The sequence below is a fragment of the Pseudomaricurvus hydrocarbonicus genome (assembly GCF_011602365.1).
Lineage (GTDB): Bacteria > Pseudomonadota > Gammaproteobacteria > Pseudomonadales > Cellvibrionaceae > Pseudomaricurvus > Pseudomaricurvus hydrocarbonicus.
This window is the reverse complement of sequence record NZ_JAAONZ010000019.1, coordinates 1-56715: the sequence shown is the minus strand read 5'-3', so window position 1 is coordinate 56715 and position 56715 is coordinate 1. Positions and strand designations below refer to the sequence as shown.

Genomic DNA, 56715 nt, shown 5'->3' with positions numbered 1-56715 from the left:
CGGCGACGCCGTGTTCCTGGGCGGCCTTTAAATCCACCTGATTGGTGCCAATGCAGAAACAGCCGACCGCAATCAGTTTGGGGGCATTTTCAAACACGCGGCGCGTCAACTGGGTGCGTGAGCGGATGCCGACGAAGTGAGCGTCTTTGATCTTCTCAATCAGCTCGTCTTCAGGCACGGCGGTCTTCAGGTACTCTACATTCGTGTAACCGGACTGCTCCAGTGTGGTGACTGCAGATTGGTGAACACCTTCCAGTAATAAAAAGCGGATCTTGCTTTTATCCAGTGACGTTTTGGCCATAGGGATTTTACACCTCGTGTAACGTGATAGCGCTCGCAGGGGTTGCTTGCCTCGGCTGACTTGTTTTAATGAAGAAACAGGGCTGGTGGGCAAGGCCCGGCCGGAGCCGGAAAAATAAGCGCGCTATGATAGCATAGGGGACTTTAGACGTGATGGCTAAATCGTCCTTTTTATAGGCTGATCCGTAACATTCATAGGTGAAAAAAGCCGAAAACCCCCCATTTGGTCTTTTGCGTGCTTATGGAACCTGTGGTTTGATCGCTGCCGGATAGTTGTCAGGTTGAGGCAGACGCGTCGTGTGCCGTGAACGGAAGGGAGTTTTTTGTGGGATATCAACATCGATTTTTGACCCCTGAGGGGGCGCTCATCAGTGTGGCTGAGGCTTTGGGCGAGCCACTGCCGGTGGGCAAAGTGGTCTGTGTGGGGCGCAATTATGCCGAGCACGCCCGCGAGCTGAATAACGCCGTACCGGCTGAGCCCATGTTATTTATGAAGCCAGCGACCGCCCTGGTGCCGCTGGAAGAGCCATTTGCCATTCCCCGGCAGCAGGGGGCCTGCCACATTGAAACGGAAATGGCGCTGCTGATTGGCCGCCCCCTGACCCAGGCCGATGAGAGTCAGGTGTTGGCCGCGATCGCCGGTGTGGGCATCGGTTTTGATCTCACCTTGAGGGACGTGCAGGACCGCTTGAAGGCGCAAGGGCACCCGTGGGAAAAGGCCAAGGCCTTTGATGGCAGCTGTCCGCTGTCGGCGTTTGTCTCTCCCCAGGGGTGGGATTGGGCAGATGTGCCGCTGCAGTTAGTGCGCAATGGCCGCTTGCAGCAAGATGGCAATTCCCGGGATATGATCACGCCGGTGGCGACGCTGCTGGCGTTCATCAGCCAGACGTTTACGCTGCAGCCGGGGGATGTGGTGTTGACCGGAACTCCGGCGGGGGTTGGGCCGTTGCAAGTGGGTGATCGTCTGGACGCGCGGTTGGCCGATCGGCTGGAAGTACAGACCTTGGTGATCTAGCCGGCTGTCGTTAGAGGCTGCGGCGGTGTAAAAATGCCCGGCGTGCCGGTAATGCGAATCGCGTTGCCGGGGGCGGTGTTGCCCCCGGCGACCTTGTTCCAGGATGCGTTGCTCCTGGAAACCCTGTTGCTAAAACCCCTGTTCCTGGAAACCCAGCTCGTGGAAGCCCGGTTCCTGGAAAATTTAGGCGCGAACGGTTTCGACCCCGTCTTCACGACCAATCAACAGCACGTCGGCGGGGCGACAGGCAAACAGACCGTTGGTGACCACGCCCACGATTTGATTGATGGCGGTTTCCATCTCCACCGGGTTGGTGATGGCCATGTTGTGGACGTCGAGGATGACGTTGCCATTGTCGGTGATGCAGTTTTCACGATACACCGGGTCGCCACCGAGTTTAACCAGTTCGCGGGCAACGTGAGAGCGTGCCATGGGGATGACTTCCACCGGCAGGGGGAAATTGCCCAGGGTCTCGACCCACTTGCTGCCGTCAGCGATGCAGATAAATTCTTCCGCAACGGCAGCGACAATTTTCTCGCGGGTCAGTGCGGCGCCACCCCCTTTAATGAGCTCCAGAGCCGGGTTGGTTTCGTCGGCACCATCCACGTAGACCACCAGGGCGTCGGTGCTGTTGAGGTCATACACCGGAATGCCGTGAGCTTTGAGGCGCTCAGCGGAGGCTTCGGAGCTGGCCACAGCGCCATCAAAACTGCCTTTAATTTCAGCCAGATAATCGATAAAGAAGTTGGCGGTTGAGCCGGTGCCGACACCGACAATGCTGTCGTTATCCAGTTTGGGTTGGATGTAGTCAACGGCGGCCTTGGCAACGGCTTTTTTCAGTTCGTCCTGGGTCATGATATCGGTCTTCAGTGATGGGCTGGAAAATGAGGCAGCTATTATACGGTCACGAAGGCTGTGTCGATAGCCGTTTATGGGCCAATGATTTACTATGTGCCCTTTTTTACGACTCGAATGGAAAGAGTACCCCCCATGCCCCAGTCTTATATCAAGCGAATCCTCGACGCGCGCATCTACGATGTGGCGGTTGAGACCCCTCTGGATTATGCCGGATATATGTCGACCCGCCTCAACAATACCGTTTTGTTTAAGCGTGAAGACCTGCAGCCGGTGTTCTCCTTTAAAATTCGCGGGGCCTATAACAAGCTGCGCCAGCTTTCACAGGCCGAGCTGGATGCCGGGGTCATTTGTGCCTCGGCGGGTAATCACGCTCAGGGATTGGCTATGTCAGCGGCCAAAATGGGGGTGAAAGCCACCATTGTGATGCCATGCACGACCCCGGCCATTAAGGTGAACGCGGTTAAAGCCAGGGGGGCCAAGCTGGTGTTGCACGGCGATACCTACGACGAGGCGTCGGCCCACGCGCAGGCTCTGGTAAAAGAAAAGGGTATGACTTATATCCATCCCTACGACGACCCGGACGTGATTGCCGGCCAGGGAACCGTTGCCTTAGAGATCTTGCGCCAACACCCGGGGCACATTGACGCTGTCTTCGTCCCGGTGGGCGGGGGTGGCTTGTGCGCGGGTGTGGCGGCTTACATCAAATATGTGCGTCCGGACGTGAAGGTCATAGCGGTGGAGCCGGAAGATGCGGCGTGCCTGAAAGCGGCGATGGAGAAAAAGCGTCGGGTGAAGCTGCCGCACGTGGGTATTTTTGCCGACGGTGTCGCGGTCGCCCAGATCGGGAAAGAAACCTTCCGGGTCCTCAAGGACACCATTGACGGTGTGATTACCGCGAACACCGATGAGATCTGTGCGGCGATTAAAGATATTTTTGAAGATACCCGCTCCATCACTGAGCCGGCCGGAGCGCTGGCGCTGGCAGGCCTGAAAAAATACGTGGAAGAGCAGGGGGTTGAAGGTCAGACCCTGGTCGCGATCACCAGTGGTGCCAACACCAACTTTGATCGCCTGCGTTATATTTCCGAGCGCACCGAGATCGGCGAGAAGCGCGAGGCGATTCTGGCGGTCACCATTCCTGAAAAAGCCGGTTCTTACAAGACCTTCTGCCGCGACCTGGGCAAGTCCCGCAATATTTCGGAGTTCAATTACCGTTATGCGGATGACAAGGAGGCTCGTATTTTTGTCGGGGTACAGGTTTCACCGGAGCATCAGGATCGGGCGGCTCTGGTCGAGGGACTGGTTGCCAAGGGTTACGATGTGGTCGACATGACCGACAACGAAGTGGCCAAGATGCACATTCGCCACATGGTTGGGGGGCACGCGCCCCAAGTCGAAAATGAGCGGGTGTACCGGTTTGAATTTCCCGAACGTCCCGGTGCCCTGTTTAATTTTCTGTCGCAGCTGGCGGGACGCTGGAATATCTCCATGTTTCATTACCGCAACCATGGCTCAGCTTATGGGCGGGTGCTGGTGGGGTTGCAAGTGCCAGCGGAAGAACATAAAGAGGTGAAGAAGTTTCTCAATGATCTGGGCTACGCCTTTTGGGATGAGACCCAAAACGAGGCGTATCAGTTCTTTTTGGGCTAATTTGGGGCCGCAGGCGTGCCTTGTTGGGTGCTGTGAATATCGATGGGCGGCAGCGTCTTCACTGCCGCACAGCGTCCGTGGTTCGGCAATTGTTCGGTTGACGTGCGCGGCGCGCTCTTTTTATTTGACCCAGCCTCCCCCGGGCCCCCTTTTCCATTCAGTTGTATCTTTTGATCCTCTGCGGTTAGTGTATACTCACGCCCCCTGTGAGCTGCGTCTCATCAAGGGCTCGAGGCTGTTGATGATTTAGACGAAAGGCCTACAATGGCGGCTCAATAATTTTATTGTTATTAAGAGCTTGGCGTTTAATTCCTTTTTAGGTATAAATCTTGCTCTCTTCGCTCAAGTCAAAATCAAAAAAACAAAAAATGAAGGGCCTTAGGGGGTTTTAGTAATGAAGTTCGATGTTCTCACCATCGCGGTAGCCGTGTTTGTTCTCGGTGTGCTGGGCAGTTACCTGGATTTGGGTGAAGCCTTTGCCGATGAGCCGCAACCGCCGTCAGCACTGCAGCAAGGCATTACGCAGCGCTGATGTATTGTCTGGCTCGGGAAGGACCCTGGGCCTGATACCTTTTCTGTTTTTCATCCCATCCATCCATCCATCCATCCCATCCCATTCCATTCCATCTGATTGATTAAACTGCAAGCTGGCTCCGCTCGATGTGCTGATGTGGCCTCGCTCGGCCGTATGTTGCCCCGTGCCAGTTCATGAACACACCTGGTGACGGCTGGCTTATTAAGGGTCCGACGGGTGAGTGTCGCTGAATGGGTTGTTTGGCCCAAATAAAAGAGTACTTTCTTTCTGTATTAAGAACCCGCAAACTGGGGCGGTTCTGGTTACTGAGCGATTGGGCGGATTGCTTCTGCTGCGCGCCTCATTACCCTGAAGTGCTGCTCATAAACAGTCATTCAGTCACTGCGATGCGATAGTGGCTCTGCCATTCATGCTCTGTGACCAGGGTGAGCTCGGTTATCATTATAAAACGGTTGCTTATACAACAGGGTTGTTTGAAAGCAGCCGGGTGGCGACATAATTTGGGGTCAGCTGCTCAACACATTAGGCTTCATCAGGCATCCATCCAGATGCAAAGGGACTTGAAACATGGAAGTGATCAAAATCTTGTTGGCAATTTTTCTGCCGCCTTTGGGCGCGTATCTTCAGGTCGGAGTGACCAAAAATTTCTGGTTTAATGTCGTTTTAACGGTGCTGGGAGTGATACCGGGTGTCGTTCATGCGCTTTGGCTGGTATTTACCGACAAGGTCTGCGAGGCCTGATGGCCAGTGGCGCGCGGGACGGGGCACGGTTGAAGGCATGGTCGCCTGGAAGGGGCTGCCGGGTCGGCAAGCCAGTGGCGAATCTGTAACGGGTCGAGCCGGGCAGAGGACTGCCCGGCGCGTTGCCTCGTCAAAGCGATTTACCCCTAAAAAGCCCTGCTGACGAAGAGGGTGCTGCTCGCTGTAGCTCGCCAGTAGCGGTAGCCGCTGGCGCAGTTATTCGCAGCTTGCGTTGCTGGCTACAGCTGGCTACTGACTGTCTGGCCTGATGCCCTGGGCCGGCAAGTGTTCCGAGGCTGCGCTTCGGATTGACACTCTGGCCGGTACGCGATTTTCCTCTGACCTTGATTGCAGGTCGGCTCGGATCCGCGTTGTGGGGCTGAGACCGGTGAGCAGTCAGATGCGAAATTCGATGCGTTCGCCACCGTTGAGTGCGCGAGAAAAAATCCCTACACAATCAATCTTTTCAGGTTTATTGCTGCTGTTACCGGGAATGATGTCGAGGTCTTCAATGCTGATGCCGCCGGCATTGAGTTCCTGCATCTTTCGGGAGGCGAGTTTGCGCAGTACCGCGCCGCCGCCTTGAAACACATCGGCCTGAAACTCCGCGCAATAACGAACCCAGAATTGTTCGCCAGCGGACGACCAGTGTGCCAGTGAAAAGTAACCTCGATACAACATATACACTCCTGCTTTGGGCTTGTGGCCCTTTGACAAAACACCGCAGGGGTTGCCTGCATGGCGTTTACGATTCTCTTTTGTTTTGCATCCTTCGCGGTTTAAAGCAGCGTCCGGATGCAAAAGCTTATGCGGTTTGTATTTCCTGAAGGCTATACAGCAGCCGCACCGTTTGTGGTTGCGTTAATGTACAGTCGCGGTGTGCGCAAAGGCATACGCGTGACCAGTTCATAGCTGATGGTGCCAACACAACTGGCAACTTCATTTAAAGGAATGTTGTGGCCCCATAATTCCACATTGTCGCCGACATTAACAGTGCCAATTTCGGTGACATCGACCGTGATCATGTCCATCGACACGCGGCCGGCTAAGGGGGCGCGCTGGCCGTTAATAAACACCGGCGTGCCATTGGGCATTTGTCTTGGGTAACCATCGCCGTAGCCGATGGCAACGGTAGCAATGGTTGAGCGTCGCTGTGCGATCCAGCTGCGGCCGTAACCCACGGTTTCGCCGGCTTCAATGGTGCGCACGGCAATGACTTCTGATGCGAGGGTCATAACCGGTTTCAGTTGATCCGCATTGGCTTGCGCTTGTGCAAAAGGCGATGAGCCATAGAGCATAATACCCGGGCGAGTGTAGTTGCCGTGAGCTTGTGGCCAGGCAAGAATGCCCGCGGAATTAGCCAGGCTGACAGGTGTCTTCAGGCCCTCGGTCATGGACGCAAAGCGATTAATTTGCTGCAGGGTAAAATCACTGTCGAGTTCATCCGCCGCGGCAAAGTGGGTGGCAATCACAATGTCATTGTTCACATGGGCGAGGGCTGACAGGCGGGCGTATGCCTGCTGTACTTGCCCGTCGGTTAAACCCAGACGGTGCATGCCGGAGTCGGCTTTCAGCCAGACGGTCACGGGTTCGGCAATGGCGGCATTGGCAATCAGCTCGACCTGCTCGATACCGCTGGCCATAATCCAAAAGTTTTGTTCGCTGGCGGTGACGATTTCATCCGCTTCAAACACGCCTTCCAGCAACAGAACCGGTTTGACAATACCGGCTTGTCTCAGCTCAATGGCTTCTTCAATACAGGCAACGGCCAGTACTGGCGCTAATGGTTCCAGAGTTTTGGCAACAGCGACACTGCCATGCCCATAGGCATTGGCTTTGACAACGCCCAGAGCCTGGGCGTTGGGGGCAAGTTGTTGAGCCAGTTGGTAGTTGTGGCGGATAGCCGCCAGATCAACCGTGGCTTTTGCGGGACGACTCATGCTATTTCTCAGTGCTTCTCAAAATTGCGTTCTAGTAATTGTGTTTACCAGCACTGTAGAGAGTTTGTGCGGCTTGCCACACATCGCCCACTTCACCATTGCCCACTTTTTTACCGTCAATTTCGACAACCGGTGCAATTTCTTTGGAAGAGGAGGTTACCCAAACTTCATCGGCGGCGAAGACTTCGTCCATGGTGATGATGCGTTCTTCCACTTTGATCGAGCCATTCTTTCTGAGAATATCGAGCAGGATAAAGCGGGTGATGCCTGGCAGTATCTGGTTGTCCAGAGGCGGTGTTGCAACCACACCATCTTTCACAATATAGGCATTACAGGCGGAAGCTTCCGTCAGTTCGTTGTTGGCATTAAACAGCAGAGTTTCATTGGCGCCGCGCTCAAAGCCGTGCTGGAAATGCATGACGTTACCCAGTAACGCGGTGGATTTAATGTGACAGCGCTCCCAGCGCAGATCGCGGGTTGTGCTGACTTTGTAACCCTTGGCGAGGGTTTTGTCTGCCACCGGTGCGGCGGGAATGTCAAAGGCAAAGGCGAACACGGTGGGGGCGACACCTTCCGGGTAAGCGTGGAAGCGCTTGGAGTCTGTACCGCGGCTGACGTGGAGGTAGATGCCGAGGTTGCCGCGGCCATTTTTTTCGATCAGGTTTTCACACACTTCGCGCCATTTTTCAACGGGCCAGGCGAAGTCGATACCAATCTCACGCAGGCCGTTATTCATACGCTCAATGTGTGGTGCGAATCCCACAAGCATACCTTCGTAAGAGGGAATGACCTCGTAGATACCGTCGCCGAACAGAAAGCCGCGGTCCATGGGAGAGATCTTGGCCTCTTCCATAGGTACAAACGAATCATTCAAAAATACAATACTCATGGGTGTTCCTTTCTCTACTGCCTTGTCATTGACAAGGGTGGGTCTACATCTAAGTTTGGTACCTGCCCGCAGGCAGAGTCTTTCTGTCTGCCCTTGGGCAGGCTTTTCTAACGCGTCTTATTTGGGTAACGCGTCTTACATAAAGCATAGCAGCACGGCCATTTCACCCCTCACACGGGGCGGGATGGGTTGCTCTGCCGGCTGACTAAATTGTGCTATCAGTGATGAAATTTTATCATAGAGGTGTGGCCGAAAGCCTATTAATCTTTATAAAAAATAGCCGATTCCACTAGTAAAATAGAACATTCTTAGGAATCGGCTGGCTTTGCGGTGTGGGAGATAATTCGGCGACAAGTGGCGGGTGGCCGGGTCATTCCTCGGTGCTGATGATGTCTCGGCTGCTGTCGGCCAACAGACGTGGCAGGATACGGTCGTCATCGGTGCGCCAGTTGCAGCAGAAGTTCAGTTCGGGCGGAACCTGAGCCGTATCGAGCTCCATCAGTTGCTCTTTTTTCAGGTATTCCGTCACCAGGGGGCGGGGCAGCAGAGTGATGCCGAGTCCCTGGCGTGCCAGGGTCAGCAGGCTCTCTACCGAACTGCAAGTGTGCAACATGGGGCGGCGATCATTGAGCGGGGTAAACAGTTCCCGAAGATAGTGCCAGGGGTGGGTGTCCCGGGGGAAGCTGAGAATTGGAAAGCGAGCCAGCTGATCCAGCTCCAGGGCGCCGCTTAAACTGGGGTGGCGATCGAGTAATTCCGGTGAGGCGACCCAGCATTGGGGGTAGCTGCACAGGGGTTGGCTGGCCGTGGTGTGGGTGTGTTCACGGGCGACCATGATGGCCAGGTCCAGTTCGTGATTTTCCAGTTGCTTTTGCAGGCGGCTGGAAATGTCGACGGCAATTTCAAATTCAATCAGTGGAAATTGCTCGCGCCAATGGCTGAGCAGCGGCCCTACCCACAAGTGAGCAATGGTGTCGGCAATCCCCACTTTGATGTTGCCGGTTTCAGGCACGTCTTCACTGATTTGGTTTTTCATTTCTCGGCTGATGGCGACCAGCTTTTCCGCGTAGGGCAGAAGCTGTTGGCCTCGCGCTGTCAGGCGTGTACCGCCGGTGTCACGAATAAACAGTTTAACGCCGAGTTCAGCTTCCAGGGCTGCAATGCGCGCTGAAATGGCTGGCTGTGTCGCGTGCAGTTGACGGGCGGCGGCGTGGAAACTTTCCAGTTGCGCCACTTTGACAAAGGTCGATAAGTTACGGAGCCGCATGGTGATTGCCTGTGTGGGTTAGGTTGAAACGCTGTCTGGGTTGATGAAATTAAAACGTTTTTAAGCCGGGTTGCGACACCCCTGCCGGTGACCGGTTACGCCTCGGCAAACCCGGTCAATACTCGCAATTGCTCAATCACACTGATGCCTTCAGTTAGCGGCATGCCATCTTCGGTGAGTGTGTTTAAACGGGTTACGCCGTCCACACTGCCGTGGTCCGACAGGTATTGCAGGATGGCGGTAGGGTCGATGTCCGCCAGTAAATCCTGTTGATGCCACCATCCCAGCAGAGCAATGAGGCCGTGTGCGGCCCAGTTGGAAACGTCAGCGATGACCAGTTCGGTGCAGGTGGTTGCTGCCGGAACAATGTCCAGATTTTTCAGGGCGTCCTGAATGTTGCCCATACCGATTTCGTTGCCGCCGTCGCCGATGGCGATGGTGGGGCAGTCGGCCTGTTGCATGAACGTGTCAAAGCAGGCGGCGCGGGGGCTGATGTCTTCGCCGCGCATGTTGTAGTAATTGCCGTCGGCGGCCTGGCCCGGGCGCTCAATGGAAATGATCAGCTCCGGTTGCAGTTGTTGCAGGGCTTGCTGAGCTTCCTGTTCGCGTTGGTCGTGTGGACCGACCTTAATTTCATGCACCCGAAAGGTATCCGCCATGGCCGTGGACAGTGGCGCGCCACAGACGATGACCGGCTGTGCGCCGAGTGTTTCCAGAGCGTTATAGAGGGCTATGGCACCCACGGGGCCGTCCGTTTCAAAAGTATCGACGACGGGAAAACCGGTGCCGATTAACACTGTGCCTTTAATGTTGCGCATCAGGCGCGCGGCACGGCGGTAATAGCCAGGCATCAACGCGCTCTGCACCAATTTCATGCCGCGAGGGTTACGAGCGACCAGCAGATCTTCGATTTGCTGGCTCAGGGTTTGTTCATCTAGCGCGTTCTGGTTCATGCTGTCTCAATGTGTTGTCAGGTTAAAGCTGCCCGCAATATTGAATTGCAGTTTTTCACTGTCGCTTGGAGTTGTAGCTCTAATGACAGTGTTCAGTGGCAAGCTTTTGTTACAAAGTTTAACGACAAATTAGTAGCTACAAATGGTAACTACAAATAATAACTACACAGTGCAACTACAGGCAGTTGTTATGGTGTTTGTCGTGTTTGGTGCGATTGTCGCATCAGGGTGTCTTTCGCTTTAGCGTGTCTTGCCTTTTAGGAGACATCCCTAGTTTTCCAGTTCCAGCAGTTGCGCGCGCTGAAAACGGCTGTGTGCCAAATGCAGGGCATTGTGGGCACAGTGAATAGTGATCGGATGAAAGCTGACGTTGTCGCCGGGCATCAGTTGTGCCAGCTTGGCCAGATCGACCGACAGGACCGAACCAATTTTGGGGTAACCGCCAATGGTTTGCCGGTCGTTCATTAAAATAATGGGCTGGCCGTCGGCGGGCACCTGAATAGCCCCGAGGCAAATACCCTCGGACAGAATGCCTTCAATGTTGGACTTCACGTGTGGGCCGGTGAGGCGATAGCCCATGCGGTCACAGCGATCACTGACGGTAAAGCTGTTGTGAAAAAACAGGCGTTGCTGTACCGGGTCAAAGGTGTGTTCCTGATAGCCGGGAATCACTCGCAAGGTAACCTCTTTGCGGTATTGGGGGCGCTCTTCTTCGGGCACACTCCAGCAGTTACTGCGGGTATCTTCGGCGCATTTGACCGTGTCACCGGCGGTCAGGGCTTGTCCATTGAGGCCGCCGATGCCTTCGCGTACCACGGTGGCGCTGCTGCCAAACGAGGGCTCAACCTGAAAGCCGCCGCTGATCGCAAGGTAGGCGCGGCAGCCGTTTTGGCTGTAGCCCAGCTCCAGCGTGTCACCGGGCTGCAGGTGATGCGTACGCCAGCGTTCGGCTTCGCTGCCGTTGATGGACACGGGCATTTCGGCCCCGGTGACCGCAATGCGGGTGGCGCATTGCGCCTGTACTTTTAAGCCGCCCACGCTGATTTCGATGGCGGTGGCACCGGCGTTGTTTTCGCACAGGCGATTGGCCCAGTGAAACGCCAGCGGATCCATGGGGCCGCCGTTGGTGAGGCCGATCTGATGCTGACCGAAACGGCCGGCATCCTGCAGCGATGACAAGATGCCGGGGTTGAGAATAGTGATGCTCATGCGCCCGCTCCTTTTTTCAGTTCAGCGCCTTCTGTTGTCGGTGCCGGTTCGGGCAGTTCGCCGCCGAGGGATAAAAAGTCATCCCGGCTGATGCTTTTGAAGCGCACTCGGTCACCCACAGACACCGGCATGGTGGGTTCGGCGCCGGGGTCAAACATGGGGGTTGGACAGAGACCAATTAAATTCCAGCCGCCGGGGGAGACGGCAGGATAGACGGCGGTTTGCCGGTCGGCAATGGCGACCGCGCCTTTGGGCACCTTTTGCCGCGGTGTTGCCAGTCGCGGAGCCGCAATGCGCTCATCCACCTGGCCGAGGTAGGCAAAGCCCGGTGCAAAACCGATGGCATACACCCGGTATTCGGTGCTTTGGTGGAGGTCGATCACGTCCTCTATGCTCAGTTCGGCGCGGTCTGCCAGGGCGGCCAGATCGGGGCCGGACTCTTGTGAGTAATAGACCGGCAGTTCCACCAAATGGCCTTCGGACGCCGAGACTTCAGCGACCTGCTGAGTAGCCTGGTGAATGGCCTGGCGCACAGACATTTCATCGGTGAGCAGAGGGTTAAACAGCACCAGTAGCGAGGCGTACGAGGGGACCAGGTCCACCAGCGTTTCTCCCATGAGTTCGGGCAGGCGTTGAGCGGCCTGTTGCACCCGGGCAGAAATTTCCGGGCTGGTGACTTCGCCGAAATAGACGATCAGCGAGCTTTCGCCGGCGACGTGAATTTTCATGCCTGTATCTGGGTTCATGACTGTATCAGTTTCCGAATGGCTTCAATGGCTTGCACGCCTTCCATATTGTCTCCGTGCACACACAGGGTGTCGGCCACCAGTGGCAGCGTGTGGCCACTGACGGTGGTGATGGTGCCCTGCTCGTTCAGTTGCTTGACCTGAGCCAGCATTTTTTCCTTGCTGTGCACGGCGCCGGGTTGGGTGCGGGACAGGAGCTTGCCGTCGTCGTCGTAACAGCGATCGGCAAAGGCTTCGAAATACAGTTCTATGCCACGCTCTTGCGCTTCCTGGCGGTGCAGTTCGGCCTGCGGTGTGGCTTGCAGCATTAAGCGAATGGGCAAATGAAAGCTGGCAATGGCTTCCATGATGGCGTGACGGACGCTCTCTCGGGCCATCATGTCGTTGTACAGTGCGCCGTGGGGTTTGACGTACTCCAGGCTCAGCCCTGTCGATTGGGCCATGCCGCCCAGTGCCGAGGTCTGGTACATGATCATGGCTTTGATTTCATCGGCAGAACAGTTCATGGAGCGGCGGCCAAAGCCGACCAGGTCCGGGTAGGCGGGGTGGGCGCCGATGCGTACACCGTGCTCTTTGGCCAGTTCGAGGGTGCGGGTCATGATCAGCGGGTCACCGGCGTGAAAGCTGCAGGCAATGTTGGCCTGATCGATGTGGGGCATGACCGCGGCGTCCATCCCCATGGTCCAGGAACCAAAGCTTTCACCGAGGTCACAGTTTAATAAAAGTGGCATCATTAATCTCCTTGTGCAAAGCGACGGTTAGAGGATCGCCAGACGGCTGTTGGGCAGGTCGGTGACCACCATGCAGCCGGGGCTGTGGGTAATGCAGAACGGCGGTTTGGCGGCCATGATGGCGGCCTGCGGGGTTACGCCACAGGCGGTAAAGACCGGGTATTCGCCGTCGTTGATGGTGACGCTGTCGCCGTAATCGACCTGATTGATGTCGGCAATGCCAATCGCGGCAGGATCGCCAAAGTGCACGGGAGCCCCGTGAACCGACGGAAAACGTGAACAGATCTGGATCATGCGGATGGCGTCCACCGGTTTGAACGGACGCATGCTCACCACCATGTTGCCATGGAAACGACCGGCGGGGCGACAGGCCAGGTTGGTGTTGTACATGGGCACGTTGCGGCCCTCGCTGAGGTTGCGAATTTCCAGGCCGTCGGCGAGCAGGGCCTCTTCGAAAGAGAAGGAGCAACCGATCAGGAAGGTCACCAGGTCTTCGGTCCAGATGTCGCTGATGTCATTGACTTCGCCAGTCAGCTCGCCGTTTTTCCACAGGCGGTAGCTGGGGACATCGGTGCGGATGTCAAAGTCCGGGCCAATGCCTTCAATATTGGTGTCACCGGGTTGAGCCGCCATGCCAACGATGGGGCAGGGTTTGGGGTTCAATTGGCAGAATTGCAGGAACTCAGCAGCCCAGTCTTTGGGTAAAATGGCGACATTGGCCTGCACGAAGCCTTCGCAGTAGCCGGAGGTGTTGCCCGTGTGTTCGCCGGAGCGAACTCTGGCACGCAGTTGACTGGGAGTGAGTGGGGCAGACATAAGCCTTCCTTAAAAATCGGTAATTCGGAATGATATAAACTATCTCTGTCTGCCATTCTCTGACTGTCGAATCGAGCTGTCCAATTCAGTTTTTCTCTATTCTTGATAAATTTATGTTATCAGTATTGGTCGGTTGAGGGGAAATATCCAGAAATAATCCTTTCTGGAGACTTTCGGCAGGTGATTTTTCGGATTTTATTTATCAGTGATGGTGGTGGCCGTGCGGTGGCGGGCGTGTGATATTGCGCCAGATAATAAGCTCGGCCCGGCTTGCTGCCCATCGCAATGATCCGCTGGTGCCATAGCTTCTACACTTTAGGTTAGAGCATGGCTCAGGGGTAGAGCTTGGGTTCCGCCGCTGGCGTTTGTCACGGTGCCCTGACGTGCAAAGTGTTAAACCGGGATACTTATTGTTCAACCGTGTGTGCAACACCGTGCCCGAGTGACGTGGAGGTAGATCATGGAAACTCTCGATATAGAAGGCTGGTATCAAGAGGCCGGCAAGAGCCGTCCGATTCATATTGATCATATGCAGTTCAGGCTCAGCGGCAGAGATCATCTGAACATGGAGCAGGCGGAAGAAGCGCTGCTTGCCTCTGAGGAAAAGGAGCGTTTTGTGGATGCCGATCTAACGACTCTGGATCTGCAAATGACCCCGGACTGTGGCCCGCTGTCGGATTGCCAGTTTCGGGTGTACATCAATTCCAGCGATCAACGGGGGCATTTTCACCTGGTCGGTCATCGTGCCAGTGACCACGGCCTGGTCTACTCCAATGCGATGATGGTCGATCAGCTGCAGTAGTTGAGCCTGGGGTAAGCCTGTAAGGAAACCAGCATCTGAGAGGGCCTTCCATACATGGGAAGGCCTTCAGTGCTGAATAAGAACAGCATAGCCTCAAGCTTGTTGAAGAATCTCTTCAACAAAATCCAGTCGATCCTGACCAAAGAACATCTCGTCCCCCAGAAAAAGCGTCGGTGCGCCAAATGCGCCGCGCTTGACGGCGTGCTCGGTATTGTCGATCAGTTGCTGCTTGATGGCTGCGGTCTGCGACAGTTCCAGCAGAGGCAAAGGGTTCAGTCCAGCCTGTTGCAGGTGCTCCGCCAGCACTTTGGGGTCCCCCAGGTTTTTCTCCTGCTGCCACAAGCTATTGTAGATCGTGTCCATAAAGCGTTCCTGCTCGCCCAGCTGCTGGGCGGCGACAGCACCACGCATCAGTTGCAGCGTGTTGATGGGAAAGAACGGGTTAAAGCGCATCTCGACCTGGTAGCGCTTGGCAAAGCGGGGAAGATCCTGCTCCATCATGTACTTGCCCTTGGCCGGGATGGTGACGGGCGAGGTGTTGCCCGTGGCCTTGAAAACACCACCCAGTAACATGGGAATGGCGTTAACCTGCAAATCGTATTGCTGTTGTAACTGTTGCAGGCGCTTGTAAGCGAGAAAGGCGGTGGGGCTGCCAAAATCAAAATAAAAATCCAGCGTGGTCGTCATAAGGTGTCCTCTTTCAGGTTGCAGTGCGGGTTTGCTGTTACCAGGTTTCTTGCCAGGGGCGCACGTCCAGCTCGAAGGTCCAGGCATTGCGCGGCTGCCGGTACAGGTGAACGTAGTTGTCCGCCAGGTCGTCTGGCCGGACGATGCCGTCCTGTTTTTTCAGCGCTTGCGCCTGGGGCACGTTGTCCATAATCCAGGCGGTGTCGACGGCGGCGTCGATGACGACGTGGGCGACGTGAATGTTTTGCGGCCCGAGTTCTCGCGCCATGCTCTGAGCCAGCGCGCGCAAACCGTGTTTGGCGCTGGCGAACGCGGCAAAGCCGGCGGCACCGCGAACACTGGCGGTAGCGCCGGTAAAAAGGATCGTGCCCCGCTGCCTGGGTACCATGTAGCGAGCCGCTTCGCGACCACTGAGAAAGCCGGCAAAGCAGGCCATTTCCCAGATTTTGAAAAATTTCTGACTGTCGGTTTCCAGAATCCCCATCGGCACATTGGCGCCAATGTTAAACACCACCACGTCAATTTCCCCGATGGCCGTTTCAATCTGTTGAAACAGGTCCCGCACCTGGTCTTCCTTGCGGGCGTCACAGGAAAAGGCGTGTGCCTGGCAGTGGTTGCCTTTGAGTTCGTCGATCAGGGGTTGCAACTTGTCGCCATGACGTCGGGCGGCGCAGACGATGAGGCCTTGTTCGGCAAACTTGCGCGCAATGGCGCTGCCGATGGCATCGCCGGCACCGATCACCAGGGCGATCTTGGGTTTTGCTATGGGGGTGTTGGAAGCATTGGGCATGGTGAGGCCTCTGTAGTGGTTTGCGGTGATGATTGGCGTTTACTGATTTATAAGTTCCATTTTGAAACCGACAATAAGTTTCAAAATGGAACCTGTCAATTTATAATGATCCGATGTCGGGAATGCCTTACATTTTGGCGGAAATTTACAGGAGAGTAGCCAGTGCGTTGGGAAGATATTGATCAGCAGGTGTGCTCCGTGGCCAGGACCCTAGCCGTGGTGGGGGATCGCTGGACGTTATTGATTTTGCGGGATGCGTTTTTGGGCACCCACCGGTTTGAAGATTTCAGGCGTCAACTGGGGGTGAGCCGGCATCGCTTGACTGAGCGGCTGAACAAACTGGTCGATACCGGAGTATTGGAGAGGGTGCTGTATCAGCAGCGTCCGCCGCGGTATGAGTACCGTCTGACCGCCAAAGGCCTGGATCTGCACGGGGTGGTGTTGATGCTCGGGGATTGGGGCAATCGCTGGTGCTCGGATGAATCGGGTGCGCCGGTTGAATATCGGCATCGCACTTGCGGTCAGCTGGTGCGACCGATGTTAAGCTGCAGTGAATGCGGTGAGCCCATGGCGCCGACCACCGTGAGCCCTGAAGTCGGACCCGGGTTGCAGCAGGCACTGGCGTGCGGTGTGGGCATGTTTGCGGAGCTGGGCGAGGGCGTTGAACTGCATGAAAAGCTGCCGCCGCTGTTGTACAAGTCTCTGACGCGTAAGCCCGAGGCTAGTTGAAGTCTGCCTGCGGGGTGGCGCAGACTGTGGAATCGCATCGCCATTTGTTGGGCTTGTCAGGGCGTTTGCCGCGACGCCAAACAGATGCGATAGCGGAGCACACCTGCACCCTCTTCACGGATCCATTCAATCCTGTGACCGGTCAGCTCACACAGCGCCTGCAAGTCCCGGCGGCCACTGGGGTCGTCGGCCAGGAACTCGACCCGGGTACCGCCAGGCAAATCCTGTGTGCGTTTTTTAAAACGCAAAATAGGCAGTGGGCACAGCAAACCGACGGCATCGATTTGCAGTAACTCTGTGGTGTGTACCCGGCTTTGCGATAGCACTGTTTGCGATACCACTGTTTCCGATACCACAGTTTTCGCCATGGTTTTCGCCATGGTTTTCGAAACCGCGGTTTGAGATGCCGGGGGTGGTTGTAGGTCTTTTTGTGGTGGCGCGGATGAATCAGTCAAGACGCACACTCGTACTGCTGGTTTGCTCCGCCGAGGACCAGCCGAACTGGTCCAACACCAGCGGGGCGACAACGGCAATCACCAGGGCTGCCACAAATGCGCAAATCATCACCTTCACGTTGAGCCTCCTTTGCCGGGTTTGGCTTCGACCTCAGCCACCCAGAGATCGTGGTGTTGGCGTGCCCACTCGAGATCAACCCGACCGCTGCCCATGGCATCGTAGGCGCCTTCCATGCCGACCGTGCCGATATAAATGTGGGCGATGATGGCCACCATCAACACGAAGGCCACAATCGAGTGCCAGAGGTTGGCGTACTGCATCTCTTCGTGGGGTGTCAGCACGGTGGGCAGGTCGGTGCCCAACAGACTGTTGATGAGGGCAAAGGTCTTGGCAAACATGTGCAGTTCAAAGGGGAACAGCAGCGACAGGCCCGACAGCGAGACGGAAAAACCCAGCAACATCACTGTCCAAAACACAATTTTCTGACCGGCGTTGAACTTCTTCGCAGAAGGGTGGGACCTGGAAAAGATACCGCCGCCCGCCTTGAGCCACTGCCAATCCAGCTTGCCGGGGATGTTGTGCACCACCCACAGGCAGAACGTCAGCACCAGCCCCAGCATGAAGGCCCACGCAATGTTGTTGTGGATCCATTTGGAACCGGCCGCCAGCGCCGCAAAGACCTCGGGCCCCAGCAGCGGCAGCAGCAGTTTGCGCCCCATCAAGGTAATCAGCCCGGTGATGCCCAGCGCTATAAACGAGCCCGCCAATAGCCAGTGGCCAAAGCGTTCGATGGCCTTGAAGCGCTCAATCGTAGTGCCTGCCGGGCCGCCCTCAATCCTGATTTTGCCGCGCACCAGATAAAACACCAGCAACAGGGCCAGCATAGCCAGCAGGGCACCGCCGCCATAATTGATCATCGGTCCCTGGCGTAGCTTATACCAGGGCATGCCCCCGTCCTGAATCAGCACGTCGGCGGCGGGTCCGCGGGCCTGGGTGGTGAGGGCAATCTTGTCATAGCGAATGGCGCGATAGATGTCGGCATTGGACAGCCCACCGAGGGTGCCCAAAGGCGCAGTGATCGGCGTCGCATTGGCGGCATTGCCCAGGTTTTCCGAGCGAAAGCGCTCGTCCATTTTCAGCTGTTCCTGACGAGCCAGGATATCTTCCAGCGTCTGGGCGCCCCCGGTAGAGGATCGGTCAACCGCAGGGGCCTCGTCCGCCCAACCCGGGTTAATCGTCAGTGTCGTCAGTGCAACAGCGATGGCAGCAAACAGTTTCAAGTTCATGAGAACACTCCGGCCAGCTCAGCGACCTTTCTTCTCGTAGGCCGTGCCCCATCCCCAGGCCCCTGAACCGAAACCCCGGCTCACCACGCGCTGGCGATAGATGTCGGCAACGTCGTTGCCGTCCCCGGCCAGCAGCGCTTTGGTTGAGCACATTTCGGCACACAGCGGCAATTTGCCTTCAGCAATACGGTTGCGGCCGTACTTGGCGAATTCGGCTTCTGAGTTGTCTTCTTCAGGTCCCCCGGCACAGAACGTACACTTGTCCATCTTGCCGCGGCTGCCAAAGTTGCCCCCTTGGGGGAACTGTGGCGCGCCAAAGGGGCAGGCGTAAAAACAATAGCCGCAACCAATACACAGATCTTTGGAGTGCAAGACGATGCCGTCTTCTGTCTGGTAGATGCAATCCACCGGACAAACGGCCATACAAGGGGCGTCTGAACAGTGCATGCAAGCGACCGAAATCGAGCGCTCACCAGGTTTGCCGTCTTCGATGGTCACCACGCGCCGGCGGTTGATGCCCCAGGGAACCTCATGCTCATTCTTACAGGCCGTTACGCACGCATTGCATTCGATGCAGCGCTCGGCATCGCAAAGGAATTTAGCCCGTGCCTGTCCTTCTAGTGCCATGGTCTACACCTCTCTTTATGCTGGCGCAATCGAACACAGGGTGGCCTTGGTCTCTTGCATCTGCGTGACCGAGTCATACCCGTATGTTTGAATGGTGTTAGTGGATTCGCCCAACACAATGGGGTCGGCGCCTTTGGGGTACTTGCTCCTTAAATCCTTGCCCTGTAAGTAGCCGCCGAAGTGGAACGGCATAAAGGCCACGCCCTCACCGACGCGCTCGGTGATCATTGCTTTCACCTTGATGCGCCCGCCTTCAGGGCCGGACACCCACACGTCTTTGCCGTCGCGAATGTCCAGGTTATTGGCGTCGCGCGGATTCACCTCGATAAACATGTCCTGCTGCAGTTCCGCCAGCCAGGGGTTGGAGCGGGTCTCGTCACCGCCCCCCTCATACTCCACCAGGCGCCCAGAGGTCAGAATAATGGGGAACTTTTGGCTGAAGTCGTTCTTTTGAATGGACTCGTACAGCGTCGGTACACGCCAGAATGTCTTGTCGGCATAGGTCGGGTAATCTTTGACCAGATCGCGACGCGAGGTGTACAGCGGCTCGCGGTGAATCGGCACGGGATCCGGGAAGTTCCAGACCACGGCACGCGCTTTGGCATTACCAAAGGGAGCGCACTCGTGCTTGATCGCTACACGCTGTATACCGCCTGACAGATCGGTCTTCCAGTTGGTCTCGGGACCCGCAATGGCATCAATGGTGGCGCGTTCTTCGGCACTCAGGTCTCCATCCCAGCCCAGTTCCATCAGCATCTGCTGGGTGAACTCCGGGTAGCCATCTTTGATCCCGGAATTTTTCGAGTAAACGCCGTCAGCCAGCAGGCTGACACCGTCGCGTTCGACACCAAAGCGGGCGCGGAAAGTGAGACCGCCCTCGGACACCGGTAGCGACATGTCGTAGAGGTTCGGGGTGCCCGGGTGGTTCATCTCGGGCGTGCCCCAGCAGGGCCAGGGCATACCGTAGATATCACCATCGCAAGGGCCACCCACTGCGCGCAGGGTGGTCTTGTCAAATTGGTGCTGGTTCGCCATGTGCTTTTTGAGGCGCTCGGGCGATTGCCCGGTGTAGCCGATGGTCCACATACCACGGTTGAATTCGCGGGTGATGTCCTCAACCACCGGTTCGTCGCCTTCCAGCGCAATGTTGCGGAACATGCGCTCAGTGAAACCGAACTTGTCCGCAAACAGCTTCATGATTTCGTGGTCAACCTTGGAGTCAAACAGGGGTTCGATGACTTTTTCACGCCACTGCAGCGACCGGTTGGACGCGGTGACGGAACCGATGGTCTCGAACTGGGTGGTCGAAGGCAGTAGATAGGCGCCGTCTTTACGGTCGTGCAACACCGCCGACACAGTGGGGAAGGGATCCACGACCACCAACAGGTCGAGTTTTTCCATGGCTTCCTTCATCTCCAGCATCCGGGTTTGCGAGTTGGGGGCGTGCCCCCAGAGCACCATCGCCCGGGTGTTGTCGGGTTGCTCCAGGTTTTCCTTGGCTTCCAGCACGCCATCGATCCAGCGCGACACGGGAATGCCCTTCTCGTTGATCATGGGTTTGACGGTGCCGTCTTTTTCCCACATGGCAAATCGACCTTTCAGCCACTCCAGGTCTTCTTCCCAAACGCGGGCCCAGTGGGCCCAGGAGCCATCGGCCAGGCCATAGTAGCCGGGCAAGGTATCGGCCAGGACGCCCAGATCGGTCGCACCCTGCACGTTGTCGTGACCGCGGAAAATGTTGGTGCCGCCGCCGGCAACCCCCATATTCCCCAGCGCCAATTGCAGTATGCAATAGGCGCGGGTGTTGTTGTTACCGTTGGTGTGCTGGGTCCCCCCCATGCACCAGATCACGGTACCTGGGCGATGGTTAACCAGGGTGCGCGCGACACGCTCGAGTTGCGCCCCGGGGGCCCCGGTCACACGCTCCACTTCCGCCGGGTGCCAGCGTTTCACCTCTTTGCGAATGTCATCCATACCGTAGACGCGGGTGCGGATGAACTCTTTGTCTTCCCAGCCGTTTTCAAAGATGTGCCAGAGGATGCCCCAGGTCAGCGCGACGTCGCTGCCGGGCCGTAACCGCACATATTCATCCGCGTGCGCTGCGGTGCGCGTGAAGCGCGGATCACAGACGATAAACGGCGCGTTGTTTTCCTCCTTGGCTTTTAATATGTGCAGCAGCGACACCGGATGCGCTTCCGCGGGGTTGCCGCCGATCAGGAAAATCGCTTTGCTCTTGTGGATGTCGTTGTAGGAGTTGGTCATCGCACCGTAGCCCCAGGTGTTGGCGACGCCGGCTACCGTGGTTGAGTGGCAGATACGGGCTTGGTGATCGACGTTGTTGGTGCCCCAGTAGGCGGCAAACTTACGGAACAGGTAGGCCTGTTCGTTGCTGAACTTGGCACTGCCGAGCCAATAGACGGAGTCGGGTCCGCTCTCTTCGCGGATTTGCAGCATTTTGTCGCCGATTTCGTTGATCGCCTGATCCCAGGAGATCTTCTGCCACTGGCCGTCGACCATTTTCATCGGGTGTTTCAAGCGCCGTTCCCCGTGCGCGTGTTCACGTACCGAGGCGCCTTTTGCGCAGTGTGCGCCCAGGTTGAAGGGGCTGTCCCAGCCGGGTTCCTGGCCGGTCCAGACACCATTCTGAACTTCAGCCATAACGGTACAGCCGACCGAGCAGTGGGTACACACGGACTTTTTAACAACGATTTCACCGCCCGCTGTCGACGGGGTTTCAGCCTCAACGCGGGTCGACCTCAGTGACAAAGCCGCCAGGCCACCGACGGCAACGCCAGAGGCCGCTAAAAATCCACGGCGGTCGATCGTCGTCGCAGCGAGAGATGAAAGTAGAGAGCCTGCACGGGCGCTTTTCGCGACGCCGTTGGTTTTCTTTCTTAACATATCGGGCACCTCTGTTATTATTCTTCTCGTTTTCTACTGGCCATGCCACCCTCCGGGGCATCACGCCACCGGGGATGTCTCACACGTCTTCAAAAACGAGCCGATTCCAGGTATTTACGGGTGTGCTCTGTGTCACGCAGACCGCGGCTTCGCGGGACTTTGGTCACCATCTTGGCTGCGGCGTTTGGTGCCACTGCCGCCGCAACGATCGCCGGTGCCGCCGTTACGGCCATGCGCAAGAAACGGCGCCGGCTGTTTTCACCCTTTTGGGTGCCCTTTATTTCATTCTTTAGGCCGTCCATGGTTTCATTTTGGGTGACCATCGGACACCTCCAGTTGAGTTAGGGAATCGATCCGTTGCCGGTTATTCAAGGGCAAACGCCTCACTTTCAACGGCCATAAAAGCCCGACCCAGCGCGCCCACAGGCGCATAAAAAAGTGCGGTTTGCGCCTGTTCCAAATCGCTAAAAAACAGCGCCGCCCACTTTGCCAGGTGCCGGTCAAAAAAAGCTTTCTGTGACGTCACATCGCTGTCGCAAGCGAACTCGCCGGTGATGATGCCCGCCATGATTTCACACAGCGTGCCCAGATGATCTTCAGGTTCTTTAACGTCCTCACGAGCTTTGATGCCCCTGGTTCTCAGATCGCGGCGCAAATCCGCAAGGGGCTTCTCGTTCAGAAAACCGGTCAGGTAATAGCTGGCGTACGGCAGCAGTTCACCGCGACCGAGCCCGATGAACAGCTTGTTGAACTCCCGCTCGGCCTCATCCGGCGCGGTGCGTTTTGCCTGCACCGCCAGATCCTGTGAGGCGGACCCCACAGGGGTGTCATTACCCCGCAAGGAGGCCAGTCCCAGCAGAAGCTCACTGGACGGCGGACCGCCCAGCAAGACACCCAGTAACTGATACATTTGGGCTCGCGCAAGATCTTCCTCGTTGATCGAGCGAGGGCAGTGAACATGAGCCGTGCTGGTCAAGTTTTCATCCTGTGACGTGCGGTTCAAAGGAGTGCTGTCTAAATTTTAATCAACAGTATGGGTATAGACCTGATCGGACTTTGGTGCAACTCTGCCAGCAAAAGTTGGCAATTAATGGTCAGTCACAGTGGGTAATCGTCGTCAGTAACCACCGTCAGTCGAAACGCATCCGCGGACGATAGCGCGGTGCAGGTTGCCTTTCAGTCTGATGGGGTACCAGCTCGAAAGGACGCCTGTTGGCGGGGGAATCAATCTCTGTTTCGGACTTCGATCGGTGGGTGACGTCGTTGTCATCCTCCGGGGGGGCACTGGCTGCGACTGGGGGGGAGACGGACGTTGCGACTGGAGGGGAAACGGACGTTGCGACCGCGGGCGCGACAGACCCGGTCTGCCCTGCGAGGTGAACTTCGGTGTGTTCATCCGCCGCGGCGGTTTTATCCGTGTAGCCCTGGCCCACCTTGTACAGGGTCTGTAAGCCGCGGCTTGCGCTGGCGGCGCCGGAGAAGTCTTCATCGTAGTCATTCAGGCCGTCCAGCACCGCCAGCACGGGGTTGGATTTCCACAGCGCGTGGAGGGCCTTGCGGCGCAAATATTCCGGAATCTCTTGACGCATGAAGCCCTTAATGTCGGTACCGAGTTCAATGGTATCCGGGGCGGGCAAGTTGTACTTCGCCAACGTCTCGTGCTCAGGCAGGGCCTCATTGATGGCGAGCTCCTGTTCTTCGGGGGTAGGCCTGGGCTCAATGGCTGCAGGCGGACCCGACTCGGTCTGCTGGCGAGCTTCGTTTTTGGCGCGCGACCAGCGCTGTAAGCGTGACTCGGCCATCAGTGCGCTCTGGGTTTTTGCAGGCTGGAGGGCGCGCGGTAGACGTCGCTGTCCTGGCGAATGCGGGCATCGCCCTTGCCGTCCTCGAGACCATCAACGCTCAGCGTGTCGCGACGGCGCTTTTTAAAAGGCTCTTCGACATAGTGCATATCGATAAATTCTTTGACCCAGGCCGCCAAGGTGTCGGGAATCGGCACGGCTTCAACGATGCTCTCGCCACTGTCCAGCGCATCCTGCGCCTCATAGGCACTGGCGGTGATCGTGCTCACCCGCCAGCCTGAGGGGGAGCGCTTGCTTTCATCGCGATCCATGACGACCCACAGGGAAGGGACCGTCATGTTTAAGGAAATGAGATAGGCTTCCACGTCGGCGCGAAACAGTTCCATGGTCACCGTGCCTGCGTGGTAATCGACCGTCTCACCTTCGCGCACCAACTCTTTCCAGAACGCATCCGGCGCGCCGGGTATAACCGCCACCGGTTTCCAGGTCTCCCGCGCCCAGCGGGTCACCCCAGGCGAGCGGCGAACGACGGCACCGACGGGTAATTGGCGTTTCCAGTTCTCTATGTGACGGCTCATGGCAACTCTCTGATGTCTATTATTAAGCTAGCAGAGCGTTAATTATTCGGCTAGCGGAGGGTTCAATATTCGGCTAGCGAAGGCCAGGCAAATCGCCAGCGGTTCAGTCCGCGGCGGCGGCCGGTTCGACAAGCGTCCATAACTGCTCTTTACTCATAGAGACAACTATAAAGAGTCAGAAGTCCAAACGAGCAAAAGTCCAATGGTGGCACCCAAAACCCTGTTGTTATGCAGCTGCAATAAAACTCAGTCTTTTAACCCCAAGGCCCTGCAAGCGGCCGCGGACGCTGAGCAAGTGGTCGTGGTGGATCAACTGTGCGGCCAGGATATGACTACCACGGCCAGGCATCTGAGTGGCGGTGACGAATTGCTCATTGCCTGTGGTCAGCAGGCGGCTTTATTCGAGCGCCTGAGTGAGGAAATCCACGCTGAAATTGAACATTCCGCACCGTTGAGTACCATCGACATTCGCGACCGTGCGGGCTGGAGCGCACCGGACGCCAACCCCGGACGCGTACACGCCAAGCAGGCGGCCTTAATTGCTGCGGCCCGGCTGCCGGCGCCGCAGGCACCCGTCAAAACCATTCACTCAAGCGGTGTCTGTTGCATCGTCGGCCCCACCGAGGCGGCCATCAGGATGGCCGAGCTGGTACAGGACGAGCTGGGCGTCACCTGTGTGGTCAATGATGCGGGGCCGATCCTGTTGCCCTCCGCCGGTTACGACGTGGCCCGGGGGCGCTTGTCGGCCGCCCGTGGCGCGCTCGGCAATTTCACATTGGAATTTGCCCAGTTGCAAACCCTGAATCCCGCCGGCCGTGGTGCCTTGGGTTATGGCGAGGTGAAAGCCACCGCCCGCAGTGAGTGTGACGTGTTTATCGACCTGCGCGGCGGCGAGCCCGCGTTTCCCGGTTATCAAAAGCGCAACGGCTATTTTTGGGCCGATCCGACCCAAACCGGGGAGTTGGAGCGTATCGCTTTGACGGCCAGGGAGCGGGTCGGTGAGTTTGAGAAAACCGTGTATTTCAAGCTGGAAGCCTCGTTGTGCGCGCACTCGCGGGCGAACAAAAGCGGTTGCACCCGTTGTCTGGCCGTGTGCCCCACCGAGGCCATTGTCTCCGCAGGGGACCACGTGCACATCGATTCAGACATTTGCGCCGGCTGCGGCGCCTGTGCGGCGGTCTGTCCGACGTCTGCCGTGACCATGAACGAAACGCCGTTTGAGGCACTGACTCAGGCCCTGGACGTCATGGCCAGCGTCTATCGCGAGCAGACCGACGAGGCCCCGCGACTGGTGTTTCATACCCTGGGTGCCGGTGCCGACAGCATCGCCCGGCTCGCCCGCTATGGCGATGGGCTGGCGGACGATCTGATTCCGCTGGGGCTGGCGCATGTGGATCGTATCGGCCATGCCGAGCTGCTGGCTGCGTTAGGCGCGGGCTACGCCGAAGTCTTGATACTGGTGGACAACGACACCGACCGCCAGGCCGTGGCCGCCGAGGTTGAGCTGGCCCGGGCCATGCTGGAGGGGGCTCAACAGGCTCCCGGCCGGGTGCGGGTGATCGCCGCCGAGGCTCTTGGTGCCGCCGGGGATCACCCCGGGCGCGTGTGCGAACCGGTGTTGCTGGTGGGTGGCCGCCGTGACGTTACCCGGGTCACGGTTGGCGCCATGGCGGACCCGCTCGACGCGCCGATCCCCCTGCCGGTGGGCGCACCGTACGGCGCAATTGAGATCAATGCCGACCAATGCACGCTCTGTCTCGCGTGCGTGTCACTGTGTCCCACCGGAGCCCTCGGCGACCATCCGGACCGGCCAGAGGTGCAGTTCACCGAAAATGCCTGTGTGCAATGCGGCGTTTGCCAAAGCACCTGCCCCGAGTCGGCCATCACGCTGCAGCCCCGCCTGGATGTGTCGAAGGACGCGCTCAGTGCGCGAGCCTTGCACGGCGAAGACCCGTTCGAATGCGTCCAGTGTGGCAGGCCCTTTGGGGTCGCCAGCACGATCAACCGCATCGTTGAAAAACTGCAAAACCAGCACTGGATGTACACCAGCGCGGATCAGGTACAGCTCATCAAAATGTGTGACGATTGTCGCGTCAAGGCCCAGTTCCATGGGGAAAACGCGCCCATGGCGGGGGGGGAACGCCCACGGGTTCGCACCCGTGATGACTATCTGGACCGCTGAACACTCAGCAGGCATAAACAGTCAGCAAGGCATGCTTCGCAGAGCACATGAAGCAGGACCTTTTTAACACGACACATTTAGCCGGACATTTTTAACAGGACATCGCATGGTTCAATACGTTGACGCTGCCAAGGGACCCCTGATCGGGACCGACGCGCCCCGGCCACAGGACAAAAACCCGCCGGGGGTTGAGCGCATCATCGCCATCGCCTCGGGCAAGGGCGGGGTGGGCAAGTCGACCGTGGCGTCCAATCTGGCGGTGGCACTGGCTTCGAAAGGTCTTAAAGTGGGCCTGCTGGACGCTGACGTCTACGGTCCCAGCCAGCCTCGCATGCTGGGTGTGTCGGGTCGCCCGTCCAGCCCCGATGGCCATACCATTTTACCCCTGCGCAATCACGGCGTGACGCTGATGTCCCTGGGCCTGATGACCTCGGAGGACGAAGCGCTCGTCTGGCGCGGGCCGATGCTGATGGGCGCCCTGCAGCAGATGATGAACCAGGTGGACTGGGGCCGGCTGGACGTGCTGCTGGTGGATCTGCCCCCGGGCACCGGTGACGTGCAGATGACCCTGAGCCAGAAATTCTTTGTCGCCGGCGCCATTGTGGTCTCGACCCCGCAGGACATTGCTCTCATGGATGCGCGCAAAGGCATCGACATGTTCCAGCGGATGGACGTGCCGCTGTTGGGCCTGATCGAAAACATGGCGTCTTTTGTCTGCGACGGCTGCGGCAAAGAGCACCACCCCTTTGGATCCGGCGGCGCCCGGGCCGAGGCGGCAAAGCTCGGCGCGCCCTTCCTGGGGGAAATTCCCCTCGATCTGGATATCCGTGTCGGCTCGGACGGCGGCGTTCCGATTGTGGTGTCCAAGCCGGCCAGCCCCCAGGCTCGGGTCTTCCTGCGCATCGCCGCGGACATTATGGCCTCTGATGCTTACGCCCGGGCCGTGCTGTGATTGAGGCACCGCAGTTTCCACCGCTGTTCTCGGGCGAGGTGGTCCCCGCGCCCGTGGACCCTTTCGACAAGGCCGTCAGCCAGGCCATCGCCGGCATCGATGCCGGCACGATTTTTTACTCTGAGGGCCTCGATAGCTTGCGCGCGGCCCTGGTGTTGGCGCCGGAAACACCGCTGGAAGACGCGATTCAGGCCGTCTATGTCGTCCAGCTCGGCCTGGCCGAAAGTCTGGGGGCGCTGGCCCCGGCCGAAGTGCCGGTACAGTTTCAATGGCCAGATCGCATCAAGGTCAACGGTGCGGTCTGCGCATGCGTTCGCTTTGCTGCGGATGTGTCAGCCCCCCGGGCGCAGCCTAACTGGCTGGTCATCGGCATTGAGGTGGCGTTTATGCCGTCGAGTGACGAGCCCGGTGAACACCCGGATCAAACCTGTCTGTACGAGGAAGGGTGTGGTGATATCGCCCCCATGGCGCTGCTGGAAAGCTGGTCCAAACATACCCTGTGGTGGCTGACCTGCTTTATGGACAGCGGGTTTGAGCGCGTCCATCGCGAGTGGCGGGCACGCTGTGACAGCCTGGGTGACAGGGTCGATCAGCCAAAGACCGGACTGTTGGTGGGGCTGGATGACAAAGGTCGGATGCTCTTGCGCCACGGGGGCATCACCGAGACCTTGAGCTTGATCGACTTCGCCGAGCCAGCGGCCAGGACGCTGGGCGCTATGACGCCGAGCACTGGGAAACCGAGCGCCGAGAAACACCATGCCAAGAGCCCGAGGGCGGAGAAAATGAGCACCGATGACACCAGGGGTTCCCTATGAAACTGGCCCGTACCCTGCGACTGGATGAATCCGATGAAAAGGTGTTTGACCTGCCGGCCGCCAGCGGTGAATGGGCCATCTCGGGCGGGTTTGAGTTCTCCAACTGGAGCGAGGCCGATCTGACCGGTAAGGCGCGTCAGGCGTTCAGCCACGGCTGGTACAGCATCGAGTCAGGTGGGCGCGCCAGTGTAATTGGCGTTTGCAACATCACAGAAGCCGAATTGGAGCAGCTGCGCCAAACACTGGCGCAGACCTTTATCGAGTGTTACGGCGCGCCGGGTATTGACGCGGCCTACCCGGTCGCCTGCGAAGAAATCCTTCAGATGCGCAGTATGTGTGAGGACTTCGAGGAGAACACCCTGTTGCTGGTCAGCCGCACGCTGACCCCGTTAGGGGTTGAGGAAACCTATCGCTCCCGAGCCCCGCAAGCGGCCTCGCTGGAGGCTTTTGCGGTGCACGGCAGCTATGAATAAATACCGCGATGAATCAATACAACTATGAATCAATACAACTATGAATCAATACAACTATGAATCAATACAACTGTGGAGTGATTACAGCTTCGGATGATTACAAGCCGAAGCTGCTATAGGGAATAAACCGCACGGGGGTTCCCGGTTCGATCTGCCGAGCGCCTTCGTCCAGCTCCACCAAACCCTCGGACCAGGCCAAACCGGTCACCCGGCCCGAGCCTTCCGAGCCGAAAACCTCGACCTGGCCCTGGCGGATCCGGGCGCGCAGCATCTCGCTGCGGCCCGGTTTCTTGCGCTTGGAAAAGTTGGCGGGCAGGTCATAGCCCTGGGGTTCGAACCACTCACCACCGGCCAGCAGCGCCATCGCCGGCGTGCCAAAGCGCAGCGCACAGACCCAGGCCGCCACCGGATTGCCCGGCAAGCCCACCACGGGGGTCCCCTGGAACATGGCCAGCGCCAGCGGCCGGCCGGGTTTGATCGCGATGCGCCAGTTGCTGATGTCACCATGGGCTTGCAGCGTTTTCGACACATGGTCTTCGTCGCCGGCCGAGATACCGCCACTGGTGAGGATCAGGTCGCACTGCGCCGCGCCGCGCTCCAACGCCGCTTGCACCTCTTCAGCCCGATCCCGCACATGGCCCAGGTCCACCACCTGATAACCCAGCCGCGTCACCAGGGCACTGAGCATCGGGTGGTTGGCGTCATAAATTTGCCAGTCGGTGACCGGGGCCCCAACGGGCTTGACTTCATCCCCTGTGGATAACACGCCGACGCGCAGTCGCTGATAGACATCGACCGCCTCGACCCCCACGCTGGCCAGGACGGCAATCTGGGTTGGCGTCAAGCGGCTGGCCGCCGTGAGAATCCGCTCCCGGGCCTTGATGTCCTCACCGGCTTGACGGCAATTGGCGCCCGCTTTTAATGTGCCGTTCAAATGCAGCTGCTGGTCGGTGACTTCGCAGTCCTCTTCCAGCACCACCGTATCGGTGCCGGTTGGCATCACCGCACCGGTGAGTATCCGGATCGCGTGGCCCTCGGGTACCTGACCGGTGTAGGGCGCGCCCGCCGCGCTGCGACCTTCCACCAACGGCATGACACAGGGCACCTGGGTGATCGGGCCCGCAAATGCATAGCCATCCACCGCCGAATTGCTGCTGGGGGGATGCGCGCGGGGCGCGTACACATCGCTCGCCAACAGCCGGCCGTTCAGCTGTGCCAGCGGCACTGCGCGATCCACACCCACCACCGGGTGCAGGCGCGAGCGCAAGCGCTCGAGGGCTTCGTCCACCGGCGTCCAGTTCACCCCGGGGGGCAGGGCAAAACAGTCGTTACGCAGTTCGTTGATCGCCTTTTCGTTCATGCCTTTTCCATTCATGGCTTGCCGCTTGAGCGCTTGCCGGGGGAGGATGCGCCAACATTCAGGATGAAATCGGCGATGGCCGCGACTTCGTTGACATCAAAACTCGGCCCCGCAAAGTCAGGGGCATAGTCCGTGGCCAGCGCCATTATGCTGGGGTCGTTCAGGTACAGGGGCGCCTGTGTGCACGCCTGCCGGTGCACTTCGATCTTGGGGTGTGAGTGGGCTTTGAACCCTTCCACCACGACCCAGTCGCAGGGGCCCAGTCGGGCCAGCAGCTCATCCAGTGTCGGCTCGGCGCCGCCGCGCAGCTCGTGCATGATGGCGAAGCGCTGCCCGCCGGCCAGCAGCACCTCTTGAGCGCCGGCATCGCGATGACGGTAGCTGTCGGTACCGGGCTGGTCTACATCCACCCCGTGATGAGCATGCTTGATCGAGTTAACCGTCAACCCCCGGCGGCATAGCTCAGCAATGAGTGCGCTCGCCAGGGTGGTTTTGCCGCAGTTTTTCCAGCCGACGATGCCAATCACGTTCACGGCAGGTGCTGCTCCGCCCAGGCCAGATCTTCCGGCGTATTAATGTTGAAAAAATCGTCCGGACCAAACAGCACCAGCGACTCGCCCTGGGCCTGAGTCCATTGGCGAATTTTACGCACGCCGTCGTGCAGGGCGGCTCTCAGGTCATGGCGTAAGGCGACCTGCCAGCGGCCAAAGGTCGGCTGGGGCAGCCGGCCTCGCTCAGGGTCTGGTGTGGCCGCCAACACCACCGGGGTATCGCGCTCGGCCAATCGTGCCACCAGGTCACGCGGGAACGCGGGGGTATCGGCAGCGACACTGATCAGCCACTCATGCCCGTGCTCGGCGGCCCAATCCATGCCGGCCAGTACGCCGGCCAGCGGGCCCGGAAAATCGGCAACAGAGTCGGCCACCACGGGCAAACCCAGATCAGCAAAACGACTCGGGTCGCCATTGGCGTTTAACACCACCTGGTCCACCTGCGGCGCGATACGATCAATGACGCGCTGGATCAATGATTGATCGCCCAACATCAATCTGCCTTTGTCGCCACCGCCCATACGGCTTGCCTGACCGCCGGCCAGGATCACGGCGCATTCACTCATGCGGCGTTCCTCTCGGCCCGGCTGCGTTATTCTCAGTCTCAATCATGTTGCCCGCTTCCCAATCATGTTGCCTGTGCTCAGTCATGCCGGGCACTTTTGCGCTGCATTTTTCTGTCCTCATCCGGCACCAGCGACAGGTCTTGATCAAACACCAGACGGTGCTGACCACTGAGGCAGGTGAATTTTTTGCCGCGCATCCGTCCGATCAGCGTCAGCCCAACCTGCTGGGCAATATCGACACCCCAGGCGGTAAAACCTGAGCGGCTGATGAGGGTCGGAATACCCATCAGTGCGGTCTTGATCACCATTTCCGAGGTCAGGCGGCCCGTGGTGTAGAGGACTTTATCGGCCGCCGGTACGTCTTTTAAGTGCATCCAGCCGGCGATTTTGTCGACCGCATTGTGACGTCCGACATCCTCCATGTAGGCCAGGATCTGACGGCCCTGACACAGGGCGGTGCCATGAATGGCCCCGGTTTCCATATACAGGCTGGGGGTGTGGTTAATCTGGTAGGAGAGATCGTAAAAGGTACTGGTGTGCACCGGTGTGTCCGGCAATGACAGCCCGTCAAGTCCGGCCATCATGTCACCAAACACGGTGCCCATGGCGCAGCCCGAGGTGCGGGTTTTCTTGTGCAGCTTGTCCTCCACATCGGTGACACCGGCGGTGCGGACCACCGCGACTTCGAGCTCTGCGTCGACATCTATCCGGGTGACCTGGTCGGTCTCACTCAGCATTCTTTGATTCAACAGAAAGCCCAGCGCCAGATACTCCGGGTAATCGCCGATGGTCATGGCCGTGACGATTTCCTGGCGGTTCAAATAGATGGTCAGCGGGCGCTCTTCGATCACGCTGATCGACTTCGGTTGGCCGCTTTCATCAATACCTTTTACGGTGCGTGAAAGCCGGGGGTCGGTAGGGGTGGGGAGCAGAGGTGCCGTTGTCATTATTGTTACAGCCCGATGTTGTTACAGCCCGATAGTGTTAGAGCCCGTTCGGGCATGTGCTCACTTGAGTCTAGCAGACAGTTGGTTGTCGTTGTCGAGGCCGCGATTGCCACCGACAATGTATTGCCACCGACAATGTATTGCCACCGACAATGTAAAGGCGAGCTCACCGGCAGTTCATTGAACGCTCAGTGGGCGTTCGGGAAAAATAACTGCTTGCCGTCAACCTGGTAGGCGCCAATGGCAGCTTGCCCGCTTGCGGACAACAACCACTGGGTAAAGGCTTGCGTCGCCTCGCGGTTCACATTGGGGCACTTATCCGCGCTCACGGGAATCACCCCATATTGGTTAAACAGGGTTGGGTCGCCCTCGAAGACAATGACGGCATCCTGTTTGTTGGCAAAGGTGATCCAGGAGGCTCTGTCGGTCAGCACATAGGCGCTGAGGCTCACCCCGGTGTTCAGCGTTGCGCCCATGCCGCTCCCGGTTTCCAGGTACCATTGACCGGATCCTGAGTCAGGGTTGATCGCCGCCTCCCGCCACAGGGCGCGTTCTTTTTTGTGGGTCCCCGAATCGTCGCCGCGCGAGGCAAATTTCGCCCCGGCTTGTGTGATGCGGCGCAGGGCATCGATGGCGTCACTGGCGTCGGCCACCCGTGCCGGGTCGGCCTGGGGGCCGACGATCACAAAGTCGTTGTACATGAGGTCCCGGCGATATTCGCCGAAGCCCGCTGCGACAAATTTTTCTTCCGCCGACTTGGCGTGCACCAGCAGTACATCGCCGTCACAGCGCATGGCATTTTTTATGGCCTGCCCCGTGCCCACCGCGACAACATGGACCTGAACACCGGTAGCCTTGGTCAGTATCGGTAATAAGTAGTCATACAGGCCACTGTTCTTGGTCGACGTGGTGGACTGAACAATGATGCTGTCTGCCAGCGAGTGGGCACTTAGAGCTAACGCAGCGATGATGATGAGGTGTTTCATGGCGGTCCTCTAAATTAAATGTGAAGTAAGTTTGAGGCGGCTCTAAATCAGAATTTCTCCGGCCAAATACGCTTTCGCTGCAGGGTTTTGGGAGGCGGTAAAAAATTGATTGGCCGGGCTTTGCTCGACCACCTGACCATTGCAGACAAAGACGATTTCATTGGCCAGGCGTCGGGCCTGCCCCTGATCGTGACTGACTAAAATTACCTTGGTCCCCTGGGCACTTTGGGCTCTGACCAGGGATTCAATCAACAACACCGAGGCGGGGTCCATGCTGGCCGTTGCTTCATCCAGTAACAATAGCGCCGGTTGGCTCAACAGCGCACGTGCCAGGGACAGTCGCTGTTGCTCTCCCCCGGACAGCATCCGCGCCGGTTGGTCAGCCCGGTCGGCCAAATTGACGGCTTCCAGGGCGTGCATCAAATGTTGGGGGTTGGTTTTCGCGATCTCGGGGGCCGCAAATGATAAATTCTGCAGTACCGTTCGGCGCAGCAGCACCGGTTGCTGAAAGACCATGGCCTGTTGCTTGCGACAGTCCGCTATGCGGCGGTGACCCAATGTAATCTGCCCTTGATCCGGTTCGATCAGTCCGTGCAAACAGCGCAGCAGCAAACTCTTGCCGGCGCCGTTTGGGCCCATAATTACCGTGATGCCGGGTTCTTCAATGACCAGATTTACACCCCCCAGCACGGCCCGCCCCCCTTTGATGAGGTGCAGATCGCTAATGCGAATCGGCAACAGGGCGCTAGGCATATTGGCGCTTCCCGGCGTACTCGCGGACGCCGATCACCAGGGCATTGACCAACAATGACAGCGCCAGCAACACGGTGCCGAGGCTCAAGGCCAGGGTCAGGTTTCCTTTAGACGTTTCCAGCGCGATGGCGGTGGTCATGACGCGGGTCAGGTGATCAATGTTGCCGCCCACGATGATGACCGCGCCCACCTCGGCAATGGCCCGGCCGAAGCCGGCGAGAATACAGGTCGTCAGTGCATAGCGGGCATCCACCAGATAGGCCGCTACCGCACGGCGTCCGGTGACCCCCATCGAGCAAAACGTGTCTCTGTATTCTTGATGTAGATTTTCAATCACCTGAATCGCCAGCGCGGTGATGATCGGAGTGATCAGCACCACTTGCGCGATGATCATGGCCGAGGGGGTGTACAGCAGGCCCAGGAAGCCAAGGGGTCCCGACCGTGACAGCAGCATATACACCATCAACCCCACCACTACCGGTGGCATGCCCATCAGGGCGTTGAGTAACAGGATGCAGAATTTGCGCCCCGGGAACTGCGTGATCGCCAGATAGGTTCCCAGCGGTAAACTGAGGGTGACGGAAATAACCAGTGCAATCAGACTGACACGAATGGACAGCCAGAGAATTTCGAATAAATCCTCGTCCAGTGTGATGATCAGTCGAAAGGCTTCAGCCAAAACGTCCATTTATATAGGTGGCGTCCTTCAGTCACGAGTCGAAGTTTGACTCTTCATTTACCTTAGATTGGCACGGATATTGGTCTGACTCAACCTGAGCGGAAACGAAATTGAGTCGAGGTCTCCATTGGGTAGCACTGTCACAGCCGCACTCTGCACAGCGATCAGGGCTCGGCAGCGGTCAAAATTTGTCCGCAACGCCTGAGCGTACGGCCGCCCTTATGGTATAAACCTTGTGTAAATCGCTGGCCAAGGGGTTGCCGCCGCCAGGATTAGCGGATCTTAAAAAACGCCATTTGTTCGCGTTTTGAGGATGGACTCTGCCCGCGTGGATGCGTATCATTGCGCCTGCTTTAAAAAGCGTTCCGCACCCTTAGCTCAGCTGGATAGAGCGTTGCCCTCCGGAGGCAAAGGTCAGAGGTTCGAATCCTCTAGGGTGCGCCATATCAAAGTCCTGATTTGTCCAAAACAGGCCGAAAGCCCGCAGCAGTGCGGGCTTTTTCGTTTATACTCTCTCTAAAGATATCCAGTGTGATACCCCAACTTCCGAACATTTTGGGGGTATTTACGGGGGTAATTTTCATACCCTCCGGTTCTTGTACCCCCAACGGGGTGAGAGAGGCAGGTTATGGCATTAAGCGACAAACAAGTCAAAGCCACGGCAGCCCGCGAAAAGCCTTACAAATTGTCTGACTCCGGTGGACTGTACGTCGATGTTCGGCCTACCGGCGCTAAGTACTGGCGTCTTAAATACCGCTTTGCCGGCAAAGAGAAATTACTGGCCTTGGGGGTGTACCCCATCGTTAGCCTCAAAGAAGCGCGTGAAAAGACGCAAGCAGCCAAGTCCGTCTTGGACGCAGGACAAGATCCTGGCGAGCTCAAGAAAAGCCAAAAGAACAATCTGCAAATGCGTTTGGCTGATACTTTTGAGTCGATTGCACTGGCCTGGTTTGAGGTGGCCAGGCAAGATTGGTCGGTAACCCACACCGAGCGCACTCAGAATCTGCTCAAAAATCACTTATTCCCTTGGCTGGGATCGAGGCCGATTGGTGACATAACGCCACCAGAGTTGCTTCAGGTGCTTTACCGGGCACAGGACAGAGGGCTGTTGGAAACCGCCAAAAGAGCGAAGCAGACGGCGAGCCAGGTTTTTCGCTATGCCATCCGCAATGGCAAATTAATGAGTGACCCGAGCCGTGATCTGGCCGGAGCTCTCCGCCCTCCCAAAACCAAACACTTTGCGGCCATAACCGATCCGGCCGGTGTGGCTGACCTGATGCGTGCTATCGACTGTTATCAAGGGACGCCTGCCGTTAAGACGGCGCTTTTGTTGTCAGCCATGCTGTTCCAGCGCCCCGGTGAAATGCGCACCATGAAGTGGAAGCAGCTGGACTGGGATAAGGCGGAATGGCGCTACACGGTGACCAAAACTAATATCGAGCATATCGTCCCGTTGCCAACCCAGGCGATCGACACCTTGCGAGCGCTTGAGCCCTTCACCGCACGCAGCTCCTATGTATTTCCATCGGCCAGGTCTGCTACCAGGCCCATGTCAGAAAACGGCGTTCGAGTCGCCTTGCGAACCATGGGATATACCAATGATCAGATGACGGCCCACGGCTTTCGCGCCATGGCGCGCACTTTGTTGGATGAGGAGTTGGGTTTTCCGCCAGAGTGGATCGAGCACCAACTGGCACACGCGGTAAAAGACCCATTAGGTCGGGCATATAACCGGACCAAGCATCTGCCACAACGAAAAGAGATGATGCAGAAGTGGGCAGACTATTTGGTGGGGTTTACATTATAAATGTTGGTGCAAGATACCTCCGTCATGTGAATAACGTTTTTAATCCGAGTGTTTTGCAAGTTATGACCGTCTCCAAGTCCCGTTGTGGCGGGAGCCTTACGAGGAAGGCCGACAAGCAAAATACACGCTAACCCCCTTCAATTTATGAAGTGGGAAGCTCTATATACATGCACGGGGCGTTGTGCTTTTTTTGTTGAGCTGGTTCCACTGTCACCAGAGTGTTTCCACGGGAACCTGATCGATTAAATCCTTCTGAATTGGAATGCAACGTAGTAATACAGTGCATTCAGTATCGACCGGAATATGACCTCTCTCGTCACTACAACAACGAAGTGGTGTAGTGACGAGGGCGGCAACCCCAATAACCACGGCGCCTGTAGAAGGGTTTTCGGAATACATTCAGGGTTCCGTGCAATTACTATAGGTGCCGTACCCAGATAACCGATTTCATACGCGGCCACAGCGGTAATGTGGATGAGGGATTCCACCCTTGCCATCGTAATTGGTAAAAATGGAAATCAGCGTGTCGGGCCCTTAAACGCGCAGCAACTTAGTCGTTTTAACAGTTGTGGGTCCATCTTCAAAAACAGGTGTTTTGTGAGGCCTTCAGGATCGGGATCATTCGATGTTGATGTGTCTGAGCAAATCACCACCTTCCTGATTGCTGTCTTCCGGACAGGTCTTTCACGTTGTTCGACGGGCTCAACATTAGCCTGTGATCATTTCCCTCAATCATGCTGTCACTTAGCGGCTTTTTCAACTCAGTGGATCAATGTTTCCACACATTAAAGGAGGTGAGTCTTTCACCATTGGTAACGGGCTTACAGCCCGATTTCTCGCGCAGTGCTGACTTCTACGAGGATCACCTGCGCCGCCTGTGGCCAGGCATGTCAGGAGGGGAGTTGTGTCCCCAGGCTTTAACCGCGAAAGCGGTCACCACTTGGCTTACGCCAGTGGTCAGCCAACAAAACTTACCGAGAGGAAAACACTATGCGAGATCTGAATTACCAACTGAAAAGACTCTGTTTTCACAATCGCGACGGTAGTTATAGCACTCAGGCTAACCGGGAAAAGATTTTAAATTTGATTGCCAATCAGCTCCAGGAGCTAGGCTATCGGCGCATGGGGCTCAGGTCTCTCAAACCGAAACATGTGGACGCTCTAGTAAAGCGTTGGGGTGCTGAGGACTTGGCCGTCGGGACGATCAAAAATCGAATGAACTGTCTGCGATGGTGGGCGGCAAAAGTCAATCGCAGTAACGTGGTGGCCAGATCCAATGAGTTTTACGGTATCCCAGATCGAAATTTGGTGAGCCAGCTATCTAAAGCCCAAGAACTGTCTCAGGAGTCACTGTCAAAAATCAAAGATCCTTATGTAAAGGCTAGTCTAGAGCTACAGCGAGCCTTCGGCTTGCGGCGCGAAGAGGCGATCAAATTCATGCCCGGTTTTGCGGACAAGGGCGATCATCTGTGCCTAAAAGCCTCGTGGACTAAGGGCGGGCGGCCGCGAGAGGTTCCTATTCGCACCCGGCATCAACGTGAGGTTCTTGATCGAGTGCATGAGCTGGCGAAAAGTGGGGCATTAATTCCCGCCACAAAAAACTACATTCAGCAATTACGGGTTTATGAACGACAAACCAGTATGGCAGGTTTGTCCAAGTTGCATGGCTTGCGACACGCCTATGCCCAAGAAAGGTACCGAGAACTGACCGGCTGGAATGCTCCGGCTAATGGTGGGCCTGCTGCTGTGCATATGGATGCAGAGCAAAAAGAGAAGGATCATCAGGCACGTTTAACGATCAGTCGGGAGTTGGGCCATAGTCGGGAGCAGATTAGTGTTATTTATCTGTCGAGATAAGTAGACGATCTGTGCATATATTCATTGAGGGAGTGCATCGAAGATGGCTTTCTCTTCCCTTACAAAGTGGCGGGTGTTGAACTCGATCTTATGATGCAAGTCATTGTCTTTAATAGCAATTGCTTGGAATTAGTGCCGATGAGAGGACTTGAAGCTAAACCTCCCAGAAGGCATTTTAGGCCGTGTTCCGTGGGTCTGCCGGCAATTCACCGATGTCACACCTTGGTGTCATTAATAGTTCATTCATTTTGCCTTGGTATAATTCCCCGTCAAGGTAAATGTTAATCAGATGTATAAAAACTAGTCACGTAGGCAAGGAGGCTGTAGTTAGACATGCCAAGGGCAAAGATGTTTACGAGGGAAGAGCTCGACGCTTCCAAAGTGTTTTACCCGAGAGAAACTAGGCGCCAGAGGCTCTCTGACCAGCGCGGACGATTTTTTGGACGGCTTCGGGTGATTGAATTTGGTGGCCGCGAAAAATCTCATAACTACTGGTTTTGCGAGTGTGAATGCGGTGGCTTGATTCGAACTGCCGCAGCTAATCTCAAAGCAGGCAAAACCAAGTCATGCGGGTGTATTAACCTTGAGCCAAGAGGTGAAGGGAGCCCCTGGGAGGGCGCTTATGAAAATCAGAAGTTTAAGCCAGCCGGAGTTTACAGACCACACAAGGCGAAGCGTATACCCCCATTTTCTACTCCGGAACAGTATTACAGGCCGAAGAGGTCCTTTGAACCCCGAAACCCGGGCTTCTTGTATTTGTTCGCAGTTTATCGACTAGCGCCAAATAGCAGGAAAAGGTTCGTAGGCTTTAAGTTTGGCATATCCAATGACTGGCCCGAAAAACGCTGTAAAGAATATGATCGTTTGGAAAAATACGAATTTCATCTAATTTATTGGTGGTGCTTTAGAAATGGAGCACTGGCTTTGCAGTTGGAATCCAGCTTCAAGTCGCAGGTGACATTTAGGCCGAAAATGCGATTCCCGGGCTGTACAGAGATAATTTTCCCTGAGCAACTCAATGAGTTCGTTAACCTAGTTTGTTCACAAACTAGCTCCATTAAGGGCGATTATGAAGTCATGCCAACTGAGGATAGAGAGCGTTTGTGGGGGCAGGTACGTCAATTAAAGACATCTTTGGCAGTTCTAGAAGCCCAAGCTTATTGTGGCTAGTAATTTTGACTGGTCGATTGGCGAGGCATTAGCATTTAAATGAGGCATTAGCATTTAAATAAAGTAGGAATAAAAAAGTCACCAATTGCTCAGGTGTATTATTTCTTCTGTGGCTGAACCCTTGGTCGCAGGGTGCCTTTTAATAGTGCGCTGTACTGTACTGTGCTCACGCTGCCCTCTGTTTTGGTGGCTATGGTTGCCCGGGAGTAGCCAGCTGCCTTGAGGGTAACAATCTCCGCCGTACGATGCGATGCTTTACTTGTCATCTGCGATCTCCTTGAGTCTTCGATAAAGTGTGGCCACGCCAATTCCAGCCTCGCTAGCCGCTTTCTGTTTGCTATATCCTGCCTCTACCAGTCGGATCGCCTTGGTTACTTTGTACTGGGCGGCCGGTTGACGGCCGGTGTAGCGCCCCTCTGATTTGGCCTTGGCAATGCCTGCGGCTTGGCGCTCTTTCCGGAGATTGGTCTCGAACTCAGCGAACACACCGAGCATTTGCAGGAAGGCTCGGCCGCTTGCGGTTCCGGTGTCGATACGCTGGTCGAGTATCTCAAGAGACGCGCCTTTGTCTTCCAGTGCTTTAACTATCGTTGTGAGGTCATGAAGGTTCCGGGCTAGACGGTCTAGTTTCCAAACGACAAGCTTGTCGCCTTCTGCGATAACGTCTAACAGAAGCAGCAGCACTTCTCGCCCTTGAGTGCTGGCTCCTGACTTCTTCTCATGCCTGATCTTGGCCTGAGGGTAAGACTTCCGAATGGCTTCCTCTTGAATAGCTGTCTCCTGATCTAGGGTGGACACGCGGCAGTAAGCGAAAATGGTCATTTCATGGAGGCTCTATCATTAGAGTCTAAGTGTAATGATAATATCCTATCACAATGTCAATAAAAACCATTGTGATAGACATTTCAGAGCTACCACAGGGTATACTCATATGATAGATCACGACTTAATTTTGATTTTTGTTATAAATAAGCGATGATGAGACAATAAGCAGTTGATATAGAACTGAGCGTTAAGGGGTTGGAATTAAAAATGGCTACTGCAGAACAAATAAAAGCGCTAGTCAAAAGCTTTGCTCAGGGAGACGAGAGTAGGTTTTACTCCATAGCACTGCAAGTTGCGGCTAAAGAAGATAAGAAAGGTCACAGTCGGTTGGCTGAGGAGCTTAGGCGCTTGGTCAATGAGAATCAAAAGACCTCAAGCATGCCAGCTAACAATCTAGCTCCAATTAGACCGTTGAAAGCAAGTTCAGAGAATAAGGAATTAACTGGCCTCCTGCATTTAACTAAGTCAGATACAAGACTGTCTTTTATGGTGTTGGATGCTGAAACGAAAGATGGGATTTCACGGATTATCCATGAGCATAGGCAGCGGCATGCCTTGGAGAAGTTTGGATTAACACCCAAAAGGAAGCTACTGCTTAGTGGCCCTCCTGGAACAGGCAAGACCTTAACAGCAAAGGTCTTGGCCACAGAGTTAAGACTCCCTTTATACACACTCCAGTTTGACGGGCTGATTAGCCGTTATTTGGGCGAGACAGCCCAAAAGCTTCGTGCAGTGTTTGACTTTATTCGAAAGAACAAGGCTGTTTATTTATTTGATGAATTTGATGCTATTGGTGGGCATCGTTCGAATGAGAATGATGTCGGCGAAATTCGCCGGGTTTTAAACTCTTTCTTACAGTTCTTCGAAGATGAAATGTCAGAAAGCTTGATCATCTGTGCCACCAATTACTCTGAGGCTTTAGATTCTGCGTTATTTAGGCGTTTTGACGACATCATTAAATATCATGTACCAAGTGCTTCTGAGCAGAAGGAGTTTGTAACAAACCGTATGTATATGATGAAAATGTGTGATTTGTCCTGGGATAGACTTTATAGTGCCGCAGAAGGCATGAGTTATGCGACACTTGGGCAGGTCTGTGATGATGCGGCCAAATATGCTGTTTTATATCAAGATGGCGTAGTTACAACGGATGACTTTTTAAAAGCACTCATTAGAAGGCAATAATAGTAGAGGTACAGAGTTAAATGCAGGGCAGGAAGCACCTTTTAGTTAACAAGGATCTTGTTCAAACAAGAGAATATGCAGGCAGTGGTCGAGGAAATTTCATTCAAAGGCTATTAAGCGATCAGCAAAGACGGGATCATGCCTTATCTCTTCAGTCTACATTCAACGGGTTTGAATTTCCGCCAGTTCCGGTGATAGCGGAAGAGAGTATAGAGCCTGACCCCGGCATTTATGTTGTCGCCTCTTCTGTTCCAGACTTCCCGATTGATTTAGAAAAGCTAGACAATTCAACGTATACCCTTTGTAACGTGTCTATGGATGGGGACATCCAAAAGGCTTTGTTTTTCATACCTTCTTCGAAGCGAGCTAAGTTTGTTGATACGCTTCAGGCCTATGTTACCCAAGATCGCCATCATAAGCATCGGCGCTTGTTTGATAACATTGCTACGCTACGTTTGGCCGATCTTCAGAGCTTTTGGACTTCGCATGCGAATGCGTATCCCGAAGAAGGCGAGCTTGTGTGGTGGGAAGTTTGGTTAACTCGTAAATCTATGGGTCGAGATGAGGTTGCGCGGTTCCGGGCTTATTGCATTGATCGGGAGCTTCAATGTGGTTCTGGCCAACTGGAGTTTGCACTTTCTACTGTAATGCTAGTGAAGGCGACTCGAGAAGAATTGGCTGGCTGTATTGAATTGATCTCCTCCCTGACTGAGCTTAGAAAAGTTGTTGATACTGCTCACTTCCTTCTAAGTCAGTCCCCTATTGATCAGATGGCCTGGAGCCATGATATTGCCTCACGGTTGGAGGTGACGAAATCTGACGTTTCCGTACTTATCTTGGACTCAGGGGTTAATTATAACCACCCTTTGCTTGAGGGGATTCTAAGCCCAGATCATGCTTTCTGTTGGGATGAGTCGCAATCCGTTTTTGATTCGTCAAATGGGCACGGCACATACCAAGCCGGTTTGGCCGCTTTTGGTGATATTTCTGAGTTGGCTCTTCATGATGAGCCAATATTGGTAAATTATTCTCTAGGTTCTTGCCGTATTTTTAATCTTGCTGAAGGGGATGATAAAGATACGTTCGGCGGGCTGACATACTTTGGAGTCAATAAGTTTGAAGAGCTTTCACCTGGACCAACAGTAGTATCTCTTGCTGTAACGGCAGACACTGAAGGATTAAGCGGCCAGCCATCATCATGGTCAGCTGAGCTTGATCAGTTATCTTTTAGTGGAGAATCTGGGCGACTGTTTGTTGTTAGCGCAGGAAATATTAGAGGGAATGATGTATCTTCTGACTATAAAAGGTCTACGGAAGAGTTTGTAATTGAGGATCCAGCTCAGTCGTGGAACGCGCTTACTGTAGGGGCTTATACAGGTAAAGTTGATGTTGCTGAGCATTACTATAAAGATTGGAGCCCCTTATCTGACCGAGGCGATATATCGCCAACTTCCAGAACCTCATTAAATTGGGATTGGTTGAAGCAAGCACCTTATAAGCCTGACTTGGTGGCAGAAGGGGGAAATCTACTTCTCTCTCCAGATGAGCAAAACCTTACTAATGCTGACTGTGTTTCTCTCATAACGCTTGATGATATTTCAACACCTGGATTGTTTATTGATCACCGTGAGACAAGTGCGGCTACCGCTTTGGTGTCTCGAGCGGCCGCGCAAGTCTGGGCTGAATACAGTAGCTTTACTTCGGAAACTGTCCGAGCTCTATTAGTCCACTCCGCAGAGTGGACTCCGGCGATGTTGGAATACAAAGATCAAGCGATTTCTGCAGGGGTTCCCCCCAAGCAAGCCAAAGAGATTATGTTAAGGCGTTTTGGACATGGAGGGCTGAATGCTGAAAGAGCTATTTCTAGTGCTGATTCCTATGTGACGATGGTTCATCAGGGGGCACTTGCGCCTTATGAGCGAGGAAAATCGGGCCTGAAGCTGAACGAAATAGATTTTATATCCCTACCGTGGCCTGAGGATGAGCTCGTAAGACTTGCTGCAGCAAAAATAAGGCTAAGGATTACTTTATCGTATTATATTGAGCCTAATCCCGGAAGAAGGGCTTACAGTAGTCGTTTTAGCTATCAGTCACATGGACTACGTTTTGCCTTAATCAACCCCTATGAAGAGCTTGATGCCTTTGCTCGACGTATTAACCCTGCTGAGGATGATTATGTGGGGGGAGGTGAAGACTCTGAAGGGTGGGAGCTTGGCTCTTCTTTGAGGAAGAGAGGGGCTCTACATCAGGATACATGGGAAGGTTCTGCCATTGATTTACTGGGGCGGAATTACATCGCCGTGTATCCGGTAGCAGGGTGGTGGAAGTACAAGACTTCAGCAGGCTCACATGAGGATATCCCCGTGAGGTATTCAATGATTGTGTCTTTAGATGCTGGCGAGCAGGATTGTGATTTATATTCATCGATTCAGCAGCAGCTTGAATTATCTCTAGAGGTACAGGTTTAGCTGTAGTAATTCAGACTTGATCTAATAGTTACCGATTTTTCAGAAGGTGTCTGTCAGGTCAAATTCAGTTCACGAACTTTTCCTTCTAGATCTGTATTCCATCACGCAGGGTATCCATTGGCGTTCTGCCGCAGCATCTCTTGCCTTGATGGGTTCGTAAGAACGGAGTAGAACCTGAACACCTGATAGCGTTCAATAAAGGCTCTATGTACTTGCTGGGCGTGGGACTGAGTTTGGGATTATTGACCCTATTGATGGCGCAGGAAGTCCGGGGGCAGGCCATATCCACCGAGACCAATCGAAAAGCGACCCGTCTGGCGCTCTTGTTTTTGGGTGTCATCTTTCTTTTCCCAGTGGCCGCAGGCTATGCGGTGCAGTACAAGGTGTCCCGAATGGGGTATGTATACTGCCAAGACCAGTCACACCAATGGTTACACGCACAAACCAAGGTTTTTGCGGTCAACGCGACAAGTTGCGACTCACAATAAAGAATGTATAAGCCTTCCGGCCTGGATTTATGGGTTGATTTCGGCAGATATTGATTTCAGTCATTAGACCTTTTCAGAATAAGAAATTGAATGTGGGGGTATATTAGGGGGTATTCAGGTTTCTCGAATAGAATTAAATTCATTTAAATCAGGGGGTTATGGAGTTTATTCTAATCATCTAGGGGCGCCATCTATAAAAGACCCCGCAATGCGGGGTTTTTTATAGATGGTTCAGTTTAGGGCTTGATGAGAACCTCCCAGGTTCGATCAACGCGACAGCGTTGAGACCGCGCACAGCGCGCCCGCAGGGGGCTAACAGCCCCAAGGCTGTTAGCCGTCCATCCTCTCTCTCCACCGCTCCAATCTTATAACTGCCTGTGCTCTGCGGGGTTTTTATAGATGGTTCAGTTTAGGGCTTGATGAGAACCTCTTGTTTAGGTCATGCCGGTTTCGATCAACGCGACAGCGTTGAGACCGCGCCCAGCGCGCCCGCAGGGGGCTAACGGCCCCAAGGCTGTTAGCCGTCCATCCTCTCTCTCCACCGCTCCAATCTTATATCTGCCTGGGCTACACGGTGACCAAAACCAATATCGAGCACGTTGTCCCATTGCCAACTCAGGCGATCGACACGTTGCGAGCGCTTGAGCCCTACACCGCACGCAGCTCCTATGTATTTCCATCGGCCAGGTCTGCTGTCAGGCCCATGTCAGAAAACGGCGTTCGAGTCGCCTTGCGAACCATGGTACGGGCTATTCCAATGATCAGATGACCGACCACGGCTTTCGAGCCATGGCGTGTACTCTGCTGGATGAAGAATTGGGTTTTCCACCAGAGTGGGTCGAGCATCACATGGCACACGCGTTAAAGGACCTATTGGATTGGGCGTATAACCGGACCAAGCATCTGCCGCAACAGAAGGAAAAGCCTCTTGGAGCAAAGGCGGGAGGTCGCGTGAGGCCCCAATCCGAACCCTGCAACAGCGTGCACTTATTGATCGCGTTTATGAGCTGGCGAAAAGCGGAGCATTAATTCCCGCCACAAAAAACTACATTCAGCAATTACGGGTTTATGAACGACAAACCAGTATGGCGGGGTTGTCCAAGTTGCATGGCTTGCGACACGCCTATGCCCAAGAAAGGTACCGAGAACTGACCGGCTGGAACGCCCCGGCGAATGGTGGGCCTGCTGCTGTGCATATATCCATCGAAGATGACTTTTTTGCATCTCATAAAGTGGCGGGGATTTGATCTTTTATACAGGTAATTGTCTTTAATAGCTGTTACCGGGAATACATAAGTGAGATGTTTCAGAGACGGTCGTGGAATTTTGATTGGGCCATAGGGTACTGAGTAAGGTTCTTGGCGACTCAATCTCAGTGTTGATTGATCGTTTTGGATACGCTGCTGCAACTCATACTAAAAGCTACTCGGTTTAATATGTATTAAAACGACCAGTTCTTTGACGAATGGCAACAGTTGACCCTTTACGGACTGTCAGGGAAAAGCCTAGAAACCAACTACGTAGGTGTATTTCCTACAGATATGCTCGAAAATAGCTGAAACGCAGGGAAATCGGCAGATGAGCAGTGAAACGTACCAGCCCGGTTCTATATGGCTCAAAACTCTAAGTCCTTGAAATTATGTCGCTTTTTCCAAGCACTTGAAATAATCAAAGACCTGTTAGGGTCTGATTAGGCACAATGGCGTCATTTTCACAGTGATGAATTTGACAAAAAGATGCGCTAACCTATTGAAATTGATATGATTTTATCAAAATCAATGGAGAAAAGTTAGCATAAATTTATGTTGTATAATCACAATTTCGCCGAATTAGTTGTTAACTTTCCCCAAGTATATGCGTATTTATCAAGTGTAAAGGATTATGAATGGAACAAGTAAAAATAGGACTGATGCTTCCAGGAGCTAAATCCTTTGAAGATCACAATGTAAATCCTACATGGAAGGCTCATGTTAAAACACATGAATCTGTTGTTGTCGCATATGTAAAGCAAGTCGATTTTCAAAAACTTTATGCAGAATGTGTTTGCGCTACTATAGGTCGTTCACTTGGCTTATCAATTCCAAAGCCTATCATTGTTAAAGTCACTCATGATGCCTTTAAAGAAATCCCTGAAGGGGAATATGCTTTAGCATTTGGATCTGAGGATGCAGGCTATCCAAGTTTTCGAAGATACTCCAAAAGTGAAGAGGCACTAGAAAAACTAAAGAGCTATTCAAAAACATTAGATGTTGGCGTATTTGATGAGTGGATCGCGAATTGGGATAGAAATGTAGGAAACATACTTTATGATGGCGGTGAAAAATTTTCTTTCATCGATCATGAAAATGCTTTGGACTTATCTTTAGAGGAATCAGATTCAGCTAAGGACAACCAAATCATAAGGGTTATATATACATTAAAAAGTGAATTTGAGAAACACAAACTTAATCGAGATATTGATATAGGAATAACTCCCCAATACAAAGATTTCCCTTTCGCTCTGATTTCAGAAAAAACATATGCCAGCTCTTATTTGCCTCAAGAGCAGATCGTGAAGGTTATTGAATTTCTTGAAAAAAGATCTAAACACATAAAAATGCTTATGAGCAGGAGGTTGGGAGTGCAACAACAGGAGATGGCATTATGAATACATTAGAAGAGCTGTTTCCAAGTAAACCCACATTTTCTGGGACATGGCAAACTCTCTATTTAGAGCCCATTGTTGGGTCTGGAGAGAGAATATCTGTTGCTGTTGTTGCTATAGGAAAGAATAATCAATACAGAATATTACAAGCAATTAGGTCTGAATTGCTTGAGTGCTTATATGGCGCACAATCCCGGAACATGCAAAGTTTGATTGATTGGCTCATTGAGTCAGCATCAAAAGAAATTAAAGCTAATAGAAGTTTGTCTGAGTGGACAGCCCCTTTTGATGGGATAAAAGTCGGTAAACTTTATCCAGCTGCTGGTGATGATATCGAAGGAATATTGAAGCAAGCTATACGCTTTACTGCTAGTTTAAGCACTCTTGCCCTTGATGCGGACAGAGATGACCATGATTTCCAGCCTAAAAGGTATAGTGAGCAATGGGCTACAAGTATTTTTGATGAAATAAAAACAATTAACCCTCATTTGTCTAACTGTTTCAAGAAGAGGTTAAAAATTAGTGAGAGCAATGTCTTAACTACTTTTGGGTTTCTTAAAGATACATATGTTTCAAATTTTGGTTTGCTCGTCCCAACAAGGCTATCAACATCTTTGAGCAATGTTAAAGCTAAGCTCTTTGATTTGGAAGCATTAAAGAAATCACCCAGTCTGGTTAAACCACTAAAGTATGAAATTATTATTGGTACACCATCCCTGTCTGACCCAACATTAACAGACAAGTCAGCAAAAAATTTAAGGGAAACTATTGATATGGTAACTGAAGTTGCTGCATCAGAAAGTATTGATTTATTCAGAGCTGAAAATGCTAGAGAAGCAGCAATGCACATTATTGAAATCGCAGCTTAAAAAGCTAAAAAGAGCATTGATATGGCGCTTATGTAAAACCTGTTTTAAGTGTGAAGCTTGTCACATAACTGTAAGGAATTGGAAGTTGGAATTTGATTTAGCATCTTTAGCTACTGGAGTTGGCTTTACAGCAATGGCAGGCTGGCTCGCTTCTTTTCTAGCATTACGCAAAGATGAAAAAAGTGTACAAATCACCCAAATTACGGAAGAGCGAACTAAGTGGCGTGCTGAAATACGGGAGCTAACACAAAGCATTGTCGCTATTTTTTCTGCTGAAAATGAACCTAGTAATGAGCAAAGAGAGAAATTTCAAGCAGCTTTAGCAACTTCCCTTAATCCAAAGTGTACTTGGGATAATCAGTTGCTTGATGAGTACAGAAACCTAATACACCGAGGCGATACTACACGATTTATCCTGGCGGTCTCTTTATTGCTTAAGCATGACTGGGAGCGTGTTTAATGGGAATGTATGCCAATATATGAAAAGCCATTCAAATTCATTTTAAAAAAGAATAGAGAATGGAGGAAAAAGGATTTCCGGGGTCTACCAAAGGCTAACAAGAAAAATTAGGCCAACGCATAAATGATCCGCTGTGCTGGGCGTTAGCATCCCCGAGTTACTCAAGAGTTTATCTAAACAATGGATACGAGAAAGCTCAAGCCTTTATATGAATTCATGATTGCCAATCGAGAATTCAATAGAAGTCTACAAAATAGAAACTATAAGTCTATTATCAATCCTCACGTAAAGACTGAAGACAAAGTAATATCTTTGCTTTATCAAATTGCGAATACACAAAGCCAACCTAAGATCGATAAACTAGTCAATTTCTACAAGTCTTTATATGAGGACATTAGTTGTTTAAATAGCTTTTCAGAGTTTATCCAAAAGCTATCGGGCCAGAGTGGAAATTCTTTCTCCGAACTTTTTATAGCTTTGAAGAAGCAGGATGGCTGGGGAGACAAGACATCTGCACTTTTTGTAAAGTCTATTTTTCACCTGCATAATGGCGAGTATGACTCAAGTCTTAAATTTTGGAATGACGTACCGACAAAACTTGAGGGCGGCGATAGCTTTAAGCTGCCTGTTGATGCTGTAATAATGCATATATTCCGTGAAATTGGCTTAGATAATCCAACTTTCTCAAAAATTAACTCCTTATTAAGTAAGCATTATGAAAGTGCAGAAATTGAAGTTTGGGACGACTTATGGTTTTGGGGTTTTATCACACAAAGAGGCTCCGGCATTAATAGAGACTTGATATGGAATGAGAATAAATACTGGGCAATTGAAAATTCTAGCAAATGTATTATAGAAATCGCTCAAATAAAAGAAAAAGCCTCAGAATTTATTAACATTATTTCTTAAAATAAAAATATAACAAGTCCAAGAATTCGAACACTAATCTTCCCCCGATTTAACGGACACCAAAGTCAAACTGACGAGGTGTCTAATGCCAAAGTACACAAAGCCAAGAAAGACCTGGCAGTACTCGAATGAGTTTAAAGTTAAAGCGGTTCAGTTAAGTCTAATTGAAGGAATTCAGGTACAGGAAGTTGCCAATACGCTCGACATACATCCCTTCATGCTGTCACGATGGCGAAAAGAATATCGTGAAGGTAAGATCGTGGCAGACAATCGAAAAAAGCTGACCGAAGCAACGAGTAAGCAAGAAAAAGAGATTTCCAGAGTTAAAAAGCTTGAAGCTGAAAATGAAAAGCTAAAGCAGGAGCTTGATCTGTTAAAAAAGTGGCAACGGTTTCTTGCGGAGGAGCATCAGCACGATATCGATTCATCAAGAGATTCGGGCAAGAACTAGGCATTAAACGAACCTGTGACTGGCTTGGTGTGTCACGTAGTGGTTATTATGATTGGCTAAAGCGTGAGCCTTCGGTACGTGATCGGATCGATGAGAAGCTTAAGACCCAGATTAAAAAGGTTTTCGATGATAGTGAAGGACGCTACGGTAGCCCGAGGATCTGGAAAGTGCTATGCAAACAGGGCTATCAGGTCAGCAGAAAGCGTGTGGCACGCCTGATGAGTGAGCTTGGACTAATCGCGAGAGTGACAAGGGTAACCTACAGGGGGCCGGGTATGAGGCGTTTCCTGGCTGCAGGTGAGAAACTTAGGCCAGATGGATCGGCACCCGCAAAGAGAGATACTGTATGGGTGGCCGATGTGACGTATCTCAAGGTCAAAAATCAATGGAATTACCTTTCCGTCATTATGGACCTGTACTCACGAAGAATAATTGGGTGGAGATTGGATACGAAGCGAACGACAGACATCACTCGTCGAACTTTATCCAATGCCGTTCGTAAGCGGGCTCCTGAAGCCGGCTTGATACTGCACACAGATCGTGGAGTAGAATATCGAGGAGCTGAGTATCAGAAAGAGCTTAAACGGCATGGTATTGAGCACAGTCTTAGTCGGCCAGGTAAATGCACAGACAATGCACACATGGAGTCATTTTTTCACTCGTTGAAGGCTGAGTTGATACGCAATACGACATTTCAATCTACAGATGATCTGAAGTATGCTTTGGCTCGTTATATCAACCATTTTTACAACAGAAAGCGGGTGCATTCAGGAATAGGTAACTCTTCACCAGTGGAATATGAGCGAATGACAGCATGAAAAGTAATGTGTCCGTTTTATCGGGGCAAGATCAACACAACAAAGCTGCGCTAGTATTTGAGGTGTTAAACATACAAAGAGGGTTGCATGTAATTCCCCTCGTTACTGGTTTACTCCGACAACTCAATGTCGATTATAAATTCGCAAAGCCAACTTGAACCAGATATCGAATACTCAACATTAAATAGTGAGCCGGATGACTTCTTAATATCAAAGGCGCTTGATATTGGTCGTCCGTTTTGTAGTGATCCTACAGATAGAGTTATAAAATTGATCGATGATTCTTCAAGGTTCAGTACTATTTGCAACGTTGAACTGAATAATGAGTTATTGGATAGGCTTAAAAAGGCAATAACAAAGAGTCAACATGGCTCTGATGAAGATCGTCTTGCGAGAGAAATTTTGAGTATTCTGGAAAGTAGGATAGATGTATAACAAGCGGATGTTGCCGGACTGGTTTTACGCAGTGCTCCAAATCAGCTGATCTTAAACCACTTTCGTGGACATTTTATTCTAACAGCTGGACTTCCCACGGTCCGCTTCTGGCACAAATCGGACCTTAGTATTTGATCTTAGTGTGTAACTAGAACTTAAAGTTTTGGTGGCCAGTGTGTTGGATTCAGGTTTACTCCGTTTAATTCATTTTAAACGGAGTAAGGCTTAAAGGGTCTACTCTGTTTCTACGAATAGTTTTGAAATTTCGACCGTAGCTGGATGGCCAAAAATAGCTATGGATTCGATTGGGATAAATGAACACTGCATATATCGTCTAGTAGTTGCCGGCCATAGGTATCGTCTATAAGTTGTAGTGTAAAGATAGTTGTTAGTATTGCCTTTCAATAGATTCAGCTCTGTTCAATATTGAGCTGTGGTCCTCACTAACTGGTTCCGGCTAAATGGTATGCGCTGCCACATCTGGGGTATCCGCTTTACATAACCAGATCAAACCGATAACTTACGTCGTGCCCACACGGTCAGGCTTAATGCCTCGAATCAGCTCACGGAGGAGTTGATATGCTATCGAATCAGGAAAAGAAACACCTCAAGCAAAACATCTCGTCAAACCAGCATGAAGTCTATGTTGTCTCAATAGAAGAAATGGATGCCATCGTCAGGTCTTCTTCCAAGGCAAGCCTGCCACACGTAAAAAACGCCTGGGAGAGTATTAAAGGGAAGACGGAAACAGGTGCAAGTTATTACGCCTCAGCGGATGACTTAAGAACGCTGACCAAACTGGTTGGCGACCTTGGCGGAGTAGCCTCCAAAGCCTATGTAAAATCCTATGGCGGGAAACCACATATTGTCCTTAAAGGCCATCCTGGCCTCAGGAATATACTCACAGGAACCAAATACGGCATACGCAATCCCAAGGTCATCGCCATGGGATTAGGGAAAGCCGGAGCCATACAGGCGGCTAAATCGGGTGGAATCCTAACGCTTGTGCTGCTAACAGGCTATCGAGTGGCTGACTATGTGCTGACTGATGAGGCCACCTTGAGCCAATTCATAGGGTCTCTGGCAACAGACGTGGTAAAAATCGGCATCACAACTGGCGCATCTATTGCCGCGGCCGCCCTGATGGGCGGATTTAGTATTGCGGTGGGGCCTATTTTCGCCGTCGTGGCTGTCGGTGTTGGCGTTTCCTGGCTTCTTGGTTCTATTGATCAGCATCTTGGTATCACCGATAGAGTGATTGATGGGCTGGACGAAATGGGACGGAAGGGCGAGGCTCTTGTGGCATCGAGCAAGCAAGAGGCGGAAAACCTGGCTCGCAACGCTGCTGCATCGGTTATTGATTACGCCCTGGAGTCGGCCAAACAGATGATCGTGCAACTCAGCGCAGACTATGCTCGCAAGTATTTCCCCAGAACGCCACGGATATTTTAGTATGACGTCTAACAGCCGCCTAAAAGACAGGGCCTTAAAATACACCGCTGTTTTGGTTTTTGCCCTGGCATCCATTTCGGCCTTGCTGGCTTTTGGTTATTTTATGATCCAGGTCGTTTCGGAATTCCTGGGTTCAGAGCACCTGATAGCGTTCAATAAAGGCTCTATGTATTTGCTGGGTGTGGGGCTGAGTTTGGGATTATTGACCCTATTGATGGTGCAGGAAATTCGGGGTCAGGCCATATCCACCGAGACCAATCGAAAAGCGACCCGTCTGGCGCTCTTGTTTTTGGGGGTCATCTTTCTTTTCCCTATGGCCGCCGACCATGTGGTGCAGTACAGGGTGTCCCGAATGGGGTATGTATACTGCCAAGATCAGTCTCACCAATGGTTACACGCACAAACCAAGGTTTTTGCGGTCAACGCGACCAGCTGCGACACACAATAAAGGATGCATAAGACTCCCGGCCTGGATTTATGGGGGCGAATTAGGTAGATATTGAGTTCAATCGTTAGATTTATTCAGCATGCGAAATTAAATATCCAATAAAATCATATGGTTACGGAGAGTGGTCCAATCGTCTAGGACCATTCACAAAAGACCTCAGGCTGTTAGTCGTCCTTCCTCTTGTGCCTGTATTCTCCAGCCTTATCGGCGCTGCCAGCCGCAACGCGGTGCGCTTGGCGGGTCGTCCATTTTTCACTGGTCTTGGCTTTTTTAGCTTCGTGATTCACTCAGGCGGTACATGAGGATTCATAATCAAATCGAATTGATCATTATCTGATCAATGATGCGCTCTATTATTCCCATGGTCGGCATAAGGTTTTTCTCTTGGGCAGGTTTTTGTCTATAATGCACCGTTACTGGCCAACCGGGCCTATGCCGAAAATGGAGAGGACTTAACTGTGAGTCATATGAGAAAGACAATGAGCCTGCTGGCGGCGGCTGGCCTGAGTGTGATGGTTTCAGTGGGCGTCTACGCTGCTGATCTGAGTGAAGAAATGAACGAGCGGCTGAAGCCTGTGGGTGAAGTGTGCATGTCCGGTGATGCGTGTGCCGCAGCGCCAGTGGCGGCGGCTCCGTCTGGTCCGCGTTCGGGTTCAGAACTGTATGAAACCAAGTGTGTGACCTGTCATGGCACGGGAGCCGCGGGCGCGCCTAAATTTGGCGATGCTGCCGCATGGGCACCTCGTATTGCCAAGGGGATGGAAACACTCTATACCCACGCCTGGGATGGCTTCAATGCGATGCCGGCGAAAGGCCTGTGCATGGATTGTTCGCAAGATGAGATTAACGATGCTGTTGACCACATGGTTGAAGGGTCAAAGTAGAGCTCTTGTTGCTGCCAGCCTAAGTGGCAGCGAACATAAAAAAAGCCGCGGATAGCGGCTTTTTTTATGGCTGATGCTTTTTAATCGGTGGCGGTTAGTCAGCGGGGACTTATTGATCCATTGCCGCCTAACCCTTCAGCATCGACCGTCATGTATCAATAGACTTCGAGATCGTAATCGACAATGACCGGCAGGTGGCTGGAGAAGTGTTTGGTCTTGTAGGTCGTGGCATATTCTACCCGATTGGCCAGGCTGTCTGAGATCACCTGATAGTCTGTGCGCCAGCCATCACCTTTGCCAATGGTGCCACTGGGCCACCAGCTGTACTCATCTTTGTCGGTATTGCCCTTGCGGAAGGCGTCAGTGTAGCCCACCTGAGTGAACAGCTGCTTCATCCACTGTTGCTCATGGGGTAAAAACCCGGAAGTGCTGTCGTGGTTTTGCCAGTTTTGAACGTCTTCGCGTTTATGGGCCATGGCCCAGTTGCCACAGAAAATAAACTCGCGACGCTTGCGGGTGATCTTGTGCAGATGAGCCTGCAGGTCATCAAAAAACTGAATTTTGACTTCCTGGGATTCGTTCTCTGACATGGCGGAAGGTGCCAGCAAAGAACCGACACTGATTTGCTCGTAATCCACTTGCAGGTAGCGGCCTTCCATATCGACGCCACTGCTAAAACCCAACCCATAGATTAAGGCTTTGGGCTGCTGGCGAGTGTAGATCGCCACACCGTTGTAGTGCTTGATGCCAGAGTCGAAAAAATAGGCAAAATAGCCATCCAGATGGAACGGGTCTCCGTCCAGTTCGTACTCCTGAGCACGTAGGTCTTGTAAGCAAATGATGTCGGCATCCTGCTCGGCCAGCCAATCGTAAAGACCTCGCTGTGCCGCTTGATGAATACCTTCAACACAAAGACTGATAATGCGCATGTTCGCCCCTTGAATACAGGCTGCGTATGATACCCGAGCTTTCGTTATTTTTGTTAATTCTATTTCCCTATTGCGCTAATTAAGTGAAGGAAACGTTAAAGGCCCAATTAAAACTAGATCATTTCCCGGAGATTGCCACAGTGATGCCCCATGATCTGGCCGTCACCCGGGCTGATCAGGGGGTAATGCCTGGCACCCTTTTGCACACAGCCCCGGTGCCGATCACTCGGTGAGAACGGCTGGAGGCATGGCGCCGCGCTCTTTTTTGCCTCGCTGGGCACAACATGGGATCACCGCCGGACGAATTAACAGGGTGTTAACTGGTCCTTGCAAGAACTTTGCCTGATGTGTGACAGGGTGCGGTTTGGCTGTGTATCATAGGGCCACTATTTTTGAAGATTTCCGAGAGGTCGACGGCCATCAATCATCCGCAGGCGACCAACCGTCCACAGCGTTAGCGGACGCCTGAGAGTGGCTCTTTGTCGAGATCTCCACTTTTGACATGCACGAGAATTTAGAGAATGAAGCAGTACCAGCGGGATTTTATTCAGTTAGCCATCGATCACGAAGCTCTGTGTTTTGGTGAATTTACCCTTAAATCCGGGCGCATCAGCCCCTATTTCTTTAACGCGGGTAAATTCCAGACCGGGGCTGCTCTGGCGGCACTGGGGCGGTTTTACGCAGACGCGCTGCAAGCATCGGGTGTCGACTATGACGTCGTCTTTGGTCCGGCCTATAAAGGCATTCCTCTGGCGGCAACCACGGCGGTAGCGCTGTCGGATCAACACGGCAAAGACATGCCTTTTTGCTTCAACCGCAAAGAAGCCAAGGATCATGGCGAGGGCGGCACTCTGGTGGGCGCACCATTGCAAGGCAAGATCCTGATTGTGGATGATGTCATTACCGCGGGTACCGCGGTGCGTGAAGTGATGTCCATTATTAAAGCCGAAGGTGCAGAACCGGCTGCAGTGTTGATCGGTTTGAATCGACAGGAAAAGGGGCAGGGTGAGTTGTCAGCCATTCAGGAGGTAGAGCAGGATTACGGCATTCCGGTGGTGAGTATCGTGTGTCTTGCCGATATTGTGACCTTTTTACAGGAACAGGACGGTCAACAAGGTATGGTAGAGAAAATCCGCGACTACCGGGCCAGGTATGGAGTCTAAGCGAACCTCCGGTGCAGTTGACGCCTGCCTTTGGTTACTTAAGTTGCGGTTCAGGTAAAGTGCATCAAAATAGGTGGCAGATGTTAGTCGGAAATTTGGGTGGATCGATGAAAAACGCAACACTGATTCAGCGCACAATGGTATGTTCTCGGCAGTGGCTGGGCGCTATTGTGTTAAGCGCGTGTACCGGGCAAGTTTTTGCCGCAACAGATTATTCTGGCAAAGTCTTTTATCGCTATCTGAATGAAAGCGGCATTCCGGTGATTAACCACCAGATTCCACCGGAATACGCACAAAAGGGCTATGAAGTCGTGACTCCGAGGGGCGAGGTGGTGAAGGTTGTGCCGCCCGCGCTGAGCGAAAAAGACGCAAGTCAGATGAAGTTGCAACAGATGCGTGCCGCTGAACTGGCGAAATGGGATGAAGAATTGCGCCGCCGCTACAGCAGTGTGGATGACATCGAAGCCGCCAAGCAGCGTAAACTGGTTCAGGTTGATGGCCGCATCGCCATTTTGCAGAGCAATATCCGCAACCTCAAAGGGCAAATCTCGGATCAGCATGCGCTGGCAGCAAGAAGTGAACGGATGGGTAAGGCGGTACCGGATTCCGTGCTGAAAACACTGAAGGGGTTGGAAGAAGAGCTGAAATTCACGGAAGAACAGGTGGGGCAGCGTGAAGCCCAGTACCAGAGTATCGCGGACAAATACGAAAGCGATAAAGACCGCTTTCGAATAATACGCCCTGAATAGGCCTCCGAGAGCGAGAATGTCCCACTAACTGTGTAAACCCCGTGATTCATATTACCCTAGAGGAGTTAATGAATCATGGTATCGACAATGAAAAACAAAGAACTACAGGACATGGCCGACAAGGTGGCTGGC

Annotated in this window: 58 protein-coding genes, 1 tRNA gene and 2 pseudogenes (1 of these 61 only partly in view); 28 read left to right on the top strand and 33 right to left on the bottom strand. The window is 53.7% G+C overall.

Translation table 11 applies throughout. From position 1 onward, the window contains the following. Positions 1-301: the start of a phosphoglycerate dehydrogenase gene (gene serA / locus G8770_RS19490; protein WP_167191003.1), read on the bottom strand. The gene continues 929 nt to the left of window position 1, outside the view; 301 of the gene's 1230 nt are visible here — the first part of the coding sequence; its start codon is at positions 299-301; its stop codon lies off the left edge, out of view. A gap of 324 nt (positions 302-625) precedes the next feature. On the opposite strand from serA, the gene G8770_RS19485 reads away from it, so the two are divergent. Continuing rightward, positions 626-1315, top strand: coding sequence for a fumarylacetoacetate hydrolase family protein (locus tag G8770_RS19485; protein WP_425050827.1), 690 nt, complete (start codon positions 626-628; stop codon positions 1313-1315). A 183-nt stretch (positions 1316-1498) separates the two neighbouring features. Here G8770_RS19485 and rpiA read toward each other — a convergent pair whose 3' ends face one another. Beyond that, complete coding sequence (gene rpiA / locus G8770_RS19480; RefSeq protein ID WP_167191000.1) at positions 1499-2170, bottom strand: ribose-5-phosphate isomerase RpiA; 672 nt, start codon at positions 2168-2170, stop codon at positions 1499-1501. 135 nt (positions 2171-2305) lie between these two features. On the opposite strand from rpiA, the gene ilvA reads away from it, so the two are divergent. The 3 genes from ilvA (at position 2306) to G8770_RS19465 (ending at position 5099) form a co-directional block, all read left to right on the top strand. After that, complete coding sequence (gene ilvA / locus G8770_RS19475) at positions 2306-3823, top strand: threonine ammonia-lyase, biosynthetic (RefSeq protein WP_167190997.1); 1518 nt, start codon at positions 2306-2308, stop codon at positions 3821-3823. A gap of 394 nt (positions 3824-4217) precedes the next feature. Further along, complete coding sequence (locus G8770_RS19470) at positions 4218-4355, top strand: hypothetical protein (protein ID WP_167190994.1); 138 nt, start codon at positions 4218-4220, stop codon at positions 4353-4355. Between the two features lie 570 nt (positions 4356-4925). Beyond that, positions 4926-5099 carry a YqaE/Pmp3 family membrane protein gene (locus G8770_RS19465; protein WP_167190991.1) on the top strand — a complete coding sequence of 58 codons (174 nt, stop codon included), beginning with the start codon at positions 4926-4928 and terminating at the stop codon, positions 5097-5099. A 396-nt stretch (positions 5100-5495) separates the two neighbouring features. Here G8770_RS19465 and G8770_RS19460 read toward each other — a convergent pair whose 3' ends face one another. The 9 genes from G8770_RS19460 to G8770_RS19420 all read right to left on the bottom strand — a co-directional run bounded on the left by G8770_RS19460 (position 5496) and on the right by G8770_RS19420 (position 13650). Next, positions 5496-5780 (bottom strand): hypothetical protein, encoded by a 285-nt coding sequence (locus G8770_RS19460; protein ID WP_167190989.1) that lies wholly within the window; start codon positions 5778-5780, stop codon positions 5496-5498. A gap of 149 nt (positions 5781-5929) precedes the next feature. Continuing rightward, entirely contained in the window at positions 5930-7039 is a 1110-nt protein-coding gene (gene alr / locus G8770_RS19455) for an alanine racemase (protein WP_167190987.1), read from the bottom strand. A 31-nt stretch (positions 7040-7070) separates the two neighbouring features. Further along, on the bottom strand, positions 7071-7928 hold the full coding sequence (locus G8770_RS19450) for a D-amino acid aminotransferase (protein WP_167190985.1): 858 nt from the start codon (positions 7926-7928) through the stop codon (positions 7071-7073). Positions 7929-8298: 370 nt separating this feature from the next. Further along, on the bottom strand, positions 8299-9195 hold the full coding sequence (locus tag G8770_RS19445; RefSeq protein ID WP_167190982.1) for a LysR family transcriptional regulator: 897 nt from the start codon (positions 9193-9195) through the stop codon (positions 8299-8301). 95 nt (positions 9196-9290) lie between these two features. After that, positions 9291-10148, bottom strand: a complete 858-nt coding sequence (locus tag G8770_RS19440; protein ID WP_167190979.1) for a DUF4392 domain-containing protein — start codon at positions 10146-10148, stop codon at positions 9291-9293. A gap of 270 nt (positions 10149-10418) precedes the next feature. Continuing rightward, positions 10419-11357 (bottom strand): 5-oxoprolinase subunit C family protein, encoded by a 939-nt coding sequence (locus G8770_RS19435; RefSeq protein WP_167190975.1) that lies wholly within the window; start codon positions 11355-11357, stop codon positions 10419-10421. Further along, positions 11354-12103, bottom strand: coding sequence for a 5-oxoprolinase subunit PxpB (gene pxpB / locus G8770_RS19430; protein ID WP_208022381.1), 750 nt, complete (start codon positions 12101-12103; stop codon positions 11354-11356). The genes G8770_RS19435 and pxpB overlap by 4 nt, the downstream gene beginning before the upstream one ends. Next, positions 12100-12834: a 5-oxoprolinase subunit PxpA gene (locus G8770_RS19425; RefSeq protein ID WP_167190972.1), complete on the bottom strand. Its 735-nt coding sequence runs from the start codon at positions 12832-12834 to the stop codon at positions 12100-12102. The genes pxpB and G8770_RS19425 overlap by 4 nt, the downstream gene beginning before the upstream one ends. Positions 12835-12861: 27 nt before the next feature. Further along, the gene (locus tag G8770_RS19420) at positions 12862-13650 is read right to left on the bottom strand and encodes a putative hydro-lyase (protein ID WP_167190968.1); all 789 of its coding nucleotides are present in this window, start codon (positions 13648-13650) and stop codon (positions 12862-12864) included. Positions 13651-14110: 460 nt separating this feature from the next. Between G8770_RS19420 and G8770_RS19415 the strand changes: the two genes are divergently transcribed. After that, positions 14111-14452 carry a hypothetical protein gene (locus tag G8770_RS19415; RefSeq protein ID WP_167190965.1) on the top strand — a complete coding sequence of 114 codons (342 nt, stop codon included), beginning with the start codon at positions 14111-14113 and terminating at the stop codon, positions 14450-14452. Positions 14453-14545: 93 nt separating this feature from the next. On the opposite strand, the gene G8770_RS19410 is transcribed toward G8770_RS19415, so the two are convergent. Together G8770_RS19410 and G8770_RS19405 are read right to left on the bottom strand one after the other, a co-directional pair. Next, positions 14546-15139 carry a 2-hydroxychromene-2-carboxylate isomerase gene (locus G8770_RS19410; protein ID WP_167190962.1) on the bottom strand — a complete coding sequence of 198 codons (594 nt, stop codon included), beginning with the start codon at positions 15137-15139 and terminating at the stop codon, positions 14546-14548. A gap of 37 nt (positions 15140-15176) precedes the next feature. Then, positions 15177-15929: an SDR family oxidoreductase gene (locus tag G8770_RS19405; RefSeq protein ID WP_167190960.1), complete on the bottom strand. Its 753-nt coding sequence runs from the start codon at positions 15927-15929 to the stop codon at positions 15177-15179. Between the two features lie 162 nt (positions 15930-16091). On the opposite strand from G8770_RS19405, the gene G8770_RS19400 reads away from it, so the two are divergent. Continuing rightward, positions 16092-16658 (top strand): winged helix-turn-helix transcriptional regulator, encoded by a 567-nt coding sequence (locus G8770_RS19400; protein ID WP_167190957.1) that lies wholly within the window; start codon positions 16092-16094, stop codon positions 16656-16658. A gap of 56 nt (positions 16659-16714) precedes the next feature. Here G8770_RS19400 and G8770_RS19395 read toward each other — a convergent pair whose 3' ends face one another. From G8770_RS19395 to G8770_RS19360, 9 genes and pseudogenes are all read right to left on the bottom strand, one after another. After that, a complete protein-coding gene (locus tag G8770_RS19395) occupies positions 16715-17026 on the bottom strand; it encodes a sulfurtransferase TusA family protein (protein ID WP_167190955.1) in 312 nt (103 codons plus the stop codon). Positions 17027-17105: 79 nt separating this feature from the next. Then, positions 17106-17231 carry a hypothetical protein gene (locus G8770_RS24440; protein WP_279537193.1) on the bottom strand — a complete coding sequence of 42 codons (126 nt, stop codon included), beginning with the start codon at positions 17229-17231 and terminating at the stop codon, positions 17106-17108. Next, on the bottom strand, positions 17228-18400 hold the full coding sequence (locus G8770_RS19390) for a formate dehydrogenase subunit gamma (RefSeq protein ID WP_167190952.1): 1173 nt from the start codon (positions 18398-18400) through the stop codon (positions 17228-17230). Before G8770_RS19390 ends, G8770_RS24440 begins: the two co-directional genes overlap by 4 nt. An 18-nt stretch (positions 18401-18418) precedes the next feature. Further along, a complete protein-coding gene (gene fdh3B / locus G8770_RS19385; RefSeq protein ID WP_167190949.1) occupies positions 18419-19027 on the bottom strand; it encodes a formate dehydrogenase FDH3 subunit beta in 609 nt (202 codons plus the stop codon). A gap of 15 nt (positions 19028-19042) precedes the next feature. Continuing rightward, on the bottom strand, positions 19043-21928 hold the full coding sequence (locus tag G8770_RS19380; protein WP_167190946.1) for a formate dehydrogenase subunit alpha: 2886 nt from the start codon (positions 21926-21928) through the stop codon (positions 19043-19045). Positions 21929-22017: 89 nt separating this feature from the next. Then, positions 22018-22251, bottom strand: coding sequence for a hypothetical protein (locus G8770_RS19375; protein ID WP_243760582.1), 234 nt, complete (start codon positions 22249-22251; stop codon positions 22018-22020). A gap of 41 nt (positions 22252-22292) precedes the next feature. Beyond that, positions 22293-22904 (bottom strand): TorD/DmsD family molecular chaperone, encoded by a 612-nt coding sequence (locus G8770_RS19370; RefSeq protein WP_167190943.1) that lies wholly within the window; start codon positions 22902-22904, stop codon positions 22293-22295. 154 nt (positions 22905-23058) lie between these two features. Then, on the bottom strand, positions 23059-23730 hold the full coding sequence (locus tag G8770_RS19365; RefSeq protein WP_167190940.1) for a DUF3306 domain-containing protein: 672 nt from the start codon (positions 23728-23730) through the stop codon (positions 23059-23061). Beyond that, a pseudogene (locus G8770_RS19360) lies at positions 23730-24260 on the bottom strand (DUF3305 domain-containing protein); the annotation flags it as partial. The gene G8770_RS19365 and the pseudogene G8770_RS19360, both read right to left, overlap by 1 nt. A gap of 250 nt (positions 24261-24510) precedes the next feature. On the opposite strand from G8770_RS19360, the gene G8770_RS19355 reads away from it, so the two are divergent. From G8770_RS19355 to G8770_RS19340, 4 genes are all read left to right on the top strand, one after another. Continuing rightward, positions 24511-26490, top strand: a complete 1980-nt coding sequence (locus G8770_RS19355; RefSeq protein WP_167190933.1) for a 4Fe-4S dicluster domain-containing protein — start codon at positions 24511-24513, stop codon at positions 26488-26490. 106 nt (positions 26491-26596) lie between these two features. Then, positions 26597-27442 carry an Mrp/NBP35 family ATP-binding protein gene (locus G8770_RS19350; protein ID WP_167190930.1) on the top strand — a complete coding sequence of 282 codons (846 nt, stop codon included), beginning with the start codon at positions 26597-26599 and terminating at the stop codon, positions 27440-27442. After that, a complete protein-coding gene (locus G8770_RS19345) occupies positions 27439-28257 on the top strand; it encodes a biotin/lipoate--protein ligase family protein (RefSeq protein ID WP_167190928.1) in 819 nt (272 codons plus the stop codon). The genes G8770_RS19350 and G8770_RS19345 overlap by 4 nt, the downstream gene beginning before the upstream one ends. Next, entirely contained in the window at positions 28254-28730 is a 477-nt protein-coding gene (locus tag G8770_RS19340; RefSeq protein ID WP_167190925.1) for a DUF6505 family protein, read from the top strand. The genes G8770_RS19345 and G8770_RS19340 overlap by 4 nt, the downstream gene beginning before the upstream one ends. Before the next feature lie 97 nt (positions 28731-28827). Here the strand turns inward: G8770_RS19340 and G8770_RS19335 are convergent, their stop codons facing one another. From G8770_RS19335 to G8770_RS19305, 7 genes are all read right to left on the bottom strand, one after another. Next, the gene (locus tag G8770_RS19335) at positions 28828-30090 is read right to left on the bottom strand and encodes a molybdopterin-binding protein (RefSeq protein ID WP_208022380.1); all 1263 of its coding nucleotides are present in this window, start codon (positions 30088-30090) and stop codon (positions 28828-28830) included. 11 nt (positions 30091-30101) lie between these two features. Further along, positions 30102-30617, bottom strand: coding sequence for a molybdopterin-guanine dinucleotide biosynthesis protein B (mobB, locus tag G8770_RS19330; RefSeq protein WP_341771179.1), 516 nt, complete (start codon positions 30615-30617; stop codon positions 30102-30104). 2 nt (positions 30618-30619) lie between these two features. Beyond that, positions 30620-31207, bottom strand: coding sequence for a molybdenum cofactor guanylyltransferase MobA (gene mobA, locus G8770_RS19325; protein ID WP_167190919.1), 588 nt, complete (start codon positions 31205-31207; stop codon positions 30620-30622). Between the two features lie 77 nt (positions 31208-31284). Next, positions 31285-32154: a formate dehydrogenase accessory sulfurtransferase FdhD gene (locus tag G8770_RS19320; protein WP_167190916.1), complete on the bottom strand. Its 870-nt coding sequence runs from the start codon at positions 32152-32154 to the stop codon at positions 31285-31287. 188 nt (positions 32155-32342) lie between these two features. Beyond that, positions 32343-33140 carry an ABC transporter substrate-binding protein gene (locus G8770_RS19315; RefSeq protein ID WP_167190913.1) on the bottom strand — a complete coding sequence of 266 codons (798 nt, stop codon included), beginning with the start codon at positions 33138-33140 and terminating at the stop codon, positions 32343-32345. A 42-nt stretch (positions 33141-33182) separates the two neighbouring features. Next, positions 33183-33893, bottom strand: coding sequence for an ATP-binding cassette domain-containing protein (locus G8770_RS19310; protein ID WP_167190911.1), 711 nt, complete (start codon positions 33891-33893; stop codon positions 33183-33185). Further along, positions 33886-34581 (bottom strand): ABC transporter permease, encoded by a 696-nt coding sequence (locus G8770_RS19305; RefSeq protein WP_167190908.1) that lies wholly within the window; start codon positions 34579-34581, stop codon positions 33886-33888. Before G8770_RS19305 ends, G8770_RS19310 begins: the two co-directional genes overlap by 8 nt. Positions 34582-34939: 358 nt before the next feature. Between G8770_RS19305 and G8770_RS19300 the strand changes: the two genes are divergently transcribed. The 3 genes from G8770_RS19300 to G8770_RS19290 all read left to right on the top strand — a co-directional run bounded on the left by G8770_RS19300 (position 34940) and on the right by G8770_RS19290 (position 38236). Beyond that, positions 34940-35016: transfer RNA gene (locus tag G8770_RS19300), tRNA-Arg, on the top strand. Positions 35017-35200: 184 nt separating this feature from the next. Continuing rightward, positions 35201-36379, top strand: coding sequence for a tyrosine-type recombinase/integrase (locus G8770_RS19295; protein ID WP_167190905.1), 1179 nt, complete (start codon positions 35201-35203; stop codon positions 36377-36379). 990 nt (positions 36380-37369) lie between these two features. Further along, complete coding sequence (locus G8770_RS19290) at positions 37370-38236, top strand: phage integrase N-terminal domain-containing protein (protein ID WP_167190902.1); 867 nt, start codon at positions 37370-37372, stop codon at positions 38234-38236. A 1268-nt stretch (positions 38237-39504) separates the two neighbouring features. On the opposite strand, the gene G8770_RS19285 is transcribed toward G8770_RS19290, so the two are convergent. Beyond that, positions 39505-39672: a hypothetical protein gene (locus G8770_RS19285; RefSeq protein ID WP_167190899.1), complete on the bottom strand. Its 168-nt coding sequence runs from the start codon at positions 39670-39672 to the stop codon at positions 39505-39507. Then, positions 39662-40228 (bottom strand): recombinase family protein, encoded by a 567-nt coding sequence (locus G8770_RS19280; RefSeq protein WP_167190896.1) that lies wholly within the window; start codon positions 40226-40228, stop codon positions 39662-39664. The genes G8770_RS19285 and G8770_RS19280 overlap by 11 nt, the downstream gene beginning before the upstream one ends. A 210-nt stretch (positions 40229-40438) precedes the next feature. Here G8770_RS19280 and G8770_RS19275 point away from each other — a divergent pair, with 210 nt between their 5' ends. The 3 genes from G8770_RS19275 to G8770_RS19265 all read left to right on the top strand — a co-directional run bounded on the left by G8770_RS19275 (position 40439) and on the right by G8770_RS19265 (position 44372). After that, positions 40439-41416, top strand: a complete 978-nt coding sequence (locus G8770_RS19275; RefSeq protein ID WP_167190893.1) for an AAA family ATPase — start codon at positions 40439-40441, stop codon at positions 41414-41416. Positions 41417-41436: 20 nt separating this feature from the next. Further along, positions 41437-43884 (top strand): S8 family peptidase, encoded by a 2448-nt coding sequence (locus tag G8770_RS19270; protein WP_167190890.1) that lies wholly within the window; start codon positions 41437-41439, stop codon positions 43882-43884. Between the two features lie 233 nt (positions 43885-44117). Next, on the top strand, positions 44118-44372 hold the full coding sequence (locus tag G8770_RS19265) for a hypothetical protein (protein WP_167190849.1): 255 nt from the start codon (positions 44118-44120) through the stop codon (positions 44370-44372). Between the two features lie 666 nt (positions 44373-45038). On the opposite strand, the gene G8770_RS19260 is transcribed toward G8770_RS19265, so the two are convergent. Then, positions 45039-45218, bottom strand: a complete 180-nt coding sequence (locus tag G8770_RS19260; RefSeq protein ID WP_167190887.1) for a hypothetical protein — start codon at positions 45216-45218, stop codon at positions 45039-45041. 101 nt (positions 45219-45319) lie between these two features. On the opposite strand from G8770_RS19260, the pseudogene G8770_RS24435 reads away from it, so the two are divergent. The 10 genes and pseudogenes from G8770_RS24435 to G8770_RS19210 form a co-directional block, all read left to right on the top strand. After that, a pseudogene (locus G8770_RS24435) lies at positions 45320-45619 on the top strand (hypothetical protein); the annotation flags it as partial. Positions 45620-46257: 638 nt separating this feature from the next. Then, the gene (locus G8770_RS19250) at positions 46258-47019 is read left to right on the top strand and encodes a HipA family kinase (protein ID WP_167190884.1); all 762 of its coding nucleotides are present in this window, start codon (positions 46258-46260) and stop codon (positions 47017-47019) included. Then, positions 47016-47885, top strand: coding sequence for a hypothetical protein (locus G8770_RS19245; protein WP_167190881.1), 870 nt, complete (start codon positions 47016-47018; stop codon positions 47883-47885). Before G8770_RS19250 ends, G8770_RS19245 begins: the two co-directional genes overlap by 4 nt. A gap of 85 nt (positions 47886-47970) precedes the next feature. After that, the gene (locus G8770_RS19240) at positions 47971-48345 is read left to right on the top strand and encodes a hypothetical protein (RefSeq protein WP_167190878.1); all 375 of its coding nucleotides are present in this window, start codon (positions 47971-47973) and stop codon (positions 48343-48345) included. A 180-nt stretch (positions 48346-48525) separates the two neighbouring features. Beyond that, entirely contained in the window at positions 48526-49254 is a 729-nt protein-coding gene (locus tag G8770_RS19235; protein WP_167190876.1) for a hypothetical protein, read from the top strand. Positions 49255-49339: 85 nt separating this feature from the next. Then, positions 49340-50523 (top strand): IS3 family transposase gene (locus tag G8770_RS19230; protein WP_167190873.1). Its coding sequence is split into 2 segments (ribosomal slippage): positions 49340-49622 and positions 49622-50523, totalling 1185 coding nucleotides; the frame shifts between segments, so codons are not numbered across the junction. A gap of 126 nt (positions 50524-50649) precedes the next feature. Then, the gene (locus G8770_RS19225) at positions 50650-50958 is read left to right on the top strand and encodes a hypothetical protein (protein ID WP_167190870.1); all 309 of its coding nucleotides are present in this window, start codon (positions 50650-50652) and stop codon (positions 50956-50958) included. A gap of 579 nt (positions 50959-51537) precedes the next feature. Further along, positions 51538-52410, top strand: a complete 873-nt coding sequence (locus G8770_RS19220) for a hypothetical protein (RefSeq protein WP_167190867.1) — start codon at positions 51538-51540, stop codon at positions 52408-52410. A gap of 1 nt (position 52411) precedes the next feature. Next, entirely contained in the window at positions 52412-52858 is a 447-nt protein-coding gene (locus tag G8770_RS19215) for a hypothetical protein (protein ID WP_167190864.1), read from the top strand. A 467-nt stretch (positions 52859-53325) separates the two neighbouring features. Further along, positions 53326-53742, top strand: coding sequence for a c-type cytochrome (locus G8770_RS19210; RefSeq protein WP_167190861.1), 417 nt, complete (start codon positions 53326-53328; stop codon positions 53740-53742). A 155-nt stretch (positions 53743-53897) separates the two neighbouring features. Here G8770_RS19210 and G8770_RS19205 read toward each other — a convergent pair whose 3' ends face one another. Further along, a complete protein-coding gene (locus G8770_RS19205; RefSeq protein WP_167190858.1) occupies positions 53898-54671 on the bottom strand; it encodes an exodeoxyribonuclease III in 774 nt (257 codons plus the stop codon). A gap of 521 nt (positions 54672-55192) precedes the next feature. On the opposite strand from G8770_RS19205, the gene pyrE reads away from it, so the two are divergent. Next, a complete protein-coding gene (gene pyrE, locus G8770_RS19200; RefSeq protein ID WP_167190855.1) occupies positions 55193-55834 on the top strand; it encodes an orotate phosphoribosyltransferase in 642 nt (213 codons plus the stop codon). Positions 55835-55941: 107 nt separating this feature from the next. Further along, the gene (locus tag G8770_RS19195; RefSeq protein ID WP_167190852.1) at positions 55942-56583 is read left to right on the top strand and encodes a PEP/pyruvate-binding domain-containing protein; all 642 of its coding nucleotides are present in this window, start codon (positions 55942-55944) and stop codon (positions 56581-56583) included. The last annotated feature ends 132 nt before the right edge of the window (positions 56584-56715 follow it).

Bases quoted from the DNA above. Each gene is read 5' to 3' on its own strand.
- rpiA (WP_167191000.1), bottom strand. From the start codon at position 2,170: ATGACCCAGGACGAACTGAAAAAAGCCGTTGCCAAGGCCGCCGTTGAC.
- ilvA (WP_167190997.1), top strand. From the start codon at position 2,306: ATGCCCCAGTCTTATATCAAGCGAATCCTCGACGCGCGCATCTACGAT.
- G8770_RS19470 (WP_167190994.1), top strand. From the start codon at position 4,218: ATGAAGTTCGATGTTCTCACCATCGCGGTAGCCGTGTTTGTTCTCGGT.
- G8770_RS19465 (WP_167190991.1), top strand. From the start codon at position 4,926: ATGGAAGTGATCAAAATCTTGTTGGCAATTTTTCTGCCGCCTTTGGGC.
- G8770_RS19460 (WP_167190989.1), bottom strand. From the start codon at position 5,780: ATGTTGTATCGAGGTTACTTTTCACTGGCACACTGGTCGTCCGCTGGC.
- alr (WP_167190987.1), bottom strand. From the start codon at position 7,039: ATGAGTCGTCCCGCAAAAGCCACGGTTGATCTGGCGGCTATCCGCCAC.
- G8770_RS19450 (WP_167190985.1), bottom strand. From the start codon at position 7,928: ATGAGTATTGTATTTTTGAATGATTCGTTTGTACCTATGGAAGAGGCC.
- G8770_RS19445 (WP_167190982.1), bottom strand. From the start codon at position 9,195: ATGCGGCTCCGTAACTTATCGACCTTTGTCAAAGTGGCGCAACTGGAA.
- G8770_RS19440 (WP_167190979.1), bottom strand. From the start codon at position 10,148: ATGAACCAGAACGCGCTAGATGAACAAACCCTGAGCCAGCAAATCGAA.
- G8770_RS19435 (WP_167190975.1), bottom strand. From the start codon at position 11,357: ATGAGCATCACTATTCTCAACCCCGGCATCTTGTCATCGCTGCAGGAT.
- pxpB (WP_208022381.1), bottom strand. From the start codon at position 12,103: ATGAACCCAGATACAGGCATGAAAATTCACGTCGCCGGCGAAAGCTCG.
- G8770_RS19425 (WP_167190972.1), bottom strand. From the start codon at position 12,834: ATGCCACTTTTATTAAACTGTGACCTCGGTGAAAGCTTTGGTTCCTGG.
- G8770_RS19420 (WP_167190968.1), bottom strand. From the start codon at position 13,650: ATGTCTGCCCCACTCACTCCCAGTCAACTGCGTGCCAGAGTTCGCTCC.
- G8770_RS19415 (WP_167190965.1), top strand. From the start codon at position 14,111: ATGGAAACTCTCGATATAGAAGGCTGGTATCAAGAGGCCGGCAAGAGC.
- G8770_RS19410 (WP_167190962.1), bottom strand. From the start codon at position 15,139: ATGACGACCACGCTGGATTTTTATTTTGATTTTGGCAGCCCCACCGCC.
- G8770_RS19405 (WP_167190960.1), bottom strand. From the start codon at position 15,929: ATGCCCAATGCTTCCAACACCCCCATAGCAAAACCCAAGATCGCCCTG.
- G8770_RS19395 (WP_167190955.1), bottom strand. From the start codon at position 17,026: ATGGCGAAAACTGTGGTATCGGAAACAGTGGTATCGCAAACAGTGCTA.
- G8770_RS19390 (WP_167190952.1), bottom strand. From the start codon at position 18,400: ATGAACTTGAAACTGTTTGCTGCCATCGCTGTTGCACTGACGACACTG.
- fdh3B (WP_167190949.1), bottom strand. From the start codon at position 19,027: ATGGCACTAGAAGGACAGGCACGGGCTAAATTCCTTTGCGATGCCGAG.
- G8770_RS19380 (WP_167190946.1), bottom strand. From the start codon at position 21,928: ATGTTAAGAAAGAAAACCAACGGCGTCGCGAAAAGCGCCCGTGCAGGC.
- G8770_RS19375 (WP_243760582.1), bottom strand. From the start codon at position 22,251: ATGGTCACCCAAAATGAAACCATGGACGGCCTAAAGAATGAAATAAAG.
- G8770_RS19365 (WP_167190940.1), bottom strand. From the start codon at position 23,730: ATGGCCGAGTCACGCTTACAGCGCTGGTCGCGCGCCAAAAACGAAGCT.
- G8770_RS19355 (WP_167190933.1), top strand. From the start codon at position 24,511: ATGGTGGCACCCAAAACCCTGTTGTTATGCAGCTGCAATAAAACTCAG.
- G8770_RS19350 (WP_167190930.1), top strand. From the start codon at position 26,597: ATGGTTCAATACGTTGACGCTGCCAAGGGACCCCTGATCGGGACCGAC.
- G8770_RS19340 (WP_167190925.1), top strand. From the start codon at position 28,254: ATGAAACTGGCCCGTACCCTGCGACTGGATGAATCCGATGAAAAGGTG.
- G8770_RS19335 (WP_208022380.1), bottom strand. From the start codon at position 30,090: ATGAACGAAAAGGCGATCAACGAACTGCGTAACGACTGTTTTGCCCTG.
- mobA (WP_167190919.1), bottom strand. From the start codon at position 31,207: ATGAGTGAATGCGCCGTGATCCTGGCCGGCGGTCAGGCAAGCCGTATG.
- G8770_RS19320 (WP_167190916.1), bottom strand. From the start codon at position 32,154: ATGACAACGGCACCTCTGCTCCCCACCCCTACCGACCCCCGGCTTTCA.
- G8770_RS19315 (WP_167190913.1), bottom strand. From the start codon at position 33,140: ATGAAACACCTCATCATCATCGCTGCGTTAGCTCTAAGTGCCCACTCG.
- G8770_RS19310 (WP_167190911.1), bottom strand. From the start codon at position 33,893: ATGCCTAGCGCCCTGTTGCCGATTCGCATTAGCGATCTGCACCTCATC.
- G8770_RS19305 (WP_167190908.1), bottom strand. From the start codon at position 34,581: ATGGACGTTTTGGCTGAAGCCTTTCGACTGATCATCACACTGGACGAG.
- G8770_RS19295 (WP_167190905.1), top strand. From the start codon at position 35,201: ATGGCATTAAGCGACAAACAAGTCAAAGCCACGGCAGCCCGCGAAAAG.
- G8770_RS19290 (WP_167190902.1), top strand. From the start codon at position 37,370: ATGCGAGATCTGAATTACCAACTGAAAAGACTCTGTTTTCACAATCGC.
- G8770_RS19285 (WP_167190899.1), bottom strand. From the start codon at position 39,672: ATGACAAGTAAAGCATCGCATCGTACGGCGGAGATTGTTACCCTCAAG.
- G8770_RS19280 (WP_167190896.1), bottom strand. From the start codon at position 40,228: ATGACCATTTTCGCTTACTGCCGCGTGTCCACCCTAGATCAGGAGACA.
- G8770_RS19275 (WP_167190893.1), top strand. From the start codon at position 40,439: ATGGCTACTGCAGAACAAATAAAAGCGCTAGTCAAAAGCTTTGCTCAG.
- G8770_RS19270 (WP_167190890.1), top strand. From the start codon at position 41,437: ATGCAGGGCAGGAAGCACCTTTTAGTTAACAAGGATCTTGTTCAAACA.
- G8770_RS19260 (WP_167190887.1), bottom strand. From the start codon at position 45,218: ATGCTCGACCCACTCTGGTGGAAAACCCAATTCTTCATCCAGCAGAGT.
- G8770_RS19250 (WP_167190884.1), top strand. From the start codon at position 46,258: ATGGAACAAGTAAAAATAGGACTGATGCTTCCAGGAGCTAAATCCTTT.
- G8770_RS19245 (WP_167190881.1), top strand. From the start codon at position 47,016: ATGAATACATTAGAAGAGCTGTTTCCAAGTAAACCCACATTTTCTGGG.
- G8770_RS19235 (WP_167190876.1), top strand. From the start codon at position 48,526: ATGGATACGAGAAAGCTCAAGCCTTTATATGAATTCATGATTGCCAAT.
- G8770_RS19225 (WP_167190870.1), top strand. From the start codon at position 50,650: ATGTCGATTATAAATTCGCAAAGCCAACTTGAACCAGATATCGAATAC.
- G8770_RS19220 (WP_167190867.1), top strand. From the start codon at position 51,538: ATGCTATCGAATCAGGAAAAGAAACACCTCAAGCAAAACATCTCGTCA.
- G8770_RS19215 (WP_167190864.1), top strand. From the start codon at position 52,412: ATGACGTCTAACAGCCGCCTAAAAGACAGGGCCTTAAAATACACCGCT.
- G8770_RS19210 (WP_167190861.1), top strand. From the start codon at position 53,326: ATGAGAAAGACAATGAGCCTGCTGGCGGCGGCTGGCCTGAGTGTGATG.
- G8770_RS19205 (WP_167190858.1), bottom strand. From the start codon at position 54,671: ATGCGCATTATCAGTCTTTGTGTTGAAGGTATTCATCAAGCGGCACAG.
- pyrE (WP_167190855.1), top strand. From the start codon at position 55,193: ATGAAGCAGTACCAGCGGGATTTTATTCAGTTAGCCATCGATCACGAA.
- G8770_RS19195 (WP_167190852.1), top strand. From the start codon at position 55,942: ATGAAAAACGCAACACTGATTCAGCGCACAATGGTATGTTCTCGGCAG.